Source organism: Microbacterium paraoxydans, assembly GCF_019056515.1.
In the GTDB taxonomy this organism is placed as follows: domain Bacteria; phylum Actinomycetota; class Actinomycetes; order Actinomycetales; family Microbacteriaceae; genus Microbacterium.
Window position 1 is genome coordinate 3,081,084 of sequence record NZ_CP064873.1, and the last position, 56,333, is coordinate 3,137,416.

Sequence of the window (56,333 nt, forward strand, 5' to 3'; positions counted from 1 at the left end):
GCGCCGAGCACGAATCGGGCGGGCAGGCGCAGGATCTGCCCGAGGCCGTCGGCGAGATCGGTCGGATCGACCGTGATGAAGAGCACCACCGAGGGCAGGGCGATCGCGAGCACCCGGAGCATCGTGGCGACGGCGAGCGCGAGCGACCCCTCGCTGATGCGCAGCACGAACCAGTCGACGTAGACCGTGCCGCTCGTCTCGCCGTAGAGGGCGATGGTGAGCCCTGTGAGCGGCGCCGCGAGCCAGACCGGCCACGTGCGGACCCAGAACTCGCGCCACCCGATGCCGGCGAACAGGAACAGCACCGCTTCGAGCACCAGGGCGACCGCCGCCGACACGGGATCCAGCGTGAGGATCAAGGGCACGGCGATGAGGGCGCTCACGCCGAGCTTCGCGACCGGGTTGATCCGGGCCACGACGCCGGCGCGGGCGCGGGTGTCGGCGAGATCCGTCATGCCGGCGCCCCCAGGGCGAAGCGGGTGGCGTGCAGGGCGCGCGCCACGTCGAGGTCGTGCGTGACGGTGACGATCGCGGAGCCCTCGTCCCGGAGGGTGGCGAGCATCGCGACGAGCTCGGCCCAGGTGCGGGCGTCCTGTCCGAACGTCGGCTCGTCGAGGATCAGCACCCGGGGTCGCGTGGCGATCGCGGCCGCGACGGTGAGACGGCGCTTCTCCCCACCCGAGAGCGTATACGGGTTCGCGGCTCCCAGCGCGGACAGGCGCAGGCGGGCGAGCAGCTCGTCGACGCGGGCCTCGACCTCGTCCTCGGGGACGCCCAGCGCGCGCGGGCCGATGGCGAGCTCGTCCCGCACGGTGGTGGCGAGGAGCTGGTGCTCCGGCTCCTGGAAGACCATGCCGATCCGGGTGAGGAGGTCGCGGGACGCCCAGCGGATCGGCGCGGGATCGGCACCCTGCGCGAGCACCGGCGTCGCGGTCACGGCCCCCTCCGCGGGCGGGAGGAGGCCCGCGAGGGTCAGGCCCAGCGTGGACTTGCCCGCGCCGTTCGGCCCGGTGATCGCGAGGGCCTCACCCGCCCGCACGTCGAGGTCGATGCCGCGGGCCACCGGACGCCCCTTCACCCGCGCTACGGCGAGTGCACGGGCCGACAGCAGCACCTCGCCGGGCACCACCCGCGGTGCCGGGGGCTCGACGGGAGGATGGCCGGGCACCCAGACGCCGTCCGCGGCCAGGCGCTCTCCCTGCGCACCGAGCACCGCGGCGGGAGGGCCGTCCGCGACCACCCCGCCGGCACCGAGCACGATGACCCGGGTGAGGAGCGGCAACCACACCTCGAGTCGATGCTCCACGACCACGAGGGTGGCGGGGTGCGCGGCGAGCATCCGCTCCACCGCCTCCCTGACCTCGCGCACCCCGTCCGGATCGAGGTTCGCCGTCGGCTCGTCGAGGAGGACGAGGCCGGGGCGCATCGCGAGCATGCCGGCGAGGGCGAGACGTTGCTTCTGGCCACCCGAGAGCGCCTTGGTCGGATGATCGAGCGGCACGTCGAGGCCGACGGCAGCGAGCGCCGCCTCGACACGCGGCCAGATCTCCGCACGCGGCACGCCGAGGTTCTCGCACCCGAACGCGACGTCGTCGCCTGCGCGGGCGAGGATCACCTGGGAATCGGGGTCCTGGAGGACGAGTCCGGCGCGCCCGCGAGTCGCCACCGCCGGAGCGTCGTCGACGAGGAGCTCCCCCGCGCTCTCACCCTCCTCCTCGCCGCCGAGCACGCCCGCGAGGCCGTGCAGCAGGGTCGACTTGCCCGCCCCGGACGCGCCGAGCACGAAAACCCGCTCGCCGGGCTCGATGCGGAACGAGACGTCGCGCAGCGCCCATGCCCGGCGGCTCGCATGCCGCCAGCCCCAGCCGCGCGCCTCGACGACCGCGGGAGCGACCTGCGCCGCCATCAGACGCGCACGCGCGCCTCGCGCCCGGAGCCGAAGCGGTCCAGCGCCCCCGTCGCCGCGATGCCGCGGGCGAGCACCCACGACAGGGCACCGGCGATGACGGCGCCGGAGATCACCGTGCTCACGAGATAGATCACGGTGAACGCGGGACCGGAGCCGGCGTACCAGAGGATGAGGTTGTTGATGCCTCCCGCGAGCGCAGCGCCGGCACCGGCGAGGATCGCGACGGGCAGCGACCAGCGACGGTAGAAGAACAGCAGGAAGACGAGCTCGGCGCCGAGACCCTGCACGAGGCCCGCCTCGAGCGTGAGGAAGCCACCCCACTGGTTGCCGATGAGCGCCGAGACGACGGCGGCCAGCAGTTCGACGTAGATCGCCGCACCGGCCTTGCGGATGATGAGGCCGCCGAGCACTCCGGCGAACAGCCACGGTCCGTCCAGGAGCCCCTGGAGCCCGGGGAGCAGCGGCTCGAGCAGGGCCTTGGGGCCGAGGTACCCGACGTTCCAGGCCAGGAAGATCAGGCCGGCGGCGACGCCGAGCACGCTGGCGACGACGATGTCGACGATGCGCCACCGCAGGTAGCTGCGCGCCGGAGCGCCGGTCGTCTTCGTGGACGAGGATGCGGACGTGGACGTACTCATGTGAACTCCTCCCTGCGCTGGCATGACCCAGATCAGGTTCGACGGTCGAAGCGCGATTCGCTCCCTCTCAGCCCGGCTCGCCGGACTCCCGTGGTTGTGCTGTCGATCCTAGCGTCTTCCGCCCGCGCGTCCCGAGCCGCGCACGGCGGATTCCTGGCGGCATTCGGTACCGTAAGCGAGTGACCGCTTCCGATCCCCCTGAAGAGGCGTCCGGCGGCGTCGGCGTCGACGCGCGGCCCGAGGACTCCGCCCCCGCGTCCTCGCAGACCGTCGACACGCTGCCTGCGACCACGACGGAGACCGTCGCGTGGGCCGATGCCTCGACACCGGCGACCGCGCTGACCTGGGTCGACACGGACGTGGTCGAGTCCGGGTCGTCGACGCCGGAGTTCGACGCCACCCCGGAAGCCGAGGCCGCCCCCGGCCTGCTGCGCGACGCGACGCTGCGTCCGGCGATCGCCGGCCCCGGCCTGCTCGTCCCGCTCGGGGTCCTCGCCGGGCTCGTCGCATCCTACGCCGGAAGCACGCTGCTCTGGCCGTTGCACGAGGTCGCGCCCACCGTCCAGGCCGTGGAGGTCACCCCGGTGGCCGCCCCCACCGCCGCGCTCGCCTGGCCGGAGGTGGGCGACGGCGCCGTGGGCATCGCCGGGATGACCACGGCCGCGTCCACGACCGCCCCGGTCAGCATCGCGAGCATCACCAAGGTCGTCAGCACGCTCATGGTGCTCGACCGCCTGCCCCTCGCCCCCGGGGAGCAGGGCCCCGAGTTCTCCTTCACCTACGCCGACAGCATCCGGTACTGGGACTACCGGATCTCGAATCAGTCCGCGCTGGATGTCCCCGTGGGCGGGGTGCTGACCGAGTACCAGCTCCTGCAGGGCACCCTGCTCGGTTCGGCCAACAACTACATCGATCGGCTCGCCGCGGAGATCTGGGGCTCCGATCGGGAGTTCGCGGCCGCCGCCGAGGTCTGGCTCGGCGAGCGCGGGCTCTCCGGGATCACCGTGGTCACGCCGTCCGGATTCGACGCGCGCAACGTCGCCACCCCGGAGGCGCTCGTGGCTCTCGGCGAGCTCGCGATGCAGAATCCCGTGTTCGCGGAGATCGTGGGCACCCGGTCGGTCGAGCTGCCGGGGGCCGGCACGGTGGAGAACACGAACGGCATGCTCGCGGACCCGGGGGTCGTCGGCATCAAGACCGGCACACTCGTCGGCTGGAACCTGCTGACGGCGAAGGACGTCTCCGTGGGGGACTCGACGGTCCGCCTCTACGCCGCGGCGCTGAACCAGGAGGACGACGAGGCGCGTCTCGCCCTCACCCGAGCCCTCTTCGCGCAAACCGAGGCGGCGCTGCAGGCGCAGGGCCCCGCCGTTCCCGCCGGGACGGTGGTCGGACGCGTCCGCACCGCCTGGGGCGAGGAGGTCGACGTCGTGACCGGTGAGGACGCGGATGTGGTGCTGTGGAACGGGGCGAGCGCGACCGCGACGGCTGTGTTCGATCTCGGCGAGCAGCGCGAGGCGGACGGCGACGTCGGCACCCTCACCACGGCCGGCCCCATCGACACCACCGAGACCGCACTCGTCCTCGCCGAAGACGTGGACGGCCCGAGCCCGTGGTGGCGCCTCACCCATCCCCTCGAGCTGTTCGGCATCGACGCGGACCGCTCCTGACGACTGACGCCCCGCTCCGAGTCCGGAGCGGGGCGTCAGGGCGATGACGATCAGGGACGAGGCGACGCGCCGTCCGCCCCGTCGTCGAGGAGCGCCTGCGCGGCGGCCGCCTCCGCCCCGGGAAGCTGGGCACCGACGGCGGCACCCGCCACGGCATCGGCCGCCTGCTCCTCCGCGCGGGCCTCGGCGTCGGCCTCTCCCGTCACCACGACCGGAGACGACCCGGTCAGGGCCGCTTCCGCGTCGAGGTCCGTCGCCGCCTGCTCGAACTGCGACTGGTACAGCCGCCAGTACGCGCCCTGCGCGGCGATGAGCTCGTCGTGGGTGCCCTTCTCGACGATGTCGCCATGCTCCATCACGAGGATGAGGTCCGCGTCGCGGATGGTCGACAGCCGGTGCGCGATGACGAACGAGGTGCGCCCCTGCCGGAGAGCGGCCATGGCGTTCTGCAGCAGCAGCTCGGTGCGGGTGTCGACCGCCGAGGTGGCCTCGTCCAGGATGAGGATCGACGGCTGCGCCACGAACGCCCGGGCGATCGTGGTGAGCTGCCGCTCACCGGCCGAGACATTCGACGCGTCCTCGTCGAGCACGGTGTCGTACCCATCCGGAAGCGCGTGCACGAAGCGGTCGACGTAGGTCGCCCGCGCGGCGGCCAGCACCTCCTCGTCCGTCGCGGTCGAGCGTCCGTAGCGGATGTTCTCGCGGATGCTCCCGGCGAACAGCCAGGGGTCCTGGAGCACCATGCCGGTGCGGGACCGGAGGTCGTCACGCGTGATGGTCGAGATGTCCTGACCGTCCAGCGTGATCCGACCGCCGCTGAGCTCGTAGAACCGCATGATGAGGTTCACGAGCGTCGTCTTGCCGGCGCCCGTGGGCCCGACGATCGCGACGGTCTGCCCCGGCTCCACCCGGAACGACAGATCGGTGATGAGCGGACGCTCCGGCGAGTAGGAGAAGGAGACGTTCTCGAACTCGATCACGCCCTCCCCTTCGCGGAGAGCAGGGGCGTCAGGGCCGTCGGCGTCCTGCTCATCGGCGTCGAGCAGGTCGAACACCCGCTCCGCCGAGGCGGTGCCGGACTGCACGACCGCGGCCATGCCGCCCAGCTCGGACAGCGGCTGCGTGAACTGCTGCGAGTACTGGATGAACGCCTGCACGTCGCCGAGCCGGAGCTGCCCGCTCGCGACCATGAGCCCGCCGAGCACCGCGATGCCGACGTAGGTGAGGCTGCCGACGAAGGTCATCGCGGGCATGATGATGCCCGAGAGGAACTGCGCCTTGAAGCTCGCCTGGAAGAGCTCCTCGTTCTCGGCCTTGAACTTGTCCAGCGCGTCCTGCTCGCGGCCGAACACCTTGACCAGCGCGTGGCCGGAGAAGGCCTCCTCGACCCGGGCGTTGAGCCGGCCGACCTTGCGCCACTGCGTGCCGAAGGCCTTCTGCGACCGCGGTCCGATGACGCCGAAGATCACGCCCATGAGCGGAAGCGCCACGAGGGCGACGAGGGCGAGCTGCCACGAGATCGAGAACATCATCACGAGCACGCCGATCACCGTCAGCACGGCGGTCAGTGCTCCCGACAGCGACTGCTGCATGGTCTGGGTGATGTTGTCGATGTCGTTCGTCACCCGCGAGATCAGCTCGCCGCGCTGCACCTTGTCGAAGTACGCCAGCGGGAGCCGGTTGATCTTCGCCTCGACGGCCTCGCGCAGCCGCCACATGGTGCGCACCATGATGACGTTGATGACGTATCCCTGCAGCCAGCTGAGGAACGCGGCCACGACGTAGATCGCGAGAACCGCGGCGATCACCCAGCGCAGCGCGTCGAAGTCGATGCCGTCGCCGACCCGGAAGTCGCCGAGCGCGCCCACCTGGTTGGCGAAGTCGTTCTGCCCGGCGTCCCGCAGCGCGTCGACGACGACGTCCTGCGGGGTCCCGGCCGGGAAGCCGGGGAAGTCGCCGGTGGGCTGACCGAGCTGGATCGAGATGAAGCCGCGATAGACGATGTTCGTCGCCTCGGCGAGCACCTTCGGGGCGGCGACGGTCAGCACGACCCCGATCGCACCGAGGATCGACACGAAGACGAACCACACCGCGGAGGGCTTGAGCAGCCCGATCATCCGCGCGAAGCTCGGGCCGAAGTTGTCGGCCTTGCCCGGCGCGACGCTGTCCCAGTCGCCGGAGTTCTGCCGCGCCTGCTCGGCGAGCTCCGCCTCGTACTGCTCCTCGGCGGTGAGCTCCCGCTCGACCGTGGGCGCGGCGGCCGCGCCCCGTCCGCGACGGCGCCGACCCTGGGTCCCTGAGCTTGTCGAAGGGTCCTGCTCGCTCATGCGTCCACCCCCAGCTGCGACTCGACGATCTCGCGATAGGTCTCGCTGGTCTCCAGCAGCTCCTCATGGGTTCCGACGCCGACCATGGTGCCGCCCTCGAGGACCACGATGCGGTCCGCGTCGGTGATCGTGGAGACGCGCTGCGCGACCACGATCTTCGTCACGTGCGGGAGCTCGCGCCAGAGCGCCTGCCGCAGCCGGGCATCCGTCGTGAGGTCGAGCGCGGAGAAGGAGTCGTCGAACACGAGCACCTGCGGCCGGTGCACGATGGCCCGCGCGATCGCCAGGCGCTGGCGCTGACCGCCGGACACGTTCGTGCCGCCCTGGGCGATGCGGGAGTCGAGGCCGTCCGGCATCTCCTCCACGAAGTCGCGCCCCTGGGCGATCTCCAGCGCGTGCCAGAGCTCCTCGTCGGTGGCGTCCTCGCGGCCGTAGCGCAGGTTGGACGCGACGGTGCCGGTGAAGAGGAAGGGACGCTGCGGCACCAGGCCGATGCTGTCCCACAGCGCCTCGACGTCGGCCTCGCGGACGTCTACGCCGCCGACGTGCACGGACCCGCCGGACACGTCGAACAGGCGCGGGATGAGCGAGACGAGCGTGGTCTTGCCCGACCCGGTGGAGCCGACGATCGCGACGGTCTCGCCCGGCTCCGCGGCGAAGCTGATGCCGGTGAGGACGGGGGCGTCGGCGCCGGGGTACGTGAACTCCACGTCGTCGAACGCGACGGCACCCGGGGTCGGGAAGACGGTGACGCCGTCCACCGGGCGGGTCATCGTGGACTCCGTGTTCAGCACCTCGCCGATGCGCTCGGCGGAAACCGCGGCGCGCGGGATCATCATCGCCATGAAGCTCGCCATGATGACGCCGCCCATGATCTGGCCGATGTACTGCATGAAGGCGAACAGGGTGCCCACCTGCACGGTGCCGTTGTTGACCTCGATGCCGCCGAACCAGATGACGGCGACGACCGTCACGTTGAGGATGAGCATGAAGAGCGGGAACAGCAGCACGAACAGCGAGCCGACCTTGCGGCCGACGACCATGATGTCGGTGTTCGCGCCGCGGAAGCGCTCCTCCTCGATGCGCTCCCGGACGAAGGCCCGCACCACGCGGACGCCGGTGAGCTGCTCGCGCATGATGCGGTTCACGTTGTCGAGCTTGCCCTGGTAGCTGCGGAAGAGCGGGACCATCCGGCCGATGACGAGCGCCGCGAGGACGAGGAGCACGGGGACGGCGACGGCGATCAGCCAGCTCAGCTCGGCGCTGGTCCGCACGGCGAAGATGATGCCGCCGATCGCGAGCAGCGGGGCGGTGACGAGCATGGTCGCGCCCATCATCGCCAGCATCTGCACCTGCTGCACGTCGTTCGTGTTGCGGGTGATGAGGGATCCGGCACCGAACTGCGAGACCTCGCGCTCGGAGAAGCCGCTCACCTTGCCGAACACGTCGGCGCGGATGTCACGGCCGGCGCCCATCGCGGCGCGGGCGGCGAAGAAGGTCGCGATGACCGAGGCCACGATCTGGCCGAATGACACGGCCAGCATGAACAGGCCGGTGCGCCAGATGTACGCGGTGTCGCCCTGCGCGACGCCCTTGTCGATGATGTCGGCGTTGAGGTACGGCAGGTAGAGGGTGGCGGCCGCGCTGGCGAACTGGAAGACCAGCACGGCGACGAGGAGCCACTTGTAGCGTGACAGATATCGGAGGAGGAGTTTTCCCAGCACAGGCGTACTTTCTCGGAAGGAGGAGGCGGCGGGTCTCCCGGCAGACGGATGCCGACCGACGACCGGCCATAGGACAGGGTGCCACGAAGCGGCGACATTCGGATCCCCCTCCGGGAGGACCTTCGCTCACAGCGAACCGGTGCCGTGTCACCCACGTCTTTCTGCACGCAGGCGATCAATGGCCGCCCCTAAAGAACTGAGGCGCGCGTCAGAACAGCGCGGGCTGCGGAACGTAGTCGCGGGCGGGCGCCCCGGCGTCGGGGCCGAGCTCGGCGAGGGAGGCCAGCTGCCACCGCGGGTTGCGATCCTTGTCGACGAGCTGCGCGCGGATGCCCTCCACCAGGTCGGGGTGTTCGTTCACGAACCAGAGCACCCGGCGGTACTCGCCCTCCAGCGCGGCGCGGAGCCCGGTCATCTCCCGGGCCTCCCGCACGGCGTCGAGCGTCACGACGAGGCCCGTCGGAGCCAGATCGTCGAGCAGGTCGGCGACGGCCGCCGCTTCCTCGGTGCCGAGCGCGCGGAGCCGCTCGAGGATCTCGGGCACGGTCGGGGCGGCGAACGCATCGTCGATCCACCCCCGCGCGGCGGGAAGCGAGGACGGCTCCGGCGTCTCGTCGAAGAGCAGGACGATCTCGCTGGGACTCGTCGGGTCGGCGCGGTAGGCCAGCGCCTCGCGCAGCGCGTCGAGGCGGTCGGAGGGGACGAAGTGATCCGCGAAGCCCGCGTATACGGCGTCGGCACCGTTCATCGTGGCCCCGGTGAGGCCGAGGTACTCGCCGAGCCGTCCCGGCGCCTGCCCCAGCAGCCAGGTGCCGCCGACGTCGGGCGTGAAGCCGATCCGGGTCTCCGGCATGGCGAGCTTCGAGCGTTCGGTGACCACGCGGATCGCGGCATGCCCTGCCAGACCGATACCGCCGCCCATCGTGATCCCGTCGGCGAGCGCGACCACGGGCTTCGGGTACTCCGCGATCATGGCGTTCATCGCGTACTCGCCTCGGAAGAACTCCGCAGACTGCTCCGGATGGCCGGACGTGATCTGGCCGTGCAGGCGACGCACGTCGCCGCCCGCGCACATGCCGCGCTCCCCCGCGCCGTCGATGAGGACGATCTGCACGTCGGAGTCGTCGCGCCAGGCCACCAGCGCCTCCGTGATGGTCGCGATCATGTCCTCATCGAGCGCATTGATCGCCTCGGGGCGGTTGAGCGTGAGCCGCCCGAGCGCTCCTTCGGTGCGGATGAGGACACGGGGCGCGGCGGGGGTATCGGTCACGGGTGCCAGGCTACCCCGTCGCGTGCGGCCGGATTCCGCACGAAATGCGGGTTCCGGGGCGGTTTTCCGGCAGGATAGGAGGAACTGTTCATCGCAACGAGAGGTCCCGGATGCCCGAAGGACAGGTGCTCGAGTTCACGAATGTGACGAAGCGCTTCAACGAGGTGACGGCCGTCTCGGATTTCTCCGCCCGTGTCGAGCCCGGCGCCGTCACCGCCTTCCTCGGCCCCAACGGTGCCGGCAAGACGACGACCCTGCGAATCCTGCTCGGCCAGGTGCGCGCCACGTCCGGCACCGCCACGATCGGCGGGGCCGCCTACGCCGAGCTGCGGCAGCCGCTGCGCACGATCGGCGCCGTGCTGGAGGAGACGGCCTATCGGCCGCGCCGCACGGCGAGCCGTCAGCTCACCATCGCCGCGAAGGCCAACGGCATCCGCCTGGCCCGCGTCGACGAGGTCATCTCCCTCGTCGGCCTGGAGGGCGAGGCGGACACGCGCATCGGCGGGTTCTCGCTCGGCATGCGCCAGCGCCTCAGCGTCGCCCACGCGCTCCTCGGCGACCCCGGCGCCCTCGTCTTCGACGAGCCGGCGAACGGCCTCGACCCGGAGGGCATCCGCTGGATGCGGCTGCTGATGCGTCGCCTCGCTGACGAAGGGCGCACGGTGCTGGTCTCCTCCCACGTGCTCAGCGAGATCGAGCAGGTCGCCGACCACGTGCTCGTGCTCTCCAAGGGACGCCTCGTGCTGTCGAGCGGCATCGAGACCCTGGCCGATCCGGCCGGCGGCTCCGTGGTCGTCGACTCAGCCGATCGCCCCGGCCTCACGACCGCGCTGGTCGCCGCCGGGTTCGACATCGAGGTGCTCCGCTCCGGGCTGACCGTGCGCGGGACCGACGCCAGCCGCGTCGGCGCCGTCGCTGCGGACGCCGGTATCGCTCTCAGCACGCTCGTGCAGCGCGGCCCGACGCTGGAGGACGTCTTCATCGACCTCATGCGGGGCGGCCGCTTCGACACCGCCCCGGCGCTCGATCAGACGGAGGCTCCCGCCGAGGAGGATCCCGAGTCCGCGACCGCCGCCGAGGCTCCGGCAGAGGAGTCTCCGACGGACGGCCCGTCGACGGATGAAGCCGCCGGGACCGCCGCTGCGGCTCTCGCAGCCGGCGGCACCGCCGCGCTCGCCGACGACCTGACGCCTCAGGCCACGGGCCCTGTCACCGCCGAGACGATCGCCGACGACACCGCTCCGACCGACGAGGCGGATGCCACCGCGGACGAGGATGCGACCCGGGCCCTTCCCGTCGTCTCCGCCGACGACGCGACCCGGATCCTGCCCGTGGTCGACGCGACCGCAGACGCGCAGCCCGCGGATGCGGATGCCGACGCGGAGGCCGAGGACTCGCCGTCGTTCGACGACATCCTCTTCGGTGCGCCCGCGCCCGTCGCCGAGTCTCCGCGGCGGTCCTTCGCCGCCCTGTTCGCAGCCGCGTCCGCAGACGCGGAGACCGAGTCGTCCGCGCAGCCGGCGGCGACGGACGCTCCGGGCGAGACCGAGTCCGAGTCCGAGTCCGAGTCGCCGTCGACGACCGACGAGACCCCCGCCGAGGACGTCGACTCCGCTGCCGATGCACCGGCCGACAGCACGAGCACCGACGCGCCCGACAGCGCCTCCGGTGACGAGGAGCCCGCGGGCGTGGAGTTCTTCACCGGTCTGGACGCCTCGTCGGCGGACGAGGAGCCCGCGCCGTCCGAGGACACCGCCGAAGCCGCAGCGCAGGGTGAGGACGCCTCTCCTGCGTCCGACGACGACCCGCGATCGGCCGCCGTGAGCTCGATGCTGGCCGCCGCCGCACGCGCCTACTACGAGGACGAGCCGCGCGACTACCCGCTCGCTCCGGCGGAGGAGACGTCGTCCGGCCACGGGGCTCCGCAGGACGAGATCGCGAGCGACGAGTCCGCAGTCGATACGGAGACCCCGGCGGAGCAGCACGCCCCCGCGGACGACCGTGGCGACGAGCACCACGACGACGAGCACCACGGCTGAGCCCCCCGCAGCAGAACGCCCTCCCGGTCGACCGGGAGGGCGTTCTGCATCCGGGATCAGGCCGGACGTGGTCGGATGACCGGGCGCCGACTGCCCTTCGACACCGGGGTCGGAGCCGTGGCGACGATCTCCTCGACCGTCGTGGGTTCCTCGGACACCGGGAGGCGCAGCGCCTGCGTCAGCGCCAGGCCGTGCCGTGTGGTCAGGATCAGGCGGTTGTACTGCGGATCGCCCTCGAGATCGACGACCACGCTCGGACGTCGACGGCGGATCAGCACGAAGTCGAGGCTCCCCGCGGCCTTCCAGCTCCCGGCGGCCAGCACGCCCGGGATGTGGGTACCCGGATTCGGGACGCCGCGGAGCCAGGTCCAGGCATCGTCTGTCAGCTGGACCTTGGTGATCGTGTCGCGCACGATGCGGACGTTCTCGCGGTGGAAGGTGGCGGCACGTTCGATGGGCGAGAGCACGACCTCGAGTTGCGTCTGGTCCAGCAACAACGTCACCATGCCCCCAGTCTGCCAGCGCCGTCCTCCCGGTTGGCTGGAAGTTGCTCACAGGAACGCAACGATCCCTTGTCGGAATCCCTCAGTCTGCCCTCACGACTCCTTCGCGAGGACAGGCTCCCACGCACGAACAGGCGCTGCCGCGGGCGGAAGCCTGGCTCCGCGCGAAGGCCTGATGCCGAAGGGCTTCGGGCCTGCAGGCGTTCGCGGGAGATCAGGCAACGGTGTCCAAGGGTGCCTGCCCCCGCGCGGCTGCCTGTTCTCACGCGAACGAGTCACGCGAACGAGCAGCGGGGCGGCGATCAGGGGCGCGCGGTCTGGGCGGCCTGAGCGGCGTGCGGCAGGGCTTCCTCGATCCGCTGGAGCTCGTCCTCGCCGTGCGCGGCGGTGAGGAACCAGGCCTCGAAGACGCTCGGCGGCAGCGCGACGCCGTGCTCGCGCATCGCGTGGAAGAACGCCGCGTACCGGAACGACTCCTGCGCCTGCGCCTCGGCGTAGTCGCGCGGGGCGGAGGCGCGGAACGAGGCGCTGAAGAGGTTGCCGGCGGAGGCGAGGGCGTGGGTCACTCCGGCCTCGGCGAGCGCGCGGTCGAGAGCCGACGAGACCCGAGCGGCTGCGGCGTCGACGGTCGCGTAGACCTCCGGCGTCGCGAGGCGGAGCGTGGCCAGGCCCGCGGCCACGGACAGCGGGTTCCCGGAGAGCGTCCCCGCCTGGTAGACGGGGCCGAGGGGCGCCAGGAGGTCCATGACCTCGGCACGGCCACCGAGCGCCGCCAGCGGCATACCGCCGCCGACGACCTTGCCGAAGGTCAGGATGTCGGGCAGGTAGTCCTCTCCGGCCTGCGCCTGGAGGCCCCAGAAGCCGGCCGGGTGCACCCGGAAGCCGGTGAGGACCTCGTCGAGGATCATGAGAGCACCGTGGGCGTGCGCGGTCTCCGCGATGAGGCGGTTGAATCCGGGGAGCGGGGGCACCACGCCCATGTTCGCGGCCGAGGCCTCCACGATGACGGCCGCGATGCGGGGACCGTGCTCGGCGAAGACGGCGGCGAGCGCCTCGGGGTCGTTGTAGCGGATCACGAGCGTCTGCGCGGCGATCGGCGCGGGCACGCCGGCCGAACCGGGAAGCGCCAGCGTGGCGACCCCGGAGCCCGCCTCGGCGAGCAGGCCGTCGGAGTGGCCGTGATAGTGGCCGGCGAACTTCACGAGCAGATCGCGGCCGGTCGCACCGCGGGCGAGGCGGATCGCGGTCATGGTGGCCTCGGTGCCCGTCGAGACGAGACGGACACGCTCCACGGGACGGATCTCGCCGAAGCGGACGCGGTCGGCGATGAGCGCGGCGAGCTCGACCTCCCCCTCGGTCGGAGCGCCGAAGGAGAGCCCGCGGGTGGCGGCCTCCTGCACGGCGGCGACGACGTCGGGCTGCGCGTGTCCGAGCAGTGCGGGACCCCAGGACGCGACGAGGTCGACGTACTCGCGACCCGCGGCGTCGGTCACTGTGGCGCCGCGCGCCGAGGCGAGGAACCGCGGCGTCCCGCCGACCGACCCGTAGGCCCGCACCGGAGAGTTCACCCCGCCGGGGATCACCGCACGGGCGGCAGAGAAAAGGTCGTCATTGCGGTCGGTCATCGAGGCTCCTCCGTGATGCACGGCGCTCTCCCGGCATCCCTTCCAGGCTAACCCGCCGCCTGCCCTTCCGAGGCCGCGGCCGACGAAGGGTCAGCCGCGCAGCCAGCGGGCCGCTTCGGTGGCCCAGTACGTCAGCACCGCGTCGGCGCCCGCCCGGCGGATCGACAGCAGCGACTCGAGGACCGCGGCGCGCCGATCGATCCAGCCGTTCGCGGCGGCGGCCTCGATCATCGCGTACTCGCCCGACACCTGGTACGCCCAGACCGGGACGGTCACGGCGTCGCGGACCTCGCGGAGCACGTCGAGGAAGGCCATCGCCGGCTTCACCATGACGATGTCCGCGCCCTCGTCCTCGTCGACCAGCGCCTCCCGCACGCCCTCGCGACGGTTGCCGGGGTCGAGCTGATACGTGCGGCGGTCGCCCTGGAGCTGCGAGTCCACGGCTTCGCGGAACGGGCCGTAGAACGCGCTCGCGTACTTCGCGGCATACGCCAGGATCAGGGTGTCGGTGAAGCCCTCGGCGTCGAGCGCCTGACGGATCACGGCGACCTGGCCGTCCATCATCCCGGACAGCCCCAACAGCTGCGATCCCGCGCGCGCCTGGGCGAGGGCCATCGAGGCGTATCGCTCCAGGGTCGCGTCGTTGTCCACCGAGCCGTCGGCGGCGAGGACGCCGCAGTGCCCGTGATCGGTGAACTCGTCGAGGCAGAGGTCGGTCTGCACGACGAGCGCGTCGCCGACCTCGGCCGCCAGCGCCTCGGTGGCGACGTTCAGGATGCCCTGCGGGTCGTCCGCGCCGGAGCCCCGGGCGTCGCGCACCGCGGGAACGCCGAACAGCATGACCCCGCCGACCCCGGCCTCCGCGGCCTCCACGGCCGCGGAACGCAGCGAGTCGATCGAGTGCTGGGCGACGCCGGGCATCGACCCGATGGCGACCGGCTCGCTGATGCCCTCGCGGACGAAGAGCGGGAGCACGAGCTGACGCGGCTCGAGAGAGGTCTCGCGCACGAGGTCGCGGACGGCGCGCGACTGACGCAGTCGGCGCAGGCGGACGTCGGGGAAGCTCACGGCGCGAACTCGTCTGCCGCGTGCGGAAGGGTGAACTGCGACACGGCCTCGATCAGCGCATCGATGGTCTGCCGGTCGGCGACCACCGAGACGGGCAGGCCGGCGCGCTCGGCGTCCTTGGCCGTCCGCGGGCCGATCGCCGCGAGCAGCGTCTCGTCCGGGATCTCGGGGAACTGCTCCCGCACCTGCTCGGCCACCGAACCGCTGGTGATGAGGATCGCGTTGATCCGGCCGTTCTCGACGTCGCGGCGGATGCGCTCCGTCACCGGCACACCGACCGTGCGATAGGCGACGACGCCGTGCACGTCGTGTCCCGCCTCGGACAGCAGGATGCTCAGGACGGGCTTGGCGATCTCGCTGCGCAGCGCCAGGATGCGGCGCGGCTCGTGCTCCAGAGCGATGAGCTGCTGCGCCATGCCCTGCGCGGAGTTGTCCTGTTCGGGGACCAGGGCCACCTCGTAGCCCACGGCCTGCAGCGCCGCGGCCGTCGTCTCCCCCACGGCCGCGATCTTCGTGGTCTTCGGCACGACGGCGCGGTGGGCGAACAGCACGTCCACCGTGGTCGCGCTCGTGACGGTCAGCCAGTCGAACTCGCCGGCCGCGAGCTGCTCCAGCGCACGGTCGAGGGTCGCCTGATCCGTGGTCGGAGCGAAGTTGATGAGCGGGGCGACGACGGGGACGGCGCCGAGAGCGCGGAGGCTCGCGGCGACGCTGTCGCCCCAGGGGCCGCCACGGGGCACGAGGATGCGCCAGCCGTCCAGCGGTCGGTCCTGCTTGCTTTCAGAAGTGGTCATGACAATTCGGATTGCTCTTGAGGGACGAGGTCGGCCGCCCCTTGATCGAGCAGCCGACGGGCAACAGCGAGCCCGAACTCACGCGCTGCGTGCATCGGGTCTGCACCATCGGCAGCATCCGCACCATTGCCACTGCCGTTCCGATGAATATACTCCCCGTTCAGGGCTTCCGTGACGTCCAGACCGATCCGCCGACCGCCGTCCGGGGCGTAGACGACCGTCCTGACGCGGATCTCGGAGTCCTGGACGACGGCGTGCGCCGCCATGGGGGCTTGACAACCGGCATCCAGTCCCTCCAAGATGGCGCGCTCGACGGTGATCGCGAGCCGCGTCTCCCGATGATCCAGCGCCGACAGCGCCGTGCGCAGCTCCTCCGGCGCGTCCGCCCGTGTCTCGACCGCCAGGGATCCCTGGCCGGGAGCGGTCGGCCATTCCGCGAGGCCGAGCTCCTCCCGATGCAGCGGCGAATCCGTGCCGAGTCGCGAGAGGCCGGCGGCGGCGAGGATCACGGCGTCCAGCTCTCCGGAGGTGACGCGCGCGAGGCGGGAGTCGACGTTGCCGCGAATGTCCACGACGTGGGCGCGAGGCGCACGGCGGTGGACCTGGGCGATACGTCGCGGGGAGCCGGTACCCACGGCGCTCCCCGCCGGGAGCTCGTGCAGCGGGATGCCGTGTCGGGTGAGCACCACGTCGCGGGCATCCTCCCGTCGGGGCGTCGCGGCGATGACGAGCGACTCCGGCACCGCCGTGGGGAGGTCCTTGAGGGAGTGCACGAGGAAGTCGCACTCGCCGGCGAGGAGGGCCTCACGGAGACGGGTGGCGAAGATGCCGAGGCCGCCGATCTCCGACAGCGAGGCGCGATTGGTGTCGCCCTCGCTGGTGATCGGGACGAGTTCGACGCGGCGGCCGGTGACCTTCTCGAGCGCGGCGGCGACGTGACCCGACTGCGCCTGCGCGAGCGCGCTGCGGCGGGTGCCGAGACGGATGGGGGTGCTCATGGCGCTTACTGCAGCACGTCCGCGATCTCGTCGAAGCGCAGGCGGCGCCCCGTGTAGAAGGGCACCTCCTCCTTCACGAACATGCGGGCGTCGGTGTAGCGGAGGTCGCGCATCATGTCGACGAGGTCGGTCAGCTCGTCGGCTTCCAGCGGCAGCAGCCACTCGTAGTCGCCGAGGGCGAAGGAGGCCACCGTGTTCGCGATGACGCCGGTGAACGCCGCACCCTTGCGCCCGTGGTCGGCGAGCATCGCGCGACGCTCGCTCTCCGGCGCGAGGTACCACTCCGGCGTGCGGACGAACGGGTAGAGGCAGAGCCAGTCCTTGGGCTCGATGCCGCGGAGGAAGCCGGGGACGTGCGCGCGGTTGAACTCCGCGTCACGGTGGACGCCCATGACGTTCCACACCGGGAGGAGCGAGCGCAGCATCTCGGTGCGGCGCAGGCGGCGGAGAGCCTTCTGCAGCTCCTCGGCGGTGGCGCCGTGCAGCCACACCATGAGGTCGGCGTCGGCCTTGAGCCCGGAGACGTCGTAGAAGCCGCGGACGGTGACGCCGGAGTCCTCGACGTGCGAGACGATCGACTCGAGCTCGGTCGCATCGTTCTCGGTGACGGGGGCGTCAGGATTGCGTCGCCAGACGGCCCAGAGGGTGTAACCGGACGGGTTCTCTTCGCGCAGGTCGGACATGATCCCAGTCTGCCCCCTTTGCGGAGGCGCCGCTAATCAGGGGAATACTGCCCCCGCCCGAGGGCGGTGCGGGGGGGTGACTCAGCGCGCGATGGCGCGGGCGATGGCCCACACGGCCCCGCCGACGGCGGCGGCGATCCCGACCGTCGCGGCGATCGCGGCAGCCGGATTGCGGTCCGCGAACGCACGCGCCTTGACGGCGGCGCGCGCCGACGCCTTCTCGACGCGCCGCGGGATGTTCCCCTTGAGCTCGATGGCGGCGAGGGCCGCCTTCAGCTCGGCGCGCGCGGAGGCGACGGGGTCGACGATTCCCGCGGGGACCGCGGTGCGCGGCAGCGACTCAGGGGTGCTCATCGCCGGCCTCCTTCACGATTCGGATGTCTTCGGCCACGGCCTGTGCCGGGTTCTGGCGACGGAGCACCTTGCGGAACTTCAGGATGCCGAGCAGTGCGAACAGCAGCACGGCGATGATGAGGATGCCGAACACCGCCAGCGCGGACAGCCACACCGGCCACCACGACGACAGTCCCGCGATCGCGAAGACGAGGATCACGGGCACGGCCCAGAACAGGAAGAACAGCGCGACGAGGAACCAGACGGAGCCGACCCCCGCGTCCTTCGCCGTGCGCGACACCCACGCCTTGGCCGCGTCGATCTCGGCCTTGACGAGATTGGTGACGAGCTCCGGCAGGTCGCCGAGCAGCGTCAGCAGACTGTCGTCGGCGCGATCCCGATATCCGCGGGGCATGTCAGTCGTCGGACTTCCGCGGGGCGGGCTTCTTCGCGGCCGGCTTCGCCGCGGCGGGCTTCTGGGCCTCGGCGGCGCGCTCCTTGACCTCGTCGACCGCGTCCTCCGCGGCGTCCGAGATCTCCTCGGCCGCGTCCTTGCCGGAGGCGATGACGGCATCGAGCTTCTGCCCGGGGGTGCCGTCCCCGGTGACCGACTTCACGATCTTCACGGCACCGGTCCAGACGGCTCCCGGGACCGCGGCGGCCTTGTCGCCGACGAAGCCCTTGACCTTGTCGACGCGCTCCTGCACGGGGTCGGTGTTCCAGACCTTCAGCCACTGCGTCTTGATCTGCTCGTAGCGCTCGCGTCCTGCGCGGGTGCCGAGCACATAGCCGACGCCGAGTCCGACGACGAGTCCGATCTTCCCCTTCATGGGGTCTCCTCACGTTGTTCCGGCTGTGGTCCGTCCCGGGGGACGCCGATCGCCCGCGTCTCCACCGCGATCAGGTACCCAGCGTAACGCCGTATGCCGATTTCGGCATCAATCGATCAGAGGGTTGACACAGAGGCGTCGAGCGCACTCGCGCGTGCTCGGCGGACGCTCAGTCCCAGAGGAGAGCGCGGCGCAGGCGGTCCGCCTCCTTCGCAGCGTCCGGCACGACCTGCGCGAGCCCCGTGCCCGCGAGCCAGGCGCCCACAGCGGCCAGTCCTGGCACGGCCTGCACGGCCTGACGCGCTGCGGCACGCCGCTCCGCCGAGCCGATGATCGACGCGGGCTGCGCCTGCACGAAGCGCCCACGATGACCCGCCACGACCTGATCGGGCGACAGCGGGACGCCCAGGAGCGCCGAGGCCTCCCGACGGGCGAGGTCAATTGCGGCCTCGTCCTCCAGCGCCGCGGTGGCCGCCGGTTCCCCCTGCGCACCGAAGGAGACGCGGACCACCTCGCGGTCGCCCGCGGCCTCCCGCACCCACGACCACTTCGCCGTGGAGTGTGTGAGCGCCTTCGCCGTGTGGCTGTGCGGAACGGTGAGCACGCCGGTGCCGCGGGGCGGGGTGCGCAGCGCGGGCGCGTCGAGCAGCAGACTGATGATCTCGATCTCGGGGGCGGGCGCGGCGTCGGCGGCCGCGAGGGCGGGTACGGCGCCCGCGAGCAGCTCCCGCGCGCCGTGCTCGGAGGTCGCGACGATCACGGCGTCGGCGACGAGCTCCGCCTCCTGGGTCGCCTCCTCCCCCTCGATCGGCTGGTCCGCGGCGGGCTCCTCGACCACGACGCGCCAGGTGGTGCCGTCGGTGGTGAGGCGACGGGCCCGGACGCGAGTACGGACGGTCACACCGAGTTCGTCGAGGTCGGCCGCGAGGGCGTCGACGAGCACGCTCATGCCGCCGACGAGCCCCTCGACGGCGGCACCGGGTGTCTTCGCGCCGCGCGACGCACCCTCTCCGCGGAGGGCCAGCACCGCACCGGACAGGGAGCCGACGCGGGTGAGGGCGGCGTTGAGTCCGGGGGCGGCGACATCGATGTCCACGTCGTCCGGGGATGCCGAGTAGACGCCCGTGGTGACGGGGGCGACGAGGCGGTCGCGCACCTTCTCCCCCATGCGCGAGGCGACGAGGCGGCCGAGGCTCAGCTGGTGCCCGATCGTGAGCGGCGGGCGCACCCGGTCGAGATAGGCCCGCCAGGCGCCGGACCAGCCGATGATGCGGCGGACGTCGTCCTGGAACGGGTTGCCGGGGATGCCGAGGATGCCGCCGGCCGGGAGCGGTGCCGCGCCGCCGCCGGGGAGCCCGGCGAGCCACGCCCCTCCCGCCTGCGGCGTCACGACGCGGTCGGAGAGGCCGAGGTCGTCCACGAGGGCGCGGACGTGCCCGCCCTTCGTCGCGTAGCTCTCCGCCCCGGCGTCGACGACGACCCCGTCCAGGGCGACCCTGCGGATCACGCCGCCCAGGGCCTCGGACCCCTCGAGCAGCGTCACCCGCATGCCGACCTTCGCGCACTCACGGGCGGCCACCAGTCCGCCGACGCCGCCTCCCACCACGACGACGTGCTTCTGTGCGGCACGGGCGGCCAGGTCGGCCGGTTCAGCGGGTGCGGGGCGCTCGGGGCTCATGCCTCCATCCTTCCACCGCCCCTGTGCTTCGAATCGCCCGATTGGCCGGATAATCGCCGCGGATGCAGCCAGGTGCGCGATTCGAACGGAGGTCAGGCCCGACTGCGCTTGCGGACCTCGCGGAGGACGATCTGCTCGGGGCAGACGGTGGAGAGGAAGTCGCCCACGGAGAGGGCCAGGCGTTCGCCGACGAGCGAGTAGAAGATGCGGTTGGCGTCGCGACGCTCGCTGACGAGGCCCGCCTGCCGCAGCACGCTCAGGTGCCGGGAGATGGTCGGCCCGCTCGCGGAGAACCGCGACGCGATCTCCCCGGCGGCGAGCTCCCCCTCCTTGAGGTCCTGCAGGATCTGCCGCCGGGTGGGATGGGCGAGCGCCGCGAAGATGTCGGATGCGCTGTCGGCCATGCTTGCAATATAGCACCTTCGCTAGATACAGTTTCGCCAGATAGCTAATTAGCGAAGGAGAACACCATGAAGGTCGCCATCACCGGAGGCAGTGGATTCGTCGGCCGCGCCCTCGCCGATCGCCTGGAGGAGCCCGTGGTGATCTCCCGACGCTCCGGCACGGACATCACGGACGTCGATGCGCTGACCGCAGCCTTCGCCGGATGCGACGCCGTGGCCCACTGCGCCGGGATCAACCGGGAGATCGGCGACCAGACCTTCCGGCGTGTGCACGTGGAGGGGACGGCCGCCGTCGTCGAAGCCGCTCGCCGCGCCGGTGTCCGACGCCTCGTCATGGTGAGCTTCCTCCGCGCCCGTCCCGACTGCGGCTCCGGCTACCACGAGTCGAAGTGGGAGGCCGAGGAGATCGTCCGCGGCTCCGGGCTGCCGCACACGATCCTGAAGTCCGGGATGATCTACGGCCCCGGCGATCACATGGTCGATCACGTGACCCGCGCCGTCCGCACCCTCCCCTTCTTCTGGACGGTCGGCTACCGCGAACGCACCGCCCGCCCGGTCCCGGTCGAGGATGCCGCGGACGTGCTGGTGGCCGCGCTGGAGGGGCGGATCCCGGAGCCGACGGTCGCGGTGATGGGCGCGGACGAGGTGACGCTCGGAGAGGCCATCCGCCGGATCGCCCGTGTCGCCGGACGCCGCCCCGCCTTCCTCCCGGTGCCGACCTGGGTCGTGCGGGTGCTCGCGCAGCTCACGGAGTGGACCATGGTCGTGCCCCTGGTGGCGAAGGCGCAGGCGCGGATGCTCGCGGAGGGTGTGAGCGAGCCGGCGCCGTGGGCACCGGAGCCGCCGGAGGGTATCCGCCCCTCACGACCGTTCGACGACGACAGCATCCGCGCGGCACTGCCCACCGGGCGCTTCGGCCTGTCGGACCTGCGGCTGGCGCGCGCGCTTCGAATCGCGTGAATGGCTGCATCTGGGCCGCAGATGCAGCAAAGCAGGCGATTCGAACGGAGGTCAGCCGGCGTGCACGAGCTCGACGATGCGCGTGAGCTGGTCGGGGTCGGTCTCCGGGGGCACGCCGTGGCCGAGGTTGAGGATGTGCCCGCGGGCCGCGCGACCGCGCTCGAGCACGTCGCGGACATGCGCCTCGAGCACCGGCCACGGCGCGCCGAGGAACGCGGGATCGATGTTGCCCTGCACCGACACGTCGGGACCGAGGATCGCGGCGGCCTCGTCGAGGGGCAGCCGCCAGTCGACCCCCACGCCGTCCGCGACGCCGTCGAGCCGCATATCGCCGAGGAAGGGCCCGGTGCCGACGCCGAAGTGGATCGTCGGAACGCCGATGCCATCCAGAGCCGTGCGGGAGTGCGGCGCCACGAAGGTGCGGTAGTCGGCGGGGCTGAGGGAGCCCGCCCAACTGTCGAAGAGCTGCACGACCGCGGCGCCGGCATCGCGCTGCGTCTCCAGGAACCGCCGCGAGATCCGCGCCAGCCAGCCCGCGAGACGGTGCCAGGCCTCGGGCTCCGCGTGCATCATGCCGCGGGCGCGCAGGTGCTCCTTGGACGGACCGCCCTCGACGAGGTACGCGGCGAGAGTGAAGGGCGCCCCCGCGAAGCCGATGACCGGAGTGTCGCCGAGCTCCGCGACGACGATGCCGACGGCCTCCGCGATGGCGCTGCCGTCCAGGCTCTCCGGGTCGATGGCCGTGATGCGGTCGACGTCCGCGACCGTCCGCACCGGGTTCGCGAAGACCGGACCGCGGCCGGGCTCGATCTCGACCTCCACGCCGGCGAGACGCAGCGGGATGACGATGTCGCTGAAGAACACCGCCGCGTCGACGCCGTGCCGTCGCACCGGCTGGAGGGTGATCTCGGCGGCGAGGTCGGGGGTGAGGCAGGCGTCGAGCATCCTCGTGCCGACCCGCAGCTCCCGGTACTCGGGCAGGGAGCGGCCGGCCTGGCGCATGAACCAGACCGGAGCGGTGGCGGGGCGGTCGCCGGTGAGGGCGCGCAGCAGCAGGGCGTCGGAGAGTGCCATGCCCCCATCCTCCCATCCGGCGTATAGGGAGCAGCCGAGTCCCGGCTTCGGATGCTCGGGTACAATCGAAGGGTGCTGCTGTGTGTGACGGCGAGTCACAAGACCGCCTCCTTCGAACTGCTCGAACGCCTGAGCCGCACCCCCGACGACGTCGCTCCCACCATCGTGGGCATGGCGCCGTGCGTGCAGGGTGCCGTGGTCCTGGCGACGTGCAACCGCTTCGAGGCGTACGTGGAGATGGACGAGCCGGTGACCGCGGCCGGCGCCATCGGCGTGGAAGCCGTCATCGAGGCGGTCGAGTCCGCGACCGGAATCCCCGCTGCCGATCTCGACGGCGCCTACGCCGTGCACTCCGGTCGCCGCGTTGCCGAGCACCTCTTCTCCGTCGCCTCCGGCCTCGAGTCGGTCGTCTCCGGTGAGGGCGAGATCGCCGGCCAGGTGCGCCGCGCCCTCAAGTCCGCCCGGAAGGACGGCACCACCTCCCCCGAGCTCGAGCGGCTGTTCCAGCGCGCGAGCCAGGCGCAGCGCAAGGTCAAGAACGTCACCGCCCTCGGCCGCGCCGGTCGCTCGCTCGTGCGTCTCGCACTGGAGCTCGCCGACAGCCGCATCGCCGACTGGTCCGCCGAGCGCGTGCTGCTGGTCGGCACGGGCGCCTACGCGGCCGTCACCCTCGCGACCCTGCGCGAGCGCGGCGCCGTCGACATCTCCGTCTACTCTCCCTCCGACCGCGCGGAGATCTTCGCAGCCAAGCACGACATCCGCCCGGTGCCGGCCGAGGAGTACGCGCGCACGGCGGCACACTCCACGCTGCTGATCACCTGCACCACCGCGACCGAGCCCGTGCTCGGCCCCGAGCACCTGCAACTCCCGGTCGGCCTCGCCGCCGCGGGCTGCCCCGTCGCCGCGACCAGCGGCACCACCGGGGTCCCGAGCCGGCTGGTGGTCGACCTCGGCATGCCGCGGAACGTCGACCCGGCCGTGGCTGCGCTGGAGGGCGTCGCGCTGCTCGACCTGGAGACCATCCGCCTGCACGCTCCGCTGGAGGAGCTGCAGGCGACGGACGCCGCCCGGAGCGTCGTCCGCGAGGCCGCGGAGACCTTCCACGTGGTCGGCGCCCGCCAGAGCGTGACCCCGTCGGTCGTGGCCTTCCGCTCGCACATCTTCGAGCTGCTGGAGCGCGAGATCGACCGCGCCCGCGCCCGTGGCGACGAGGACGGCAAGGTCGAGCAGGCGCTGCGGCACCTCTCGGGCGTGCTGCTGCACACGCCGACCGTGCGGGCTCATGAGCTCGCCGCCGCCGGTCGCGCGGACGAGTTCGCCGCCGCGCTCGCGACGCTGTACGGGATCACCCCTGCCGCGGACGCGGTCGAAGACGCCGCCACCGCCTGATCCGGCGGGGTGGGAGACTGGAGGCATGGCCCTTCACATCACCGGAGACACCGCCGCCGACGCCCTGCTGACCGAGAACCCGACGGCTCTGCTGATCGGCATGCTGCTGGACCAGCAGATCCCCATGGAGACCGCGTTCACCGGACCGCTCAAGATCGAGCAGCGGACGGGAGCCGCGGATGCTGCGGCGATCGCGGGCATGGCACCCGAGGAGTTCCTGGAGGCCTTCCGCCAGACCCCCGCGGTGCACCGGTTCCCCGGCTCCATGGCGACGCGGGTGCAGACCCTGTGCCAGGCGCTCGTCGACGACTGGGACGGGGATGCCGCCGCCCTCTGGACGCGCCCGTCGACAGACTCAGGGACCCAGCCGAGCGGTGCCGAGGTACTCAGACGACTCAAGGCCCTTCCCGGCTTCGGCGAGCAGAAGGCGAAGATCTTCCTCGCCCTCCTCGGCAAGCAGTACGGGTTCACCGGCGAGGGCTGGCGGGAGGCTTCGGCGCCCTACGGCGAGGACGGGTCGTACCGCAGCGTCGCCGACATCGTGTCGCCGGAGTCGCTGACGAAGGTGCGCGAGTACAAGAAGGCGATGAAGGCCGCGGCGAAGGCGGCGAAGTAGTGCAGCCGACCGGGGACGACGTCGCGGGCCTGATCGCCCGCTCCTCCCCGGCCGTGCGTCGCCGTGATGCGGAGACGCTGACCGCTCTCCTGCAGGACATCACCGGGCGCGAGCCGCAGACCTGGGGGTCGATCATCAGGTTCGGCTCCTGCCACTACCGCTACCCCACCGGGACGGAGGGCGACAGCGGCATTCTGAGCTTCGCCCCCCGGAAGGCCGCGACCACGATCTACCTCCTCGACGGGGTGGACGCCCACGCGGAGGCTCTCGGCGCGCTCGGCCCGCACACGACGGGGGTGGGCTGCCTCTACCTCAAGGACCTCGACGAGGTCGACCTCGACGTGCTGCGCGGGATCCTCGAGCGTTCGCGCACCTGGGTCGAGTCCGGCGGCGACGCGGGCATGCAGCTGACGGTCACGTCGTAGCTCTCGTACTCTCGCCGAGACCCCGGGTTCCCGCCGAAACCCCGGCGTGCGAACGTGGGGAGTCCGGGGTCTCGGCGGGAAGGCGGGGCCTCAGGTGGTGGCCACCCCCTCTTCAACCTGCACGCGCCGTGCGTCCGCCGCGTGACGACGCCACCGCCAGTCGTGCGTCACCGTGACGACGGCGGCGGGGTGGTCCGCGAGAGCGTGCTCGAGCTGCTCCATGAGCTCGGGATCGAGATGGTTCGTCGGCTCATCGAGCAGCAGCAGATCGAACGGCGACGACAGGGCGACCGCGAGATCCAGCCGCCGACGCTGCCCGACGGAGAGAGCCCGCACGTCGCGGTCCACCTCCGACCCGCGGAAGAGTCCATGAGCCAGGAGAGCGTCGTGCGCATCCGCCGGCGGCGTCCCGGTCCGAGCCGCGAAGACTTCGACGGCGGAACCCCGCGGGCGCGTGTCGACCTCCTGCCGGAGGAACGCGATCCGCGTCCCGTCCCCGCGGACGAGCGTCCCGGATGCGGGGAGGAGCTCGCCGGCGAGGAGACGGAGGAGTGTCGTCTTCCCGGCTCCGTTCGGTCCGGTCACGAGCCACCGCGAACCGGCCTCGATCGTCCATTGCGACACGGCGAGCCGTCGTCCGGGTTCGCGGAGGGCCACGGCATCGAGCGTCAGGAGCGGCCCGCCGAGCGACTCCGGACCCTCTGCCGCGACCGTGAACCGCAGGGGCTCGGGCGGCGCCGGGCACGGGTTCTCCCGCAACCGCGACAGCCGCTCCTTCGCCATGCGGATGCGCCCGACGGCCCCGTGGTCGCGGCTCCGCGCCCGGAACGCGCCATGACCGAAGCCGTCGAGCTCGAGCTTGCGCGGGATCGCCTGCAGCCGGAACGCGTTGGCGGCGAGCAGGGCCTCGGTGCGGGCGACCTCGGCCTTCCACTCCTCGTGGCGCGCGACCGCCGCCCGGCGTTCGGCCTCGCGCGCCCGCAGGAACCCGGCGTAACCATCGCCGTAGCGCCGGATCCGACCGTCCTCCACCTGCACGACAGAGGTCGCGAAACGGTCCAGGAAGTCACGGTCGTGCGTCACGACCACCAGCGCTCCCCGATGCGCCGCGAGACGGTCCTCGAGCCAGGTCAGCGCCCGGTCGTCGAGGTCGTTCGTGGGCTCGTCGAGGAGCAGGAGCTCGGCTCCGGAAGAGAGGGCGACCGCGAGAGCGAGCCGCGCCCGCTCTCCGCCCGACAGCGTGGCCACCGATCGCCCGCGGTCCAGCCCGCCCAGCCCGAGCTGTTCGAGAGCGGTGTCGATGCGACGGTCCACCTCGTATCCGCCGCGGGACTCGAAACGGTCCTGCAACAGGGCCGCGGCGGCCATCTGCTGCGCACGCTCGGAAGGGGTCGCGGCGGCGAGGAGGTCGTACGCACGGGCGAGGTCGTGCTCCAGCGCGCGGAGGTCGCCGAGGAGCTCGTCGATGGCGTCAGTCACCGTCGCTCCGTCCGCGAACACCGGGTTCTGCCGGGCATGCGCGATCCCGCCGGGAAGGTCGAGCCGCACCTCCCCGGACGTCGGCGCGAGAACACCGGCGAGCAGATCGAGCAGCGTCGACTTCCCGGTGCCGTTGTCGCCGATGACGGCGAGGCGGTCGGCGGGGCCGACGACGAGGTCGATCCGGTCCAGGACGAGTCGGTCGGCGAATCGGACGGAGGCGGCCTGTAGCGCGCACTCGCGATGAGCGCGGGCCGAGGAGTCGGAAGGGGTCGAGAGTACAGGGAACATGAGGGATCCTCTCCAGCGGCGCACGCGCACCGCCGGGATCTGCGTCGATGACGCGGGGAACAGGAACCTCGACCGCACCCGGAGTCGGGCGCGTTCGCTCAGGACCCACCGCGGAGAAGAGCTCTCGACGCGGCGTCCCGATCTAGCGAATCAGAGTACCCACGAGGAGCGACCATAGCAGGGTCACTCAGCGCCCGCCAGGCCCCGCCTTCCCGGCGAGACCCCGACGTGTGCCCGCCCGCGCCCCGGGGTCTCGGCGAGAACCCGGGGTCTCGGCGTCAACGGCGACGGCGAGGGAGGGAGGAGAGGGAGGAGAGGCGGGAGTGGGCGGCGGGGACGGCGAAGAGGAGGACGATCGCGAGGACGATGCCGCGGACGATCCAGAGGCCGGGCTCCCAGATCACCTCGTAGTTCCCGGGGAGGCCGAGGAACGCGGCGATGATCGATCCCCACGACGCGCGGCCGCTGCTGTCGGTGTCGATCGAGAGTCCGCCCACGATGCTCAGCACGCCGAGGCTCAGCAGCACGATCGGCATGATGAGGGCGCCGGGCTTCGCCTCCCCGCGCGCGATCAGGCGGATCACCGTCACGAGCGAGACGAGCGGGAACACGAAGAAGAACCAGACGAGGGCGCCGAGCAGCAGCCCCACGACGATGAAGACCGGCACCCAGAGGAGCATCCAGGGGCTTTCGTCGGCGATGAAGTAGTCGGGGTCGCGGAGGATCGCGACGACGAAGCCCGCCAGGGTCCCCAGCGGAAGCACCGCCAGCACCCACCAGAACACGGCCTTCGGCACGCGTTTCCGGTCCCCCAGCCGCGTCATCACGATCTGGATGATGACCGCGGCGGCGAGCGCCGGGAGGCCGAACATCGCGATGATGGGCCCGGCGCCGTCGTTCTCCCGCAGGTCGAGCACCGTGAGGATCATCCACGACACGGCGAGCGCCCCGAGCACGATGGCCGCGACCGGACGCACGGGCGAGGCTTCTCCCCGTGCGCCGGCTCCCCCCGGTGCCGTCACGTCAGGCGCCGCGGAGGCGCTCCGCCAGGTAGGCGTGCAGCTCGTCGATGGGGACGCGCTCCTGCGCCATCGTGTCGCGGTCGCGCACGGTCACGGCACGGTCGTCGAGCGAGTCGAAGTCGACCGTGACGCAGAACGGCGTGCCGATCTCGTCCTGGCGGCGGTAGCGACGACCGATCGCACCGGCGTCGTCGAAGTCGACGGCCCACGAACCGCGGAGTGCGTCGGCCACCTCGCGGGCGAGCGGCGACAGGTTCTCGTTGCGCGACAGCGGGAGCACGGCCGCCTTGACCGGGGCCAGGCGCGGGTCGAGCTTGAGCACGGTGCGGGTGTCGGTGCCGCCCTTGGCGTTGGGCACCTGCTCCTCGACGTACGCGTCGACGAGGAAGGCCATCATCGCGCGGGTGAGTCCGAACGACGGCTCGATCACGTACGGCGTGTAGCGCTCGCCCGTGGCCTGGTCGAAGTACGTCAGGCTCTGGCCGGAGGCCTCGCTGTGGCTGGAGAGGTCGTAGTCGGTGCGGTTGGCGACGCCCATGAGCTCGCCCCACTCCTTGCCCGCGAAGCCGAAGCGGTACTCGACGTCGATGGTGCCGGCCGAGTAGTGCGCGCGGTCCTCCTCCGGCACGTCGAACTGACGCATGTTCTCCGGGTCGATGCCGAGGTCGATGAACCAGTTCCAGCACGCCTCGACCCAGTGGTCGAACCACTGCGGCGCCTCGGCGGGCGGCGTGAAGAACTCGATCTCCATCTGCTCGAACTCGCGGGTGCGGAAGATGAAGTTGCCGGGGGTGATCTCGTTGCGGAACGCCTTGCCGACCTGGCCGATGCCGAACGGCGGCTTCTTGCGGCTCGCGGTGAGCACGTTCGAGAAGTTCACGAAGATGCCCTGTGCGGTCTCGGGGCGCAGGTAGTAGAGGCCGGACTCGTCGTCGACGACGCCGAGGTAGGTCTTCACCAGACCGGAGAAGGCCTTCGGCTCGGTGTACTGCCCCTTGGTGCCGCAGTTCGGGCAGGGGATGTCGGCGAGACCGTTCTCGGCCTTGCGACCCTTGCGCGCCTCGAAGTCCTCGATGAGGTTGTCGGCACGGAAGCGCTTGTGGCACTGCAGGCACTCGACGAGCGGGTCGGTGAAGGTCGCGACGTGGCCCGAGGCCTCCCACACGCGCTTCGGCAGGATGATGCTGGAGTCGAGACCGACCATGTCGCCGCGGCCGCGCACGAAGGTCTGCCACCACTGCCGCCGGATGTTCTCCTTCAGCTCGGTGCCGAGGGGTCCGTAGTCCCAGGCCGACCGGGAACCGCCGTAGATCTCACCCGCCTGGAACACGAAACCGCGGTGGCGGGCGAGGGCGATGACCTTATCGAGGCGGGACTGTTCGGCCACGGTGGCTCCAATGGTCGGATGCGGAGAATGCCCGTGAGCACGGGCACCCCCATTCTATCCGGGGCGGGAGCGCAACCCCTGGCTGCGGGACCCGCGGGAGGAGTACCGTCCCACGCATGAGCACCACCGCGCAGCCGCCCGCCTCCCGCGACGAGGACACCCGCTTCTTCGGACAGCCGTGGTCGCTCGTGCACATCTTCGGCGTGGAGATGTGGGAGCGCTTCAGCTTCTACGGCATGCAGGGCATCCTGCTCATCTACCTGTACTTCTCGGTGGCCGATGGCGGTCTCGGCCTTCCGGAGGCGGTGGCGGGCGGGATCGTCGGCGCGTACGGCGGCTCGGTGTACCTGTCCACCATCCTCGGGGCCTGGCTCGCCGATCGGCTGTTCGGCTCCGAGCGGGTGCTGTTCGTCAGCGCCATCGTCATCGTCTCGGGCCACCTCGCCCTCGCCCTCCTGCCGGGATTCGTCGGCGTGGGGGTCGGACTCGTGCTCGTGGCCCTCGGCTCGGGAGGCCTGAAGGCGAACGCGACGTCGGTCGTGGGGACGCTGTACCGTCCGGACGACGTGCGGCGCGACGCCGGGTTCTCGCTGTTCTACCTCGGCATCAACCTGGGCGCGTTCCTCGGTCCGATCCTCACCGGGCTGCTGCAGTCGACCCTGGGCTTCCACTGGGGATTCGGCCTCGCCGCCCTCGGCATGACCCTGGGTCTCGTGCAGTACTCGTTCGGCCGCCGCGGCCTGCCCGCCTCCGCGCGCGCGGTGCCGAACCCGCTCCCCCGCTCGCGCTATCCGCTGGTCGCCGGCATCGCCGTCGGCGCGGTCGTCGTCATCGCGGTGCTCGTGCTGACCGGGGTCATCCAGGCCGACAACCTCGCCACCATCGTGATCGTGGTCACGGTGGTCGCCGCCGTCGCCTACTTCGCGGTGATCCTCGGCAGTCGCCGTATCGACGCCACCGAGCGCTCGCGTGTCTGGGGCTTCCTGCCGCTGTTCCTCACCAGCGTCGCGTTCTGGTCGCTGTACCAGCAGCAGTTCACGGTGCTGACGATCTACTCCGACAAGCGCCTCGACCGCGACCTGTTCGGGTGGGAGATGCCGGTGTCGTGGGTGCAGTCGATCAACCCGGTGTTCATCATCATCCTGTCCGGGGTCTTCGCGGCCATCTGGACGAAGCTGGGGACGCGTCAGCCGTCGACCCCCGTCAAGTTCGGGCTGGCCGCGATCATCATGGGCTCCGCGTTCCTGCTGTTCCTGCCGTTCTCCGGCGGCGGTGCGAACTCGACGCCGCTGCTCGCGATCGTCGGCATCCTCTTCGTGTTCACGGTCGCCGAGCTGTTGCTCTCGCCCGTGGGGCTGTCGGTGACGACGAAGCTCGCCCCGGCCGTGTTCCACACGCAGATGGTCGCGCTGTTCTTCCTGTCGATCGCCCTCGGCACCGCCATCTCGGGCGAGCTCGTGAAGTTCTACGATCCGGAGAACGAGGTGCCGTACTTCTCGATCCTCGGCGGCATCGCGATCCTCGTCGGCATCGGACTGCTGCTGAGCGTGAAGCCGGTGCTGCGGCTCATGCGGGGCGTGCGGTGACGGCCCCGGCGATCACGCGGTGAAGAGGTAGCCCCGGCCGGTCTCGAAGCCCGCGATGTGGAGGCCGCTGCCGAGCAGCCCCTCCATCTGCGCGCGCAGCCGCAGCCGCCACTCGTGCGCGGCCGCCGGGTCGGACTCCCGCATGCCCTCGATGTCGTCCGGGATCTCCAGCGTCTCGACGACGGCGTCCTCCGCCGGGGGCTTGGCGATGTCCGCGAGCGCCCACTCGACGTCGAGGCGGTCGCTCTCGTCGCCCGCGTCGCCGCCGCCGAAGATGCCGTACCGGTTCACCGAGTAGCCCGTGGCGCGCGCGCCGAGGACGGTGAGGAAGAAGTGCGCGTTCCGGGCGACCAGCGGGTCGAAGGTCCAGGTGATGCGGCCGACGTCGCGGGAGAACGCCCACTGCCGCTGGTGCTCCTTGAGCTCACGGCCCCATCCGCGCCCCCGGTACTCGGGCAGCAGAGCCGTGATGTGCGAGTGCATGGCGCGACGGGCCGGTTCGCCGAAGAAGGCGATCGAGGCGCCGACCATGCGCTCCTCGTCGCCCTCGCCGTCGAAGAAGCCGACGACGTAGTTGCCCGACTGCTGCAGGGCACGGAGGGTCCCGGCGTCCACCACGCGCTGCGGGCCCCGGATGGAGTCGAGCAGGCTCTGGGCGTCGAGGATGAGTTCAACGGTGTCGAGATCGCGGATGGTTCGCACGATCCCAGTCTGCCCCTCCTCCGCCCGTTCGCGGAAACCGACTCCGGCTCACCGGTACGGGAAGGCCTCGCCCCCACCCGCGGCGAGCGCCTCCGCGACGATGCGGAGGTGTTCCTCGGCCATGTCCGCCGGCAGCGGCGGCAGGATCCCGTCCCAGAACGCGAGCACCGCGCCGCGGCCCTGCATCATCCCGGCCGGACGACCCAGCGCCCACATGTGCATGTGCGCGGAGCCGTCGTTCCAGCGCCCGAAGTGACAGCGGGCGACGCCGGGGATGCTCTTCACCGCCTCGGACACGCGCTGCATCAGCGGCCCGAGGGCGGCGAGCACGTCCTGCGGCGCGTTCTCCAGGAGCCAGTGCTCGCGCGGTGCGACGCCGCCGATGAAGGGCAGACCGCCGACGTCCCACCCGGCGCGCACCTGCCAGAGGTCGTCGTGCCAGATGGTGTGCACGCTCGGACCGCAGTGGCCGCACGCGGCCGGATCGTGCTCGCCGGCGCGGGACTTCTCCGGCACGAGCATCGGCTCGAGCGGCCGCATCGTGACGCTCTCGAACGCCCAGGGCAGCCCGTCCGCGAGCACCGAGGCGTCGAGCACCCCGCCGATCGGGAGCCGGCGGTGGTACGCGGAGTCGGCGGGGTGCTGCGCGGGCGCGGAGTCGTCGGTCATCCGGCCATGCAACCACATCGGCCCCTCCCCTCCGGGAACGCCGATAGCCTGAGCCGGTGGGTGCGAACGACGACAGAGCCAGGAAACGCCTCTCCCGTACCCCTCCGCGGTGGGCGATCATCGCGGTGCTGGCGTTCGCGGGCCTGTGCTCCTCGTTCATGTTCACCCTCGTCGTGCCGCTGCAGGCCGAGCTGCCGCAGCTGCTGAACTCCTCGCGCGAGGACACCACCTGGGTGGTGACGATCACCCTGCTCGTGGCCGCCGTCGCGACCCCGATCTCCGGCCGTCTCGGCGACATGTACGGCAAACGCCGGGTGGTCATCGCGCTCCTCGCGATCCTCATCGTGGGATCGGTCATCGCCGCGCTCTCCGGATCGATCGTCGGCGTCATCATCGGCCGCGCCCTCCAGGGGGCCGTGACCGGCGTCGTGCCCCTCGGCATCGCCATCATGCGCGACGTGCTGCCGCCCGAACGCCTCGGCACCGCGGTGGCCCTGATGAGCGCCACCATGGGCGTCGGCGGGGCGATCGGCATGCCCGTCGCCGCGCTGCTCGCCGAGAACGCCGACTGGCACATGCTGTTCTGGCTCGCCGCCGCCCTCGGAGTCCTCGGGCTGCTCCTCGTGCTCGCCGTGGTGCCGGAGGACGTGCTCCGCTCCCCCGGGCGCCTCGACGTGCTCGGGGCCATCGGACTCGCCATCGGCCTCACCGGTCTGCTGCTGTTCGTGTCGCGCGGCGCCGAGTGGGGCTGGACGGCGCCGCTCACCCTCGTCTGCGTGATCGGCGGCGTGGCGGTGCTGCTGCTGTGGGGCTGGTACCAGCTGCGCACGGACGATCCGCTGCTCGACCTCCGGGTCGCGGCCCGGCCCGCCGTGCTCTTCACGAACATCGCCGCGATCGGCATGGGCTTCGCCCTGTTCGCCTCGAATGTCACGTTCCCGCAGCTGCTGGAGATGCCGGCGGTGGGCGGTGCCGGCTTCGGGCTCGACATGGTGGCCGCGTCGCTCGTGATCATGCCGGCGGGTCTGGTCATGATGGTGATCTCGCCGCTGTCCGGGTGGCTGGAGCGCACCGTGGGGCCGCGCCCGCTCTTCACCGTCGGGGCCATCGCGATCGTGCTCGCCTACGTCTTCGTGCTGCTGTGGTCGACCGAGGTGTGGCACATCTTCGTCGCCAACATCTTCATCGGCGTCGGCATCGGGTTCACCTTCGCCGCGATGCCCATGATCATCATGCGCTCCGTGCCCGCGAACGAGACCGGGGCGTCGAACGGCCTCAACGCGCTGTTCCGCTCCGTGGGCACCTCGACGGCCTCGGCCGTGATGGGCGGGGTGCTCGCGGCGATGAGCGTGGACGTCGGCGGGGTGGCCGTGCCGACGCGGGCCGCGTTCGAGGTCTGCTTCTGGCTCGCGATCGCCGCCGGCATCGTGGCCGTGGTCCTGTCGCTGTTCATCCCGCGACGGCGCGCCGAGGAGCCGCACCCCTCCCTGCGCTGACCCGTTCGGCGGTCGTGGATTCGCATCGAGGTCGCAGAGATTCCCGCAGAACGTGCGACCTACGGCGGATCTGCGACCTGCGGCGGAGGGTCAGCGGGAGATCGTGCGCGGATCCGGGTCGTCGGCACGCGGTGGCCGCAGCCGGGCGGGAAGCGGCCACGGCAGGGTGAACTGCGCGGTCGCGGGACGGGTCATGTCCCCGAAGTCGTCGACCTTCACGACGATGCGCCCCGGCGTGCCCTCTTCGTCCGGCGTCACCTCGAGGATGCGCACCCGCAGCGGGCGGTCACCCTCCCCCTCGAGCATCCACGGATCGGCGAGCCAGGCGATGCCGTGGTCCTCCAGCGCGGCCTCCGCGTCGAGCCACTCGCCCGGGCCGAAGACCCTGCGCCCGAGGACATCGACGGCGATCCAGTCCTCGCCCTCCGGATGGATCCAGCCGAGCAGCTCGCCGTCGTCGCGGCGGTGCGGGGTCCAGGCATGAGGCATGCCCCGATGCTAGCCCGTACGTCGCACGATCAGGCGCTCGCGCGACATCAGGCGAGCGCTCGACAGCAGGCGAACGCGCGACATCACGCCGGGTGCGCACCCGTCGCCTGACGCCATGCGGGTGCCTGCGCTCGCGTGCGAGATCCAGGCGACGTGGGAACAGGAGAACACGCGAGGTCAGGCGACCGCAGGAGGTCAGGCTCATTGCCACCCTGGACGCCTGACGCCACGCGGATGCCTGCGTTCGCGCGCGGGATTCCGGGGACGTGGGAACAGGAGCACACGCGAGGTCAGGCGACCGCGGGAGGTCAGGCTCATTGCCACCCTGGACGCCTGATGCCACGCGGAGGCCTGCGTTCACGCGCGAGGTCAGGCGGGGTCAGTGCGTGTACTCCATGAGCTCGACGCCGAGCACGCGGAAGGCGTCGTGCGCGCGGAGACGGTGGCTGATCGACAGGTCGTCGAAGCACACGATCATCGAGTAGGCGACACCGGCCCGCGGCCCCGCGAGCACCCCCGCCTCAGCGCGCACTCCCCGGTCGCGGCCGGTCTTGTTCACGAACAGCAGGCCGTGCGCGTCGTGCTCGTGTGCGAAGGGGTCGAGCCCGGTCGAGGCGGCCACGAGACTGAGGTCCTGGTTGAGGCTGAGCCACTCCGACACCTGGGCGCTGACGGCGGCATCCACGACCTGGGAGTTCACGAGCGCGGAGAACAGTCCGGCCAGCTCGCGCGCCGACCCCACCGCGACCTGCGGGGCGTCGTCCGGACCGCGGCGGTCGCGGAACCGGTCGAGCAGGGCGGTGCGACGCAGCCCCAGCCCCTCGATGCGCTCCCGCACCCGGTCGTGCCCCACCTTCTCCAGCAGGATGTTCACGGCGATCGGATCGCCGGCCGTCGCGGCGAGCACAGCGAGGTCTTCCAGCGGCAGCGCCGGGGCCCGCAGGTGCCGCCACAGCCCGGAGCTCTCCACGGCCTCGACGCTCGTGCGCTCCACGATCTCGAGCGGGTCGAGGGCGCCGGACTCGAACGCCGCCGCCACCTCGATGAGCAGCGGGACCACCCCGAGGCCCGCGACGGGCATGGTCACGTGGTCGTCTCCCGCCAGCACGTGCACATGGGAGTCGAGGTCGACCACGTGCACCGACACCTGCGCCCCGGAGTTCGCGAGGCCTTCGAGGGCCTTCAGCGTCGACGTGAACGACCGCCGGCCGACGGCCACGCGGCGCGGCAGCCGACGGGCTCCCGGCCGCTGCGAACGGCGACCGCTGGACGACTCGGGCGCGCTCCCGGACGCTCCGGGAGCCGAGGGGTTCCGGAACGCGTCACCAGGGTCGGTCGCACCCACGCGTGGTCCTTCAGGAGGGGGAGGGATACTGCACATCCGGGAAGGGGCGCCCGGCGGCAGGGCTATCGTAACCCCACCGCCGGAGCGTGCCTCACAGAGTCCGGAGGTTCGTCACCAGATGGTCACACGGGACGACTCCGGCAGCCAGAGGGCATCCTTCTCGGTGACGCCGAAGGCGTCGTAGAACGCATCGATGTTGCGGACGATCTGGTTGCACCGGAACTCATTGGGCGAGTGCGGGTCGATCGTCAGCAGGCGCAGCGTCTCGGCCTCGCGGCTCTTCTGCTGCCAGACCTGTGCCCAGGACAGGAGCAGCCGCTGCACGCCGGTGTAGCCGTCGATGACCGGCCCTTCGACGGGCTCCGGCACCGACGGATCGGCCCGCAGCGACAGCTCGTACGCCTTCAGCGCGATCCCGAGGCCGCCCAGATCGCCGATGTTCTCACCGATGGTGAGGGCGCCGTTCACGTGATGCTCGGCGTCCAGCCCCTCCGGCACGAGGGCGTCGTACTGCGCGATGAGCGCCTTCGTGCGCTCCTCGAAGGCCGCGCGATCCGCGTCGGTCCACCAGTCCTGCAGGCGCCCCTCGCCGTCGTATCGGCTGCCCTGATCGTCGAAACCGTGGCCGATCTCATGCCCGATGACCGCGCCGATCCCGCCGTAGTTCGCGGCCGCGTCCCGTCCGGCGTCGAAGAACGGGTACTGGAGGATGGCCGCGGGGAAGACGATCTCGTTCATCGAGGGGTTGTAGTACGCGTTCACCATCTGCGGCGGCATGTGCCACTCGGTGCGGTCGATCGGCTTCCCGACCTTGTCGATGTTGCGGTCGTGCTCGAAGATCGCCGCGCGGCGCACGTTGCCGAGGAGATCGGTCCGGTCGATCACGAGGGCCGAGTAGTCACGCCACACCTCGGGGTGGCCGATCTTCGGGGTGAACGCGTCCAGCTTCGCCAGCGCCCGCTGCCGGGTCTCCGCGGTCATCCACTCCAGGGTCTCGATGCTCTGCCGATAGGCCTCGACGAGGTTCGCGACGAGCTCGTCCATGGCCGCCTTCGCCGTCGGCGGGTAGTGCCGCTCGACGTAGACCTTGCCGATCGCCTCGCCCAGGGCCCCTTCGGTGACGGAGACGCCGCGCTTCCAGCGTTCGCGGATCGTGGGGACGCCGGTGAGCTGGGTGCCGTAGAACGAGAAGTTCTCCTGCACGAGCTCGTCGGTGAGGTAGGGCGCAGCCGCGTGCACGACCTTCGCACGCAGCCAGGCCTTCCAGTCGTCCAGCCGCTCGGGAGTGAGCAGAGCGCCCAGCCCCTCGAAGAAGCTCGGCTGCGCGACGACGACCTCGTCGAACGCCTGCGGGTTCGTCGGCGTCACGGCTTCGCGCCACGGACTGAGGTCGACGCCGGCGAGCTCCTGCAGCTCGTCCCACGTCTTGAGGTTGTAGGTCGCCACCGCGTCACGGCTGCGCACGTTGTCCCAGTGGTGTCCGGCGAGCTCGGTCTCCAGCGCGATGGAGCGCTCGGCCTGCGCCGCGGCATCGGTCACGCCGGCGAGCGAGAGCAGGCGCTCCAGGTGCTCCCGGTACGCCGCGCGGGTCTCCGCGAAGGTGTCGAGACGGAAGTAGCTCTCGTCCGGCAGCGAGAGCCCGGCCTGCACGAGCACCGGGAGGTAGCGCTCCGGGTTCCCGGGGTCGCCGTCGACGTAGAGGCCGATCACCGCCGCCCGGCCCTCCCGGTCGTAGGTGCCCACGGTGCGCAGGAAGGCCGGGATGCCGTCGATCGCGTCGATCTCGGCGAACGTCTCGGCCAGCGGGGTCACGCCGGCGGCGGCGATGCGGTCGGTGTCCATGAAGCTCGCGAAGAGGTCGCCGATCTTGCGGGCGAGGGTGCCCTCCTCCGCCTCCTGCGACTCCTCGACGATCGCACGGACGTCCTTCTCGGCCTGCTCGGCCAGCAGATGGAAGGAGCCCCAGCGCGCCTTGTCCCCGGGGATCTCGGTGCGAGCGATCCAGGCGCCGTTCACGTGGCGATACAGGTCGTCCTGCGGGCGGATGTCGGGGCTGAGGTCGTCGAGCGCGAGGCCCGCGGGAAGCACGTCGGTCATGCGCTCCAGCCTATGGCCGGGGTCCCCCACGGTGTCCAGAAGACCTCAGTCCCGGCGTCGGCGCCCGAAGCGTCGGCGCCGCGGCGACGTCTCGGGCAGCGGTGTCCGCGCGGCCCGGCGTTCCGCCCACGCGACGACCTCGGCGTCGACGTCGCGCAGCGGGGTCACGACGGGAGGTCCGCCCTGGAGCTGGCGTCGGGCCTCGCGCACACGCCGGTTGAAGTCCTCGAGCACCTCGCGCACGTCGGACTCGCGACCGAGGAGGTCGAGCTGCCCGTCGAGCTCGCGGTCCTCCGTGCGCAGGAGGATGGCGGGAGGGCCGAGCCCGGTCAGGCCCTCGGTCTCGATCTTCCGGCGGATCCACCAGTCCGGGTCGTGGTGGTCGCCGAGACCTTCGAGCGGCTTCCCGGCTCCCGGCAGATCGTCGAAGTCGCCGCGACGGATGGCGACCTGGATGGCGGATTCGACGAAGGCGGCGCGGTCCACCGCGGCCGCGGCACCGGGCGGCGCGGCGGTGTCCGCCTCGTCGGGGGCAGCATCGCCCTGCTGCTGCCGCGCTCGATAGCGCGCGGCCGCCTCCCGGGGATCCGTCATGGTGCGCCTCCGTCCGCTGGGATCTCCTCCTTCACCCTACGTCCGGTCGAGGCCGGCGGTCTCGGGTGTCGACGACAGGTCATAGGCTCGGAGGATGGCCGCCCGCACCTCCCTGAACCGCGAGATCCTGCGCCTCGCGGTCCCCGCCCTCGGCGCGCTCATCGCGGAGCCGGCCTTCCTCATCGTCGACGCCGCCCTCGTCGGCCATCTCGGCACCGTCCCCCTCGCCGGGCTCGGCATCGCCGGAGCCGTGCTGCAGACGATCGTCGGCCTCATGGTGTTCCTCGCGTACTCCACGACCCCCGCGGTCGCGCGACGATTCGGGGCCGGGCGTCCGGGAGAGGCGGTCTCGGTCGGGATCAACGGCATGTGGCTCGCGCTCGGCCTTGGTGCCGTGCTCGCCGTCGTCGGCGCCGTCTCGTCGCCCTGGCTCGTCTCCCTGTTCGGCGCGAGCGCGGAGGTCGCGGCACAGGCGAACGAGTACCTCGTGATCTCGATGTGGGGGCTCCCGGCGATGCTCATCGTGTTCGCCGCCACCGGGCTGCTGCGCGGGATGCAGGACACCATGACCCCACTGTGGATCGCGGGGCTCGGCTTCGCGGCGAACGCCCTGCTGAACTGGCTCTTCATCTACGGCCTCGGCTGGGGCATCGCCGGCTCCGCGGCAGGTACGGTGACGGCGCAATGGGGCATGGTCGCGGCGTACGCGCTCGTAGTCCGGCGCCTGGCGACCCGGCACAGCGCCTCGTTGCGCGCCCAGCGGGAGGGCCTGCGCCACACCGCGACGTCGGGCGGCTGGCTGTTCCTCCGCACCGTGAGCCTGCGCGTCGCCCTGCTCGCCACCGTGGCCGTGGCGACCGGGATCGGCACCGAGGAGCTCGCCGGGTGGCAGATCGTGTTCACCATCTTCTCGGCGGCGGCCTTCGCCCTCGACGCGCTCGCGATCGCCGCGCAGGCGCTGATCGGCAAGGAGCTGGGCGCCGGTGACGAGGAGCAGGTGCGCCGAGTGCTGGCGCGGACGGTCGCGTGGGGAGCGTGGTTCGGCGTCGTGGTCGGCGCCGTCATCGCCGCCCTCTCCGGGGTGCTCGGCATCGTCTTCACCGGCGATCAGGGCGTGGCAGAGGTGGTGCAGCCGGCCCTGCTCGTGCTCGCGGTGGCGCAGCCGGTCGCGGGCGTGGTGTTCGTGCTCGACGGAGTGCTCATGGGAGCGAACGACGCCCGGTACCTGGCGATCGCGGGCGGTCTGAACCTCGTCCCGTTCCTGCCCACTCTGGCGATCATCGCCGCGACGGGGGTCCACGGCACCGCCGGCCTCGTATGGCTCGCCGTCGCGTTCTTCGGGGTGTACCTGCTCGCACGGCTGGCGACGCTGGGGTGGCGAGTGCGCTCCGGGCGATGGCTCGCCGCGCCGGCGTAGCTCCTCCACAGGCGACCCGAAGAACGACTTATCCCCCGCCGCCGGGCACAGCGGAATACAGCGCCCCGCCACTCTGTCGCTCCGGTCCAGCATGGAGCGACACTGAAGGGATGCTGGGGATGAACGACGCGCAGGTATGGACGACGATCGGGGTTCTCGCCTCGGGCATGTACGCCACGATCACGCTCATGGCGACGATGTTCGTGAGGATCATCAAGACGGAGATCGGCACGGTCCGCACGGAGATCGGCGGGATCCACACGGAGATCGGCGGGATCAAGGGCGAGATCGGCGGGATCAAGGGCGAGATCGGCGGGATCAAGGGCGAGATCGTCGGGATCAGGGGCGAGATCGTCGGCGTGAAAGCCGAGATCGGGGATCTCCGGAAGGAGGTGCACGGTCTGAGCCGGCGCATGGACGGCCTCGACCGCGACGTCAGCGCGATCTCGCGGCACCTTTTCGGCATCGATCCGGCCTGACGAAGCAGGTACGACCGCTCGTCGTGCTCACTCCGCGTGGCGACGACACCACTCGTACATGATGACGGCGGCGGCGGCACTCGCGTTGATCGATCGGGTCGAGCCGTACTGCGTGATCTCGATGTGACCGGAGGCGGCAGCCAGTGCCTCCGGCGACAGGCCCGGCCCCTCCTGACCGAAGAGGAGCACGCACGAGCGCGGCAGGTCGGCGCGGTCCACCGGCACGGCCCCGTCGACGTTGTCGATCGCGATGACGGGCAGACCCTCTGCGGCCGCCCAGGCGGCGAAGGTCGCGATGTCCTCGTGGTGCACGACGTGCTGGTAGCGGTCGGTCACCATGGCGCCGCGCTTGTTCCAGCGACGGCGGCCGATGATGTGCACCGTATCGGCGAGGAACGCGTTGGCGCTGCGCACGATGGAACCGATGTTCATGTCGTGCTGCCAGTTCTCGATCGCGACGTGGAACGGATGACGCCGCGTATCGAGATCGGCGACGATCGCCTCCATGCGCCAGTAGCGATAGCGGTCGATGACGTTTCGCGTGTCGCCGTGCGCGAGGAGCTCGGAATCGTACTGCTCTCCCTCGGGCCAGGCCGACCGCCCTCCGGGCCACGGGCCGACGCCGTATCCGGGCTGCGCCGAGGGCCCCCCGGGGGCGGTCGGTTCCGTGCTCTCGGGGCGCTGCGCTTCCATCCCGCCAGGCTATCGCCGCCTCCGCCTGGTCGCCGTCGGGCGGAGGAGCCGGCACCCGGTCGTCGAAGGGGTCCCGGGCCATCACGACACGATATTTAGGTGTGCCGAAAAATACGCTACGGTTTCGGTGTGCCTAAAAATCCCACCGCGTCCGTGATCCCCGCCCGCACCGCTTCGCCGCGCCTGCTGTGGCTGCTGGGACCGGCGCTGGTGGCGGGTGTGGCCTATCTCGACCCGGGCAACGTCGCCAGCAACATGACAGCGGGGGCGCAGTACGGCTATCTGCTCGTGTGGGTGGTCGTCGCCGGCAACGTGATGGCCTGGCTGATCCAGTACCTGTCCGCGAAGCTCGGCGTCGTCACCGGCCAGAGCCTCCCGGAGGTGCTGGGCCAGCGGCTGCGCCGCCCCTGGGCCCGCCGCGCCTACTGGCTCCAGGCGGAGCTGGTCGCGATGGCGACGGACCTCGCCGAGGTCATCGGCGGCGCCGTCGCCCTGAACCTTCTCTTCGGCGTGCCGCTGCTGTGGGGCGGCCTCATCACCGGGGCCGTGTCCATGGTCCTGCTCGCGGTGCAGAACCGTCGCGGCGCCCGACCGTTCGAGTTCGTGATCATCGGCCTCATGTTCGTGATCACGATCGGCTTCATGGCCGGCCTGTTCCTCGCGCCACCCGACCCGGTCGGCGTCGTGAGCGGCCTCGTGCCGCGCTTCGAGGACACGGGGTCCGTGCTCCTCGCCGCCTCGATCCTCGGCGCGACGATCATGCCGCACGCGATCTACGCGCACTCCTCTCTGGCCCGCGACCGGTTCGGTGCGACGAGTGCCGAGACGACCGAGGAGGCGGCCCGGATCGAGACCTCGCGGATCCGCCGCCTGCTCACGGCGACGCGCTGGGATGTGACGATCGCGATGGTCATCGCGGGCTCGGTGAACCTCGGCATCCTCCTGCTCGCGGCGGCGAACCTCGCGGGCGTCGCGGGCACCGACTCGCTGGAGGGGGCGCACGCCGCCCTCGCCGCAGGCCTCGGCCCGGTCGTGGCGACCTTCTTCGCCGTGGGACTGCTCGCCTCGGGTCTCGCCTCGACCTCCGTCGGCGCGTACGCGGGCGCCGAGATCATGCACGGCCTCCTGCACGTGCGCATCCCCCTGCTGGCCCGCCGCCTCGTGACGCTCATCCCCGCGCTGGTGATCCTCGGCATCGGGGTGGACCCCACGCTCGCCCTCGTCCTCAGCCAGGTCGTGCTGTCGTTCGGCATCCCGTTCGCGCTGATCCCGCTCGTCGCCCTCACCGCGCAGCGCCGCACGCTCGGCGCCTGGGTCAACCGGGTGTGGACGACGGTCGCCGGCGTCGTGGCCTCCGTGCTCCTCATCGCCCTGAACGGCGCCCTGCTCTGGCTGGTGCTGACGGGGGCATGACGCCGGATAGGCTCGACATCATGTCTGCAGACTCCGCCCGTCGCACCGTCCGCCTCCTCACCTGGAGCGGCTTCGCGACCGGGGTCATCGGCGGTCTGCTCATCGCGTTCCCGAAGGTCATCGGCCCCGCCAGCCCGTGGGTGCAGCTCGCGCTCGGCGTCGCGACCCTGATCTTCGCCTTCCGTGCCCGCAAGGTGGGCATCGCCGAGGTGGAGGGCTTCGACGGGCGCCTCTCGCTCGCCGCCGCCCTCCTGGGGTTCCTCGTGCTCTTCTTCGCGGGGCAGGCGGCCGTGATCCTGCTCGGCTCCGCGAGCGCCTGACTCAGGCCGCGAGGCCGGCCGACCCGGACACGTAGAGTGGTGGGGTGGCATCCCCGGCAGCTGACGACTATCTGAAGACCGTCTACGCGCACACCGAGTGGCAGGATGCGCCGATCACCCCCTCGGTCCTGGCGGCCAAGCTCGGCATCGCCCCGTCGTCGGTCACGGAAATGGTGAAGAAGCTCGCCGCGGCGGGACTCGTGTCGCACGTGCCCTACGGAGCGGTCCGGCTGACGGACGCGGGGACCACCCGGGCCCTCGCGATGGTCCGCCGCCACCGCCTCATCGAGACCTGGCTCGTGCGGGAGTTCGGGTACGGATGGGATGAGGTGCACGACGAGGCCGAGGTGCTGGAGCACACCATCAGCGACCGGCTGCTCGAGGGCATCGACGAGCGCCTGGGACGACCGCGCTTCGACCCGCACGGAGACGCCATCCCGGACGCGGAGGGCCGCATCGAACGGGAGCCCTTCGTCCTGCTCGCCGATGCCCCGGAAGGACACACCGGCCGCGTTCTCCGCGTCGACGACCGCGACCCGGAGCTCTTGCGGACCCTCGACTCCCACGGGGTCGTCGTGGGGACGTCCGTGACGGTGACCCCGTCCGGCATCGCCCTCGACGGCACCGAGCCGCCGCTGCCCCCCGCCGCCCGCGACGTGGTGTGGTTGTCGGCCTGACCCCGGCTTCGAATCGCGCACTTTGCGGCAAACCGGCCGGGGATGGGACCAATCAGGCGATTCGAAAGGAAAGGTGGGGCCTCTAGGCTGAGCACATGGCACACCGTGACGACATCGAATGCTGGCTCACCGACATGGACGGCGTGCTCGTCCATGAGAACGACGCCATCCCCGGGGCCTCCGAACTCCTCGCCGGATGGGAGCGCAACGAGATCCCGTACCTCGTGCTCACGAACAACTCGATCTTCACCGCCCGCGACCTCTCGGCCCGCCTCCGTGCGAGCGGCCTGATCGTGCCGGAGGAGCGCATCTGGACCTCGGCGCTCGCGACCGCCGACTTCCTCGCGCAGCAGCTCCCGGGCGGCTCCGCCTTCGTCATCGGCGAGGCCGGCATCCTCACCGCGCTGCACGAGGCCGGCTTCATCATGACCGAGACGAACCCCGACTTCGTCGTCGTCGGCGAGACCCGCAACTACTCGTTCGAGGCCATCACGAAGGCCATCCGCCACATCATCAACGGCTCGCGCTTCATCGTGACCAACCCGGACGCCACCGGCCCGAGCGCCGACGGGGTGCTGCCGGCCACGGGTGCGATCGCCGCCCTCATCACCAAGGCCACCGGCAAGGAGCCCTACGTCGTCGGCAAGCCCAATCCGATGATGTTCCGTTCGGCCCTGAACAAGATCGGCGCGCACTCGAAGAAGACCGGCATGATCGGCGACCGGATGGACACGGACATCGTCGCCGGCATCGAGGCGGGTCTGCACACGGTGCTCGTGCTCACCGGCATCAGCGACCAGCGGATCATCGAGCAGTACCCCTTCCGCCCGGACGAGATCGTCGACTCGGTCGCCGACCTGCTGCCAACCATCACCGACTCGATCCCCACCCTCGACGAGGACTGACGTGGGCGCCCTCGACGACGGCGAGCGGGTCACGGCGGCGGACGCCGCGGCCTGGCGCGCCTGGCTCGAGGCGAACCACGAACGCACGGCCGGGGTGTGGCTGCTGAGCGTGCGCGGGCGATCCGCCACCGGCGTCGGCTACGAGGACGCCGTCCGGCAGGCGCTGTGCTTCGGGTGGATCGACGGCCCGGTGCGCACGTTCGACGACGAGACCGGTGGCCAGTGGTTCTCCCCTCGGCGCCCGGGGAGCGGCTGGGCGGCGACGAACAAGGCCCGTATCGCGGAGCTGGAGGCCGCGGGGCTCCTCGCCCCGGCCGGCATCCGTGCGCTGGAGACGGCGAAGGCGAACGACTCCTGGACCGTGCTCGACGGCCCCGAGGCCGGCATCGAGCCTCCGGAGCTCGCGGCCGCCCTCGACGCGGTGCCCGCGGCGAGGGCGAGCTGGGATGCGTTCCCGAAGTCGGTGAAGAAGTTCGGCCTCACGCACATCGCGATGGCCAAGCGGCCGGAGACCAAGGCCGCGCGCATCGCGAAGATCGTGGCGGATGCCGCGGAGGGGAAGCGTCCATGAACCAGAGCGACCTGCTGTTCCTCGTCCTGTTCCTCATCATGCTCACGTCGCTGGTCGTGTTCGTGGTGCAGTTCGTGCGCTCCCGCCGCCGCGGCGGCGAGGACGACGGCCGTGCCGGCTGGTGGGAAGGCCCCTGGGACGACGACGACCGCCGGCGCTGAGCCGACGGCCGCCTGGAGGTCTCAGGAGGCGAGCGACGCCCCGGGGATCGCGGCGAGCAGCTCCCGGGTGTACGGATGCTGCGGCGTGTCGAAGATGCTCTCCGGGGTGCCGCTCTCGACCACGACGCCGCGCTGCATCACGTGCACCTCGTCGGAGATCATGCGCACGACGGCCAGGTCGTGGCTGATGAAGAGGTAGCTGAGCCCGAGGCGCTTCTGCAGGTCGGCGAGGAGGTCGAGGATCTGTGCCTGCACCAGCACGTCGAGCGCGGAGACCGCCTCGTCCAGCACGACGAGCTCGGGCTCCAGGGCCAGGGCGCGGGCGATCGCGACGCGCTGCCGCTGTCCGCCGGAGAGCTCGTGCGGCAGCCGCTCGGCCATGGCCGCGGGCAGGGCGACCTGCTCCAGGAGCTCCAGGACGCGGGCGTGCCGGGAAGCGGCGGTGCCGATCCGGTGTACGCGCAGCGGCTCGGCGATCGACTGCTCGACCGTGTAGCGCGGGTCGAGCGAGGCGTAGGGGTTCTGGAACACGGGCTGCACGCGACGGCGCAGGGCGAACAGCTCCGTGCGGCGGAGGGTCGTGAGGTCGGTGCCGTCGAAGAGGATGGCCCCGGAGGTCGCGTCCTCCAGACCGAGCACCATGTTCGCCGTCGTGGACTTGCCCGAGCCCGACTCGCCCACGATGGACACGGTCGTGCCGCGACGGATCGAGAAGCTCACGCCGTCGACCGCTGTGAAGGTCTGCGGCTCCCCGGCCTTCGCGTTCCGGAGCGGGAACTCCTTGCGCAGGTCCCGGATCTCGACGAAGGGCACGGCGTCGGCGGCGACCTCGCGCGCAGGCAGGGCGTCGCGGCGGGACGCGAGGCTCGGTGCGGCGGCGAGCAGCTGCCGGGTGTACTCGTGCTGCGGGTTCCCGAGCACCTCCGCCGATGTCCCCTCCTCGACGACGTGGCCACGGAACATCACGACGATCCGGTCGGCGCGCTCCGCGGCGAGGGCGAGGTCGTGGGTGATGAGGAACACCGCGGTGCCCAGCTCGTCGGTCAGCTGGTCGAGCTGGTCGAGGATCCGCCGCTGCACCGTGACGTCGAGCGCCGACGTGGGCTCGTCGGCGATGAGCAGCCGCGGCTTGCAGGCGAGCCCCATCGCGATGAGCACCCGCTGCCGCATGCCCCCGGAGAACTCGTGCGGGTACTGGGTCGCGCGGCGGGCGGCGTCGGGGATCCCGACCATCTCCAGCAGCTCGACCACACGGGCCTTCGTCGCGTCGCCGCTCGTGTACCCGTGGACCTCGAGCGCCTCTCCGATCTGCTCACCCACGCGCAGGAGGGGTTGAGGTTCGACATCGGATCCTGCGGCACGAGGCCGATGCCGGCCCCGCGGAGCGACACCATCGCGTTCTCGGGGAGGTCGGTGAGCTCGCGGCCGTCGAAGCGGATGCTGCCCGCCGTGATGACGCCGTTCTCCGGCAGCAGGCGGTTGACCGCGGCCGCCGTGGTGGACTTCCCGGAGCCGGACTCGCCGACCACGGCGACCGTCTCCCCGGCGGCGATGTCGATCGAGATGTCGCTGATGGCGGTGACCAGCTCGGAGCCGGTCCGGAAGGCGACCGCGAGGCCGTCGATGCTCAGCACGGGCGGAGTGGTGCTCATGGGGTACTCGTTCCTTCGGGGTCCAGGAGTGCGGGCAGCGCTGCGCGCCACAGGGTCTCGGTGGGGGCGATCTCGTCGGCGAACAGCCGGTTCGCGAGGAGGACGACGGCGGTTCCGGTGGCGGGGACCACGCCCAGCGCGCATCCGGTGTAGCCGGGATGCCAGAGCACCCGGGTCGGGCGCCCGTCCGCCGTCACGGTGTCGCTGCGCCAGCCGAGGGCCTGCCCGGGGTCGGGGCCGTCGCGGAACAGCTCGGCCACGAGCGCCGGATCCCACAGCTCGGGGTGCGACTCGGGGGCGGCGAGCGCGACGCCGAGGGTCAGCAGCTCGTCGACCGTGCCGAACAGGCCGGCGTGCCCGGAGACGCCGTGCAGGGCGTGGAAGCAGTTGCCGTCGTTGGCGACCCCGGTGATCTCCCCCTCACGCCAGGGGAAGTGCCGGCGAGAGGTGAGGATCGGGTAGGGCGTGCCGGTGGCGACCATGCGTCGCTCGGCGGCATCCCCGTTGCCCGCGGATGACGCGACCCGACCGGAGACGGGCCCGTAGCCCGTGCGCGTGAGACCGAGGGGCCCGGTCACGAGCTCGCGCACGGCGGCGTCGAGGGGGAGGCCGGTCGCGGCGGCGATGATCCGTCCGAGGATCAGGAAACCCAGGTCGGAATAGCGCCGTCCTTCGTCCACGCCGTAGCGGAGCGGGAGAGTGTCGGCGGCGGCCGCGCCGTCGTTCGTACCGTCGAGGTAGAGCGGCTGCCACTCCCAGAGCCCCGCCCGGTGCAGGAGCAGGTGCCGCACGGTCGTCCCGGGGGCGCAGGCGGTTCCGGGGACGAAGCGGTCCACCGGATCGTCGAACCGGAGGTCGCCCCGGGAGACCAGCCGGAGGATCGCGGTGGTGGTGGCGGCGACCTTGGTGACCGAGGCGAGGTCGAACGCCGTGTCCGTCGTGACCGGCGTCCCCGCGAGATCGGCGAGGCCGCCGGCGGCCGTGTCCCGGCCCATGCGGGTGGCGACACCGGCGACGGCTCCGCGCGGCGCGGTCGGCCCGGCGAGGACTGCGGCGATCGCCTCGGCGGCGCTCATACGAGAGCTCCGGTCCGGGAGCGGTCGAGCAGCACCTCGGCATCGGGGGTGATCCCGGTGATCCCCAGTCCCGCCGCCGCGGCGAGGGTGAGCCGCCCCGCGTCGGCGGTCAGCCCTCCGGTCACCGGCGACCGGCGCAACCACGATGCCGCGTCGAGGTCGTGCACGACGTCCGGAGCGACCGCGGCGGCGAGGTGCGCCGCGGCGGCCACCCCGACGTGCGACTCCATCATGCAGCCGATGATGACGCCGAGTCCGGCGGAGCGGGCGGCCTGCACGCACGCGAGCGCCTCGCGGAGCCCGCCGGTCTTGGCGAGCTTGACGTTCACGAGCCCGGCGGCTCCGCGCACGGCGATGTCCCGGACGTCCCGCGCGGTGCGGACCGACTCGTCCGCCATGATCGGCGTGTCGACGGCGGCGGTCACCACGGCCAGCGCATCGAGGTCGCGCGCGGCGACGGGCTGCTCGACGAGTTCGAGTCCGAGACCGGCGTCCTCCGCCGCCCGGATGACGCGGATCGCGGTCTCGGCGTCCCACGCCTGGTTCGCGTCCACGCGCAGGGTGATGTCGGCACCGACGGCGGAGCAGACGGCTAGGAGACCCGCGACCGTGTCGTGTTCGCGGGACGCCTTGATCTTGAGGCAGCGGAATCCCGCCGCCGCATGCTCGACCGCGGTCGCGGCCAGTGCGGCCGGCTCCGCCACCGACAGCGTCATGTCGGTACGGATGCGCGCGGGCGCGTCTGCGTGCGGGGCGAGCGTCTGCGCGAGCGGCTCGTCCCGGTGCTGCGCGGCGAGGTCGGCGACCCCGCAGGCCACCGCACTGCGGGCAGCGGCGTTGCCCCAGGCCGCCGCGGCGAGGGCGTCCGGCAGCCCGGGGTCGTCGACGGAGCGCCCGAGCACGGCGTCGGCGAAGGGACCGGCGACCACGGCCGTCACGCTCTCCGGGCTCTCCCCCGTGACGCGCCAGCTCGTCGCGGCCTCCCCGTATCCGCGGCGGCCGTCGGCGTCGGTCACCTCCACGAGCACGACATCGAGGTGGTCCGTGCGACGGACGGCCGTGACGAAGGGACGCGCCAGGGGCGAAGGCACCCGCAGCACGCGCATCCGCTCGACGACGGTCACGATCCCGCCGCCTCCGTGAGGGCGAGGGAGTCGATGGCCGCGACCTGCTCTGGCATCTGCAGCGGACCGGCGCCGGGCGTGATCGTGCCGAGGATGCGCGGCTCGCGCGCCCCGGTCCCGCCGGGGACGATGGCGGGGACGCCGTGCAGGGTCGACCAGCCGATGAGCGCGAGGAGGATGGCCTCCTTGCTGTCGGCGGGGGCGCCGAGCTCGTCGGCCAGGACGACCTCGGTCTGCGGCAGCGCGGTCCGCAGCCCGTCCAGGATCAGCGGGTTGCGGCAGCCGCCGCCGGACACCGCGAGGAAGCCGATCCCGGCGGCCTCGACGTCGCGGGCGACCGTGCGGACCGTGAGCTCGGTGAGCGTGCGCACGACGTCGGCGACCGCGATCTCACGTCCCTGCGCCGCGAGGTGCTCCTGCACGTAGGCGAGGTGGAAGTGCTCCTTGCCCGTGCTCTTCGGCGGGGTGAGGGCGTAGTACGGGTCCGCGAGCATGGCGTCCAGCAGCGCCTGGTCGACCCGTCCCGTCCGGGCGATCGCCGCATCGTCGTCATAGCCGAGCGGGTTGAGGTCGTGCGCAACGATGACCGCGTCGACCAGGGCGTTCGCGGGGCCGATGTCGTAGGCGACGAGGCCGTCCGGGCGGACGACGGTCATGTTGGAGATGCCGCCGAGGTTGAGCGCCGCCGAGACGCCGGCGCGGCCACGGAGCAGCAGCTCGTCGAGGAACGACACGAGCGGAGCGCCGTGGCCGCCCGCGGTGATGTCGCGGATACGGATGTCGGAGACGACGGGCACACCGGTCTTCTCGGCGATCCAGGCGGGCTGCCCGATCTGGAGGGTGCCGAGGGCGTGGGCGCCGTCGACCCAGTGGTAGACGGTCTGGCCGTGCGAGCACACCGCGTCGACGCCGCCGACCTCGGCCGCGACCTCGGCTGCGACGTCGGCGAACGCCTGCCCGATGAGGGTATCGAGCTCGGCCACCTCGGCCAGGGTGGTCTGCGCCGGAGGGAGCGCGGCGATGAGGCGTGCCCGCAGCTCGGGATCGTAGGGGACGCTGGTGGAGGCGAGCACCGTGCCCCGGAGGTCGACGCCGTGCGCCGTGAACCCCCCGTTGGTGGCGAAGTCGACGACGGCGGCGTCGATCCCGTCGTGCGAGGTGCCGGAGATCAGTCCCAGGACGCGCATCAGTTCTCCTCCAGTGCGGTACGCAGACGGCCGTCGGCCGCCGCGAGTCGGTCGGTGGCCGCGGCGAGGTCCTCCCCGCGGCGGATCATGATCGTGGCGAGTTTCACGTCCCACCCTGCGCTCTCCAGCGCGGCCGCCGCCGTGTCGCGATCGACGTCGGCGATCGTCCGCACCATGCGGATCGCGCGCTCGCGGAGCTTGTGGTTCGTGGCCTTCACGTCGACCATCAGGTTGCCGTAGGCCTTGCCGTTCCGGACCATCGCGATGGTCGAGAACATGTTCAGGACGAGCTTCTGCGCCGTGCCGGACTTGAGGCGCGTGGAGCCGGCGAGAACCTCGGGGCCGACCTCGACCTCGATGCCGTGCTCGGCGACCGCGCTCAGCGCGGTGCCGGTGTTGCAGGACAGGCCGACGCTGAGCGCCCCGCGCTCCCGCGCCCGTCGGACGGCGGCGACCACGTACGGCGTGCGGCCGCTGGAGGCGATGCCGATCACGGTGTCGAGCGGGCCGATGCCTGCGGCGTCGATGGCCGCGGCACCCGCCTCCGCGTCGTCCTCCGCGCCTTCGACGGGGTTCACGATCGCGCCGGGACCGCCGGCCATGATCGCGAACACCAGCTCCGGCGGGGTGCTGAACGTGGGAGGGCACTCGGAGGCGTCGAGCACGCCGATGCGTCCGGGGGTGCCCGCGCCGACGTACACCAGGCGTCCGCCCTGCGCCATGCGTGCGGCCGTCTGCTCGATCGCCGGGACGATCTGCGGGAGAGCGCGCTGCACGGCCGCGGGCACGGTGGCGTCGGCCTCGTTCATGGTCTGCGCGAGCTCGGCCACGCTCATCTGATCGAGGCGGGCGTACCGGGGGTCGCTCGCCTCAGTGGCGAGAGCGCCGAGGTCTTCCGCGATCATCGCTTGCCCCGGTTCCGCGGGTCGAGGCTGTCGCGCAGCCCGTCGCCCAGCAGGTTCAGGCCGACGACGAGGAGCACGACGATCACGCCGGGGGCGATCATCGTCCACGGGGCGATGGTCACGAGGGTCCGCGCCTCGAAGATCATGGAGCCGAGCGAGGGCGCGGGCGGCGGAGTCCCGAGTCCGAGGAAGCTCAGCGACGCCTCCGTGAGCACCGCCCACGAGAGGGAGAGCGTGACCTGCACGATGATGATCGAGGTGATGTTCGGCAGGACGTGGCGGAACATGGTCGCCATGCGGCTCTGCCCCGTGCTCTTGGCCGCCTTGACGTACTCCACCTCGCGCAGCGACAGCACGGGGCCGCGGGTCACGCGGATGAAGATCGGCACGTAGACGATCGCGATGGCCACGGCGATCGTGAACCAGTTGCGGTCGAACACCGAGGCGAGCGACAGGGCGAGCAGCAGCGGCGGGAACGCGAACAGCACGTTGGTGACCGCCGTGATCGCACCGTCGGAGAAGCCGCGGTAGAAACCGGCGATGAGTCCGCAGACCGTGCCGACCACGGTCGCGAACGCCACGGCGACCACGGAGATGAGCGCCGAGTTGGCGACACCGGCTGCCACCCGCGAGAACACGTCGCGGCCGAACTGGTCGGTGCCGAACCAGTGCACCGCGGACGGCGGCTGCAGCCGGGACGGCGGGTCCTGCGCGAGCGGGTCGAACGGCAGCAGGCCGAACGCCGAGACGAGGCTCAGCACCGCGAGCAGCACGACGATGATGAGGCCGGCGAGACCACTGCGGCTGCGCAGCAGAAGACGCACGCGCTCCATGGTGCGCCCGCCGCCGGGAGCGAGGGCCGGGGTCTGAGAGATGTCGGTCATGCGGCACGCACCCGGGGATCGATGACCCGGTAGAGCAGGTCGGTGAGCAGGTTGACGATGACGAAGGCGAGCGCGATCACCAGGACGGTGCTCTGCACGAGCGCGTACTCCTTCTGCTGGATGCCGAGCAGCACCTGGCGGCCGATGCCGGGGAGCGAGAAGATCTGCTCCACCACGACCGCACCGCCCAGCAGGTAGCCGAACTGCAGACCGGTCATGGTGACGATGGGGACCAGCGCGTTGCCCAGCACATGGCGCACCTGGAGGCGGCGGGGCGGCACGCCCTTGGCCTTCGCGGTGCGGATGAAGTCGTTGGCACGGATCTCCAGGACCGCGGTGCGCGTGGTGCGCATGATCGGCGCGGCGATGCCGAAGCCGAGCACGATCGACGGCAGGAGCATCTGCTGGAGGTTCAGAGCGGGGTCGTCGAAGAGCCGCGCGTAGCCCTGGCCGTTCGGGTTGAAGCCGAGGGACTGCGCGAGGATCGCCAGCAGCGCCGTTCCGAGCAGGAACGCGGGGATCGAGAGGCCGGCGAGGCCGACGACCTGACCGACGCCGTCACGGAACGAGTCGGGCTTCGAGGCGGAGAGCATGCCGAGCGGGATGCCGATGGCGAGCGCGATGACGATCGAGAAGATCGCGAGCTCGAAGGTGACCGGCAGCGCGGCGGCGGTGAGCTCGAGCACGCTGGTCTGCGCCCGAGAGGAGAAGCCGAGGTTGCCGGTGAAGATGTTGCCGAGCCAGGAGAAGAACTGCACGACGAGCGGCTGGTCGAGACCGTAGTACGCCTCGAGCGCGGCACGCTGCGCCGGAGTGAGCGCGGCCGCCTCGGTGCCGAGGCCGGAGCTGATCTGGTCGCCGGGGATGGCGCGCAGCATCAGGAAGACGAAGACGGCGACGCCGAAGAGGGTGCCGAGGGCTGCGAGGATGCGTCGCAGCACGCTGTTGCGGAGGAGCTGTCTGAACATGCGCGTGGGAGAGGTGCCTGTCGTCGGGGAGTCGAGGGGGCGCGGACATCCGCGCCCCCTCGTTCCACTACTGGATGGAGGTGGTCCGCAGGTACTGCAGCGAGCCGTTCGCCATCGGGGTGAAGCCGTCGACGGTCGAGGCCGTCGCGGTGTAGGTGTAGCTGGTGAACAGCCAGATCCAGGCGGCGTTGTCCTCGAGGTTCTCGGAGACCTGCGCGTAGATGTCCTTGCGCTTCTCCGGGTCAGCCGTCTCGCGTCCCTCGGCGAAGAGCGCGTCGAGCTCGGGCGACGAGTACCCCGCGACCTGGTTCAGGTTGCCAGTGCTGGTGAAGTAACGGCCGTACATGCCGTCCGGGTCCGGGCGTCCGCCGTTGAGGGCGACCGCGGCGTCGAAGTCGGCCGCGATCCAGCGGTCCACGAACGCGCCGGACTCGAGCACCTCGAGGTCGAGCGTGATGTTCGCGTCGGCGAGCTGCGCCTTGAGGTTCTGCGCCTCGTTGACGGAGGTGGCGTACTCGCCCTGGGACACGATCGTCTTGACGGTGACGCCGTCCTCCTTGCCGGCCTTCTTCAGGTACTCGGCCGCCTTGTCGAGGTCACGCTCGGGGCACGGGCGCGCGTCGGGGTCGGACTTGAACGCGGGAGAGGTGATCGGACCGGTGACCTCGCCCTCGCCGAGCGCGGCGGTGTCGAGCACCTCCTGACGGTCGATCGCGCACTGCATCGCGAGGCGGACGTTCACGTCGGCGAGGTCGCCGCGCTGCGCGTTCAGCTGCAGGGCGTGGTAGCTGAGCTGCGGGGTGGTGGCGACCTCGACGTTCGCGCCCTCGGCCGTCTGCGCGACGAGCGGGTCGTCGAACACGGCCAGCTGCACGTTGCCGGACTGCATCGCCGAGACGATGGACGACTCGTCGGGGATCACGCGGAACTCGACGGTGTCGAGCAGCGCGGTGTCGCCCCAGTAGTCCTCGTTCTTGGCGAGGGTGAGCGACTGGCTCGCCTTCCGGTCCTCCAGCACGAACGGGCCGGTGCCGTTCGGGGTGGTGTTGAGCGCCTCTTCGGTGTCGTCCGACGAGAGCATCGCCATGTTGATGACGGCGAGGTTCGCGGGCAGCGCGGCATCGGGGGCACTGAGGGTGAGGGTGACGGTGCTCTCGTCGGTGGCCTCGACGGCGGCGACCGAGGCGAGGGAGCTCGCGGCCACGGCAGCGGTCGCCTCATCGGCGATCGCGTCCAGCGAGTACTTCACGTCGGCGGAGTCGAAGGCGCTGCCGTCCGCGAACGTGACGCCCTCGCGGAGGTGGAGGGTGACCGTGAGGCCGTCTTCGGAGACGTCCCAGGACTCGGCGAGACCGGGGACGACGTTGAGCTCCTCGTCGAACTCGGTCAGCGTGCCGTACAGGTTCTGCAGGACGTTGACCGCCTGGAACTGGGTGGCCTTCCACGGGAAGAGGGTGTCGGGATCGCTCGTGACGCCGATGACCAGGTCGCCGCCGGCGGATCCGGATCCGGTGTCGGACGGGTTCGACGCCGGTGCGGAACACCCGGTGATGACGAGCGCCGCGGCGAGGCCCGTGGCGGTGAGGGCGCCGAGAGACGCCCACCGTGCTGTGCTCATTGCTGTTTCCTCCTGGCTGGGACCGCGTCGCCCTGGCTCGGATCAGGCGGTGCTGCCTGATGCCCCGCGAACATCGTCGGTCTGGGTAAGTACCAAAAGTACACGAAAGCATCTACGCATGTAACAGAAGTTCCTCTAGTGTTATGAACACCGATCGGAGACCCCATGCCCCACGATGCCGCTCGCGACGACGCCGGCACCCATCTCGTGCTCGTGCGGATGCGCGCCCTGCGCCCAGAACTCCGTCCGAGCGAGCAGCGCATCGCCGACCTGTTCCTCGCCGACCCCGCCGGAACCGCCGGGCTCTCCGTCGCCGAGCTCGCGCACCGCTGCGACACCTCGACCACGTCCGTCGTGCGGTTCTGCAAGCGTCTCGGGTACGAGCATGTGCGCGAGCTGCGCAACCATGTGCTGCGGGAGGTCGAACGCGAGACCTTCGACACCGCCGCGCTCCCCGCCGTGTCCGGCGACATCGACCGCAACGACACCCTCGCCGACATCGTCGCGAAGGTGTCGCTCGCCGAGACGCTCTCCCTCGCCGACACCGCCAAGGTGCTCGACACCGACGCGCTCCGCGCCACGGTCGAGGCGATCACCTCCTCCACCCGGGTGGACATCTTCGGCGTGGGGGCGAGCTCCATCGTCGGGCTCGACCTCCAGCGCAAGCTCACCCGGATCGGGCGGACGGCGTTGGAGTGGTCCGACCCGCACGCCGCCTGGACCTCGGCCGCCACCCTCGGGCCGGGGAACGTCGCGATCGCCGTCTCGCACACGGGAGCCACGACCGACACCATCGAGTTCCTCCTGCTCGCCCGGCAGGCGGGCGCCACGACCATCGCCATCACCAACCACGCCGGCTCCCCGCTCGCCGGTCGGGCCGACATCGTGCTGACCACCGCCGCGCGCGAGACGGGCTTCCGCTCCGGGGCCCTGGGCAGCCGGATCGCCCAGCTCATGGTCGTCGACTGCATCTTCATCGGGGTCGCGCAGTCCAACTACGACCGCTCGATGGAGGCCCTCCGCGACACCTTCGCCGCCGTGCATCACGTGCGCGCGGGCGGTGCCTGAGATGAGCGCGAGCCGACTCCGCGTCGGGCTGTTCACGGCGTTCGGCGGCCTCGGCGTGACCGCGGCGTTCGTCCCGGCCGTCCTTCCGTCCGCAGAGCACGCGACGGACGCCGACCTGAGTGCCGCCGTGCCCGTCCTCTTCGCGGGACTCCTCGTGGGCGTGCTGCTGTCGGGCCCGCTCCTGGTGCGCCGACCGCCCCGGACGACGCTCGTGCTGGGCAGCCTCCTGCAGGCGGCCGCCATCGTCGGTGTCGCCCTCGCGACGGATCCGGGCGTCTTCATCGCGGCCGCCGCGCTCGCGGGGCTCGGGTTCGGTCTCGTCGAGGCCGCGGGCTCCGTGGCAGCCAAGGCCGCCAGCACGGGGAGCGCGACCGGGGTGCTGAGCGCCCTGATGGGCACGGTCGCCGTGTGCGCCGCCGTCACACCGCTCGTGGTCGCGCTCGGGGCCGGCGCCCGTCCGGCCCTGGCGCTGCTCGCGACCGTACCCGTGGCGACCGTCGCGGTGCTCGCCGGCGCCAGCACTCTCGCCCGTGCGACCGAGGCCCCGGCGCGACGGGATGCACGCTCCCTGCTCGTCCTCCTCCCCTTCGCGCTGGCTCTGCCCCTCTACGTCGGCGTGGAGACCGTCCTGTCGGGCTGGTCGGCCGTGATCCCGGAGCGGGCGCTCGCGATCGAGCCCGCCACCGCCGCCCTCGGCACCTCGGCCTTCTGGGCGCTGATGGCCGTCGGCCGCTTCGGCGCCGCCGCTCTCCGGCGCGCGGCGGTTCCGCCGCTCGCCCTGCTGGCGACCGCGACGGGGGCTGCCGCCGTCCTCCTGGTGCTCGCCGGCGAGCTCCTCGGCGAGCAGCCGGTCGCGGCGCTGCTCATCCTGGCCGTCGTGGTGGTCCTGCTGGCCCCGAGCTACGGCCTCATCCTCGGACTCGCGCTCGACCGACTCGATCCGGCCCGCAGCGCCGCGGTCACCGGGGCGCTCGTGGCCTGCGGCGCGGTCGGCGGCACGTTCGTCCCGACGCTCGTCCTGCTGATCGGGCGCGACCCGGCGTCGAGCGTCACGTTCCTCGTGTCCGCCGTGTTGTGCGCGGTCATCCCCGTGCTCATGCT

General features: G+C 71.7%; 53 protein-coding genes, 1 pseudogene and 1 riboswitch (2 of these 55 cut by a window edge). Of the genes and pseudogenes, 18 read left to right on the forward strand and 36 right to left on the reverse strand.

Annotated features, from left to right (window positions below):
* The 3 genes from IZR02_RS15110 to IZR02_RS15120 all read right to left on the reverse strand — a co-directional run.
* On the reverse strand, nt 1–455 hold the 5' portion of the coding sequence (locus IZR02_RS15110; RefSeq protein WP_025104858.1) for an energy-coupling factor transporter transmembrane component T family protein. It extends 337 nt beyond the left edge of the window; only the first 455 of its 792 coding nucleotides appear in the window; the start codon lies at nt 453–455; its stop codon lies beyond the left edge, outside the window.
* Nucleotides 452–1,906, reverse strand: coding sequence for an ABC transporter ATP-binding protein (locus tag IZR02_RS15115; protein WP_029989789.1), 1,455 nt, complete (start codon nt 1,904–1,906; stop codon nt 452–454). Before IZR02_RS15115 ends, IZR02_RS15110 begins: the two co-directional genes overlap by 4 nt.
* On the reverse strand, nt 1,906–2,547 hold the full coding sequence (locus IZR02_RS15120) for an ECF transporter S component (RefSeq protein ID WP_025104860.1): 642 nt from the start codon (nt 2,545–2,547) through the stop codon (nt 1,906–1,908). Before IZR02_RS15120 ends, IZR02_RS15115 begins: the two co-directional genes overlap by 1 nt.
* Nucleotides 2,538–2,649: riboswitch (TPP riboswitch) on the reverse strand. Its footprint overlaps the gene before it by 10 nt.
* Before the next feature lie 77 nt (nt 2,650–2,726).
* Here IZR02_RS15120 and IZR02_RS15125 point away from each other — a divergent pair.
* Nucleotides 2,727–4,217, forward strand: coding sequence for a D-alanyl-D-alanine carboxypeptidase family protein (locus IZR02_RS15125; protein WP_025104861.1), 1,491 nt, complete (start codon nt 2,727–2,729; stop codon nt 4,215–4,217).
* Between the two features lie 50 nt (nt 4,218–4,267).
* Here IZR02_RS15125 and IZR02_RS15130 read toward each other — a convergent pair whose 3' ends face one another.
* The 3 genes from IZR02_RS15130 to IZR02_RS15140 form a co-directional block, all read right to left on the reverse strand.
* Nucleotides 4,268–6,544 carry an ABC transporter ATP-binding protein gene (locus IZR02_RS15130; protein WP_025104862.1) on the reverse strand — a complete coding sequence of 759 codons (2,277 nt, stop codon included), beginning with the start codon at nt 6,542–6,544 and terminating at the stop codon, nt 4,268–4,270.
* A complete protein-coding gene (locus IZR02_RS15135) occupies nt 6,541–8,268 on the reverse strand; it encodes an ABC transporter ATP-binding protein (protein ID WP_025104863.1) in 1,728 nt (575 codons plus the stop codon). The genes IZR02_RS15130 and IZR02_RS15135 overlap by 4 nt, the downstream gene beginning before the upstream one ends.
* Before the next feature lie 208 nt (nt 8,269–8,476).
* Nucleotides 8,477–9,538 (reverse strand): enoyl-CoA hydratase/isomerase family protein, encoded by a 1,062-nt coding sequence (locus tag IZR02_RS15140; protein WP_025104864.1) that lies wholly within the window; start codon nt 9,536–9,538, stop codon nt 8,477–8,479.
* 110 nt (nt 9,539–9,648) lie between these two features.
* Here IZR02_RS15140 and IZR02_RS15145 point away from each other — a divergent pair, with 110 nt between their 5' ends.
* The gene (locus IZR02_RS15145; RefSeq protein WP_025104865.1) at nt 9,649–11,577 is read left to right on the forward strand and encodes an ATP-binding cassette domain-containing protein; all 1,929 of its coding nucleotides are present in this window, start codon (nt 9,649–9,651) and stop codon (nt 11,575–11,577) included.
* Between the two features lie 56 nt (nt 11,578–11,633).
* On the opposite strand, the gene IZR02_RS15150 is transcribed toward IZR02_RS15145, so the two are convergent.
* From IZR02_RS15150 to IZR02_RS15200, 11 genes are all read right to left on the reverse strand, one after another.
* On the reverse strand, nt 11,634–12,083 hold the full coding sequence (locus tag IZR02_RS15150; RefSeq protein WP_025104866.1) for a hypothetical protein: 450 nt from the start codon (nt 12,081–12,083) through the stop codon (nt 11,634–11,636).
* 299 nt (nt 12,084–12,382) lie between these two features.
* The gene (gene hemL, locus IZR02_RS15155; RefSeq protein ID WP_062765549.1) at nt 12,383–13,705 is read right to left on the reverse strand and encodes a glutamate-1-semialdehyde 2,1-aminomutase; all 1,323 of its coding nucleotides are present in this window, start codon (nt 13,703–13,705) and stop codon (nt 12,383–12,385) included.
* A gap of 90 nt (nt 13,706–13,795) precedes the next feature.
* Nucleotides 13,796–14,773: a porphobilinogen synthase gene (gene hemB / locus IZR02_RS15160; protein ID WP_062765552.1), complete on the reverse strand. Its 978-nt coding sequence runs from the start codon at nt 14,771–14,773 to the stop codon at nt 13,796–13,798.
* Nucleotides 14,770–15,567 carry a uroporphyrinogen-III synthase gene (locus tag IZR02_RS15165; protein ID WP_025104869.1) on the reverse strand — a complete coding sequence of 266 codons (798 nt, stop codon included), beginning with the start codon at nt 15,565–15,567 and terminating at the stop codon, nt 14,770–14,772. The genes hemB and IZR02_RS15165 overlap by 4 nt, the downstream gene beginning before the upstream one ends.
* Nucleotides 15,564–16,565 (reverse strand): hydroxymethylbilane synthase, encoded by a 1,002-nt coding sequence (gene hemC / locus IZR02_RS15170; RefSeq protein WP_062765555.1) that lies wholly within the window; start codon nt 16,563–16,565, stop codon nt 15,564–15,566. Before hemC ends, IZR02_RS15165 begins: the two co-directional genes overlap by 4 nt.
* 5 nt (nt 16,566–16,570) lie before the next feature.
* Nucleotides 16,571–17,248 (reverse strand): hydrogen peroxide-dependent heme synthase, encoded by a 678-nt coding sequence (gene hemQ, locus IZR02_RS15175; RefSeq protein ID WP_174235391.1) that lies wholly within the window; start codon nt 17,246–17,248, stop codon nt 16,571–16,573.
* An 81-nt stretch (nt 17,249–17,329) separates the two neighbouring features.
* Nucleotides 17,330–17,602, reverse strand: coding sequence for a hypothetical protein (locus IZR02_RS15180; protein ID WP_062765558.1), 273 nt, complete (start codon nt 17,600–17,602; stop codon nt 17,330–17,332).
* Complete coding sequence (locus tag IZR02_RS15185; RefSeq protein WP_025104873.1) at nt 17,589–17,996, reverse strand: phage holin family protein; 408 nt, start codon at nt 17,994–17,996, stop codon at nt 17,589–17,591. Before IZR02_RS15185 ends, IZR02_RS15180 begins: the two co-directional genes overlap by 14 nt.
* A 1-nt stretch (nt 17,997) precedes the next feature.
* Entirely contained in the window at nt 17,998–18,411 is a 414-nt protein-coding gene (locus tag IZR02_RS15190; protein WP_025104874.1) for a hypothetical protein, read from the reverse strand.
* 169 nt (nt 18,412–18,580) lie between these two features.
* Nucleotides 18,581–20,089: a protoporphyrinogen/coproporphyrinogen oxidase gene (locus IZR02_RS15195; RefSeq protein WP_062765560.1), complete on the reverse strand. Its 1,509-nt coding sequence runs from the start codon at nt 20,087–20,089 to the stop codon at nt 18,581–18,583.
* Between the two features lie 92 nt (nt 20,090–20,181).
* Nucleotides 20,182–20,493 (reverse strand): metalloregulator ArsR/SmtB family transcription factor, encoded by a 312-nt coding sequence (locus tag IZR02_RS15200; protein WP_029989796.1) that lies wholly within the window; start codon nt 20,491–20,493, stop codon nt 20,182–20,184.
* Between the two features lie 66 nt (nt 20,494–20,559).
* Here IZR02_RS15200 and IZR02_RS15205 point away from each other — a divergent pair, with 66 nt between their 5' ends.
* Nucleotides 20,560–21,453, forward strand: coding sequence for an NAD(P)H-binding protein (locus IZR02_RS15205; protein ID WP_071329222.1), 894 nt, complete (start codon nt 20,560–20,562; stop codon nt 21,451–21,453).
* A 51-nt stretch (nt 21,454–21,504) separates the two neighbouring features.
* Here IZR02_RS15205 and hemE read toward each other — a convergent pair whose 3' ends face one another.
* On the reverse strand, nt 21,505–22,527 hold the full coding sequence (gene hemE, locus IZR02_RS15210; RefSeq protein ID WP_025104877.1) for a uroporphyrinogen decarboxylase: 1,023 nt from the start codon (nt 22,525–22,527) through the stop codon (nt 21,505–21,507).
* Nucleotides 22,528–22,599: 72 nt separating this feature from the next.
* On the opposite strand from hemE, the gene IZR02_RS15215 reads away from it, so the two are divergent.
* From IZR02_RS15215 to IZR02_RS15225, 3 genes are read left to right on the forward strand one after another with little or no spacing between them, the layout of a single operon-like run.
* A complete protein-coding gene (locus IZR02_RS15215; RefSeq protein WP_025104878.1) occupies nt 22,600–23,916 on the forward strand; it encodes a glutamyl-tRNA reductase in 1,317 nt (438 codons plus the stop codon).
* Nucleotides 23,917–23,941: 25 nt separating this feature from the next.
* Nucleotides 23,942–24,532 (forward strand): HhH-GPD-type base excision DNA repair protein, encoded by a 591-nt coding sequence (locus IZR02_RS15220; protein ID WP_025104879.1) that lies wholly within the window; start codon nt 23,942–23,944, stop codon nt 24,530–24,532.
* A complete protein-coding gene (locus IZR02_RS15225; RefSeq protein ID WP_025104880.1) occupies nt 24,532–24,957 on the forward strand; it encodes a DUF1801 domain-containing protein in 426 nt (141 codons plus the stop codon). Before IZR02_RS15220 ends, IZR02_RS15225 begins: the two co-directional genes overlap by 1 nt.
* Nucleotides 24,958–25,047: 90 nt before the next feature.
* Here the strand turns inward: IZR02_RS15225 and IZR02_RS15230 are convergent, their stop codons facing one another.
* The 3 genes from IZR02_RS15230 to IZR02_RS15240 form a co-directional block, all read right to left on the reverse strand.
* On the reverse strand, nt 25,048–26,727 hold the full coding sequence (locus IZR02_RS15230; protein ID WP_062765565.1) for an ABC-F family ATP-binding cassette domain-containing protein: 1,680 nt from the start codon (nt 26,725–26,727) through the stop codon (nt 25,048–25,050).
* Between the two features lie 278 nt (nt 26,728–27,005).
* Nucleotides 27,006–27,704, reverse strand: coding sequence for a hypothetical protein (locus tag IZR02_RS15235; protein ID WP_062765568.1), 699 nt, complete (start codon nt 27,702–27,704; stop codon nt 27,006–27,008).
* 46 nt (nt 27,705–27,750) lie between these two features.
* Complete coding sequence (locus IZR02_RS15240) at nt 27,751–29,136, reverse strand: glycine--tRNA ligase (RefSeq protein WP_062765571.1); 1,386 nt, start codon at nt 29,134–29,136, stop codon at nt 27,751–27,753.
* 116 nt (nt 29,137–29,252) lie between these two features.
* Between IZR02_RS15240 and IZR02_RS15245 the strand changes: the two genes are divergently transcribed.
* Nucleotides 29,253–30,722: a peptide MFS transporter gene (locus IZR02_RS15245; protein ID WP_025104884.1), complete on the forward strand. Its 1,470-nt coding sequence runs from the start codon at nt 29,253–29,255 to the stop codon at nt 30,720–30,722.
* 12 nt (nt 30,723–30,734) lie between these two features.
* On the opposite strand, the gene IZR02_RS15250 is transcribed toward IZR02_RS15245, so the two are convergent.
* Both IZR02_RS15250 and IZR02_RS15255 read right to left on the reverse strand, forming a co-directional pair.
* Nucleotides 30,735–31,424: a GNAT family N-acetyltransferase gene (locus IZR02_RS15250; protein WP_025104885.1), complete on the reverse strand. Its 690-nt coding sequence runs from the start codon at nt 31,422–31,424 to the stop codon at nt 30,735–30,737.
* A gap of 48 nt (nt 31,425–31,472) precedes the next feature.
* Complete coding sequence (locus IZR02_RS15255) at nt 31,473–32,093, reverse strand: hypothetical protein (RefSeq protein WP_062765574.1); 621 nt, start codon at nt 32,091–32,093, stop codon at nt 31,473–31,475.
* 56 nt (nt 32,094–32,149) lie between these two features.
* Here IZR02_RS15255 and IZR02_RS15260 point away from each other — a divergent pair, with 56 nt between their 5' ends.
* Nucleotides 32,150–33,589: an MFS transporter gene (locus IZR02_RS15260; RefSeq protein ID WP_025104887.1), complete on the forward strand. Its 1,440-nt coding sequence runs from the start codon at nt 32,150–32,152 to the stop codon at nt 33,587–33,589.
* Nucleotides 33,590–33,679: 90 nt separating this feature from the next.
* Here IZR02_RS15260 and IZR02_RS15265 read toward each other — a convergent pair whose 3' ends face one another.
* From IZR02_RS15265 to IZR02_RS15280, 4 genes are all read right to left on the reverse strand, one after another.
* Nucleotides 33,680–34,078 (reverse strand): hypothetical protein, encoded by a 399-nt coding sequence (locus IZR02_RS15265; RefSeq protein ID WP_025104888.1) that lies wholly within the window; start codon nt 34,076–34,078, stop codon nt 33,680–33,682.
* A 379-nt stretch (nt 34,079–34,457) separates the two neighbouring features.
* The gene (locus tag IZR02_RS15270; RefSeq protein ID WP_025104889.1) at nt 34,458–35,423 is read right to left on the reverse strand and encodes a serine hydrolase; all 966 of its coding nucleotides are present in this window, start codon (nt 35,421–35,423) and stop codon (nt 34,458–34,460) included.
* A gap of 111 nt (nt 35,424–35,534) precedes the next feature.
* The gene (locus tag IZR02_RS15275; protein WP_025104890.1) at nt 35,535–37,520 is read right to left on the reverse strand and encodes a M13 family metallopeptidase; all 1,986 of its coding nucleotides are present in this window, start codon (nt 37,518–37,520) and stop codon (nt 35,535–35,537) included.
* A gap of 45 nt (nt 37,521–37,565) precedes the next feature.
* A complete protein-coding gene (locus tag IZR02_RS15280) occupies nt 37,566–38,114 on the reverse strand; it encodes a DUF1992 domain-containing protein (protein ID WP_025104891.1) in 549 nt (182 codons plus the stop codon).
* Between the two features lie 94 nt (nt 38,115–38,208).
* Between IZR02_RS15280 and IZR02_RS15285 the strand changes: the two genes are divergently transcribed.
* Together IZR02_RS15285 and IZR02_RS15290 are read left to right on the forward strand one after the other, a co-directional pair.
* Complete coding sequence (locus IZR02_RS15285; protein WP_025104892.1) at nt 38,209–39,531, forward strand: MATE family efflux transporter; 1,323 nt, start codon at nt 38,209–38,211, stop codon at nt 39,529–39,531.
* Nucleotides 39,532–39,641: 110 nt separating this feature from the next.
* A complete protein-coding gene (locus IZR02_RS15290; RefSeq protein WP_025104893.1) occupies nt 39,642–40,010 on the forward strand; it encodes a hypothetical protein in 369 nt (122 codons plus the stop codon).
* A 27-nt stretch (nt 40,011–40,037) separates the two neighbouring features.
* On the opposite strand, the gene IZR02_RS15295 is transcribed toward IZR02_RS15290, so the two are convergent.
* A complete protein-coding gene (locus tag IZR02_RS15295; RefSeq protein ID WP_025104894.1) occupies nt 40,038–40,703 on the reverse strand; it encodes a TrmH family RNA methyltransferase in 666 nt (221 codons plus the stop codon).
* Nucleotides 40,704–40,832: 129 nt separating this feature from the next.
* On the opposite strand from IZR02_RS15295, the gene IZR02_RS15300 reads away from it, so the two are divergent.
* The 6 genes from IZR02_RS15300 (at nt 40,833) to IZR02_RS15325 (ending at nt 44,750) form a co-directional block, all read left to right on the forward strand.
* Nucleotides 40,833–42,116 carry an Nramp family divalent metal transporter gene (locus tag IZR02_RS15300; protein WP_025104895.1) on the forward strand — a complete coding sequence of 428 codons (1,284 nt, stop codon included), beginning with the start codon at nt 40,833–40,835 and terminating at the stop codon, nt 42,114–42,116.
* A 20-nt stretch (nt 42,117–42,136) separates the two neighbouring features.
* Entirely contained in the window at nt 42,137–42,436 is a 300-nt protein-coding gene (locus IZR02_RS15305; RefSeq protein WP_025104896.1) for a hypothetical protein, read from the forward strand.
* A gap of 44 nt (nt 42,437–42,480) precedes the next feature.
* On the forward strand, nt 42,481–43,113 hold the full coding sequence (locus IZR02_RS15310) for a metal-dependent transcriptional regulator (protein ID WP_025104897.1): 633 nt from the start codon (nt 42,481–42,483) through the stop codon (nt 43,111–43,113).
* 95 nt (nt 43,114–43,208) lie between these two features.
* Nucleotides 43,209–44,018, forward strand: a complete 810-nt coding sequence (locus IZR02_RS15315) for an HAD-IIA family hydrolase (RefSeq protein ID WP_025104898.1) — start codon at nt 43,209–43,211, stop codon at nt 44,016–44,018.
* A gap of 1 nt (nt 44,019) precedes the next feature.
* Nucleotides 44,020–44,589 carry a YdeI/OmpD-associated family protein gene (locus IZR02_RS15320; RefSeq protein WP_025104899.1) on the forward strand — a complete coding sequence of 190 codons (570 nt, stop codon included), beginning with the start codon at nt 44,020–44,022 and terminating at the stop codon, nt 44,587–44,589.
* Nucleotides 44,586–44,750, forward strand: coding sequence for a hypothetical protein (locus IZR02_RS15325; RefSeq protein ID WP_164498178.1), 165 nt, complete (start codon nt 44,586–44,588; stop codon nt 44,748–44,750). Before IZR02_RS15320 ends, IZR02_RS15325 begins: the two co-directional genes overlap by 4 nt.
* 21 nt (nt 44,751–44,771) lie before the next feature.
* Here the strand turns inward: IZR02_RS15325 and IZR02_RS15330 are convergent.
* From IZR02_RS15330 to IZR02_RS15365, 8 genes and pseudogenes are all read right to left on the reverse strand, one after another.
* Nucleotides 44,772–46,402, reverse strand: a pseudogene (locus IZR02_RS15330) (ABC transporter ATP-binding protein).
* Nucleotides 46,399–47,478 carry a serine hydrolase domain-containing protein gene (locus tag IZR02_RS15335; RefSeq protein WP_025104901.1) on the reverse strand — a complete coding sequence of 360 codons (1,080 nt, stop codon included), beginning with the start codon at nt 47,476–47,478 and terminating at the stop codon, nt 46,399–46,401. The pseudogene IZR02_RS15330 and the gene IZR02_RS15335 overlap by 4 nt, the downstream one beginning before the upstream one ends.
* Complete coding sequence (locus tag IZR02_RS15340; protein ID WP_197426465.1) at nt 47,475–48,602, reverse strand: enolase C-terminal domain-like protein; 1,128 nt, start codon at nt 48,600–48,602, stop codon at nt 47,475–47,477. The genes IZR02_RS15335 and IZR02_RS15340 overlap by 4 nt, the downstream gene beginning before the upstream one ends.
* A complete protein-coding gene (locus IZR02_RS15345; RefSeq protein WP_025104903.1) occupies nt 48,599–49,789 on the reverse strand; it encodes an anhydro-N-acetylmuramic acid kinase in 1,191 nt (396 codons plus the stop codon). The genes IZR02_RS15340 and IZR02_RS15345 overlap by 4 nt, the downstream gene beginning before the upstream one ends.
* Nucleotides 49,789–50,694 carry an N-acetylmuramic acid 6-phosphate etherase gene (murQ, locus tag IZR02_RS15350; RefSeq protein WP_025104904.1) on the reverse strand — a complete coding sequence of 302 codons (906 nt, stop codon included), beginning with the start codon at nt 50,692–50,694 and terminating at the stop codon, nt 49,789–49,791. Before murQ ends, IZR02_RS15345 begins: the two co-directional genes overlap by 1 nt.
* Nucleotides 50,691–51,578 (reverse strand): ABC transporter permease, encoded by an 888-nt coding sequence (locus tag IZR02_RS15355; protein ID WP_025104905.1) that lies wholly within the window; start codon nt 51,576–51,578, stop codon nt 50,691–50,693. The genes murQ and IZR02_RS15355 overlap by 4 nt, the downstream gene beginning before the upstream one ends.
* Nucleotides 51,575–52,546: an ABC transporter permease gene (locus IZR02_RS15360; protein ID WP_025104906.1), complete on the reverse strand. Its 972-nt coding sequence runs from the start codon at nt 52,544–52,546 to the stop codon at nt 51,575–51,577. Before IZR02_RS15360 ends, IZR02_RS15355 begins: the two co-directional genes overlap by 4 nt.
* A gap of 67 nt (nt 52,547–52,613) precedes the next feature.
* Entirely contained in the window at nt 52,614–54,164 is a 1,551-nt protein-coding gene (locus IZR02_RS15365; RefSeq protein ID WP_025104907.1) for an ABC transporter substrate-binding protein, read from the reverse strand.
* 165 nt (nt 54,165–54,329) lie between these two features.
* Here IZR02_RS15365 and IZR02_RS15370 point away from each other — a divergent pair, with 165 nt between their 5' ends.
* The gene (locus tag IZR02_RS15370; protein WP_025104908.1) at nt 54,330–55,232 is read left to right on the forward strand and encodes a MurR/RpiR family transcriptional regulator; all 903 of its coding nucleotides are present in this window, start codon (nt 54,330–54,332) and stop codon (nt 55,230–55,232) included.
* A gap of 1 nt (nt 55,233) precedes the next feature.
* A protein-coding gene (locus tag IZR02_RS15375; protein WP_025104909.1) for an MFS transporter crosses the window boundary here: on the forward strand, nt 55,234–56,333 show its 5' portion. 43 nt of this gene lie beyond the right edge of the window; 1,100 of the gene's 1,143 nt are visible here — the first part of the coding sequence; the start codon lies at nt 55,234–55,236; its stop codon lies off the right edge, out of view.

Coding starts and splice junctions, on each gene's coding strand:
- IZR02_RS15355 (WP_025104905.1), bottom strand. CDS start 51,578: ATGACCGACATCTCTCAGACCCCGGCCCTCGCTCCCGGCGGCGGGCGC.
- hemQ (WP_174235391.1), bottom strand. CDS start 17,248: ATGTCCGACCTGCGCGAAGAGAACCCGTCCGGTTACACCCTCTGGGCC.
- IZR02_RS15335 (WP_025104901.1), bottom strand. CDS start 47,478: ATGAGCGCCGCCGAGGCGATCGCCGCAGTCCTCGCCGGGCCGACCGCG.
- IZR02_RS15120 (WP_025104860.1), bottom strand. CDS start 2,547: ATGAGTACGTCCACGTCCGCATCCTCGTCCACGAAGACGACCGGCGCT.
- hemL (WP_062765549.1), bottom strand. CDS start 13,705: ATGACCGACCGCAATGACGACCTTTTCTCTGCCGCCCGTGCGGTGATC.
- IZR02_RS15325 (WP_164498178.1), top strand. CDS start 44,586: ATGAACCAGAGCGACCTGCTGTTCCTCGTCCTGTTCCTCATCATGCTC.
- IZR02_RS15220 (WP_025104879.1), top strand. CDS start 23,942: ATGGCCCTTCACATCACCGGAGACACCGCCGCCGACGCCCTGCTGACC.
- IZR02_RS15295 (WP_025104894.1), bottom strand. CDS start 40,703: ATGGAAGCGCAGCGCCCCGAGAGCACGGAACCGACCGCCCCCGGGGGG.
- IZR02_RS15150 (WP_025104866.1), bottom strand. CDS start 12,083: ATGGTGACGTTGTTGCTGGACCAGACGCAACTCGAGGTCGTGCTCTCG.
- IZR02_RS15145 (WP_025104865.1), top strand. CDS start 9,649: ATGCCCGAAGGACAGGTGCTCGAGTTCACGAATGTGACGAAGCGCTTC.
- IZR02_RS15285 (WP_025104892.1), top strand. CDS start 38,209: ATGGCCGCCCGCACCTCCCTGAACCGCGAGATCCTGCGCCTCGCGGTC.
- IZR02_RS15130 (WP_025104862.1), bottom strand. CDS start 6,544: ATGAGCGAGCAGGACCCTTCGACAAGCTCAGGGACCCAGGGTCGGCGC.
- IZR02_RS15115 (WP_029989789.1), bottom strand. CDS start 1,906: ATGGCGGCGCAGGTCGCTCCCGCGGTCGTCGAGGCGCGCGGCTGGGGC.
- IZR02_RS15290 (WP_025104893.1), top strand. CDS start 39,642: ATGCTGGGGATGAACGACGCGCAGGTATGGACGACGATCGGGGTTCTC.
- IZR02_RS15185 (WP_025104873.1), bottom strand. CDS start 17,996: ATGCCCCGCGGATATCGGGATCGCGCCGACGACAGTCTGCTGACGCTG.
- IZR02_RS15305 (WP_025104896.1), top strand. CDS start 42,137: ATGTCTGCAGACTCCGCCCGTCGCACCGTCCGCCTCCTCACCTGGAGC.
- IZR02_RS15200 (WP_029989796.1), bottom strand. CDS start 20,493: ATGGCCGACAGCGCATCCGACATCTTCGCGGCGCTCGCCCATCCCACC.
- IZR02_RS15190 (WP_025104874.1), bottom strand. CDS start 18,411: ATGAAGGGGAAGATCGGACTCGTCGTCGGACTCGGCGTCGGCTATGTG.
- IZR02_RS15195 (WP_062765560.1), bottom strand. CDS start 20,089: ATGAGCCCCGAGCGCCCCGCACCCGCTGAACCGGCCGACCTGGCCGCC.
- IZR02_RS15165 (WP_025104869.1), bottom strand. CDS start 15,567: ATGACCACTTCTGAAAGCAAGCAGGACCGACCGCTGGACGGCTGGCGC.
- IZR02_RS15275 (WP_025104890.1), bottom strand. CDS start 37,520: ATGACCGACGTGCTTCCCGCGGGCCTCGCGCTCGACGACCTCAGCCCC.
- IZR02_RS15205 (WP_071329222.1), top strand. CDS start 20,560: ATGAAGGTCGCCATCACCGGAGGCAGTGGATTCGTCGGCCGCGCCCTC.
- murQ (WP_025104904.1), bottom strand. CDS start 50,694: ATGATCGCGGAAGACCTCGGCGCTCTCGCCACTGAGGCGAGCGACCCC.
- hemC (WP_062765555.1), bottom strand. CDS start 16,565: ATGAGCACCCCCATCCGTCTCGGCACCCGCCGCAGCGCGCTCGCGCAG.
- IZR02_RS15265 (WP_025104888.1), bottom strand. CDS start 34,078: ATGCCTCATGCCTGGACCCCGCACCGCCGCGACGACGGCGAGCTGCTC.
- IZR02_RS15255 (WP_062765574.1), bottom strand. CDS start 32,093: ATGACCGACGACTCCGCGCCCGCGCAGCACCCCGCCGACTCCGCGTAC.
- IZR02_RS15180 (WP_062765558.1), bottom strand. CDS start 17,602: ATGAGCACCCCTGAGTCGCTGCCGCGCACCGCGGTCCCCGCGGGAATC.
- IZR02_RS15230 (WP_062765565.1), bottom strand. CDS start 26,727: ATGTTCCCTGTACTCTCGACCCCTTCCGACTCCTCGGCCCGCGCTCAT.
- IZR02_RS15345 (WP_025104903.1), bottom strand. CDS start 49,789: ATGCGCGTCCTGGGACTGATCTCCGGCACCTCGCACGACGGGATCGAC.
- hemE (WP_025104877.1), bottom strand. CDS start 22,527: ATGGCACTCTCCGACGCCCTGCTGCTGCGCGCCCTCACCGGCGACCGC.
- IZR02_RS15365 (WP_025104907.1), bottom strand. CDS start 54,164: ATGAGCACAGCACGGTGGGCGTCTCTCGGCGCCCTCACCGCCACGGGC.
- IZR02_RS15370 (WP_025104908.1), top strand. CDS start 54,330: ATGCCCCACGATGCCGCTCGCGACGACGCCGGCACCCATCTCGTGCTC.
- IZR02_RS15280 (WP_025104891.1), bottom strand. CDS start 38,114: ATGACGGATCCCCGGGAGGCGGCCGCGCGCTATCGAGCGCGGCAGCAG.
- IZR02_RS15360 (WP_025104906.1), bottom strand. CDS start 52,546: ATGTTCAGACAGCTCCTCCGCAACAGCGTGCTGCGACGCATCCTCGCA.
- IZR02_RS15245 (WP_025104884.1), top strand. CDS start 29,253: ATGAGCACCACCGCGCAGCCGCCCGCCTCCCGCGACGAGGACACCCGC.
- IZR02_RS15315 (WP_025104898.1), top strand. CDS start 43,209: ATGGCACACCGTGACGACATCGAATGCTGGCTCACCGACATGGACGGC.